Source organism: Shewanella sp. SM29, from assembly GCF_025654245.1.
Taxonomy (GTDB): domain Bacteria; phylum Pseudomonadota; class Gammaproteobacteria; order Enterobacterales; family Shewanellaceae; genus Shewanella; species Shewanella oncorhynchi.
Genome location: NZ_JAKKRN010000034.1, coordinates 1 through 57,248, shown reverse-complemented (window position 1 = coordinate 57,248; position 57,248 = coordinate 1). Strand labels below are relative to the sequence as shown.

The 57,248-nt window shown below is 43.2% G+C and carries 46 protein-coding genes, 1 rRNA gene and 2 pseudogenes; 17 read left to right on the top strand and 32 right to left on the bottom strand.

The window, feature by feature from the left end; all coding sequences use genetic code 11:
- A pseudogene (locus L5L77_RS18795) lies at positions 1–232 on the top strand (IS4 family transposase); the annotation flags it as partial.
- A gap of 5 nt (positions 233–237) precedes the next feature.
- On the opposite strand, the pseudogene L5L77_RS18790 reads toward L5L77_RS18795, so the two are convergent.
- A pseudogene (locus L5L77_RS18790) lies at positions 238–699 on the bottom strand (tryptophan 7-halogenase); the annotation flags it as partial.
- A gap of 149 nt (positions 700–848) precedes the next feature.
- Positions 849–3,473, bottom strand: a complete 2,625-nt coding sequence (locus L5L77_RS18785; protein WP_263191564.1) for a TonB-dependent receptor — start codon at positions 3,471–3,473, stop codon at positions 849–851.
- 429 nt (positions 3,474–3,902) lie between these two features.
- On the opposite strand from L5L77_RS18785, the gene L5L77_RS18780 reads away from it, so the two are divergent.
- Positions 3,903–4,919, top strand: a complete 1,017-nt coding sequence (locus L5L77_RS18780; protein ID WP_263160894.1) for a LacI family DNA-binding transcriptional regulator — start codon at positions 3,903–3,905, stop codon at positions 4,917–4,919.
- 48 nt (positions 4,920–4,967) lie between these two features.
- On the opposite strand, the gene L5L77_RS18775 is transcribed toward L5L77_RS18780, so the two are convergent.
- Positions 4,968–6,257 carry an NAD(P)/FAD-dependent oxidoreductase gene (locus L5L77_RS18775; protein ID WP_105249931.1) on the bottom strand — a complete coding sequence of 430 codons (1,290 nt, stop codon included), beginning with the start codon at positions 6,255–6,257 and terminating at the stop codon, positions 4,968–4,970.
- Positions 6,258–6,453: 196 nt separating this feature from the next.
- Positions 6,454–6,792: a nitrogen regulatory protein P-II gene (gene glnB, locus L5L77_RS18770; protein ID WP_028760911.1), complete on the bottom strand. Its 339-nt coding sequence runs from the start codon at positions 6,790–6,792 to the stop codon at positions 6,454–6,456.
- Between the two features lie 241 nt (positions 6,793–7,033).
- Between glnB and L5L77_RS18765 the strand changes: the two genes are divergently transcribed.
- Both L5L77_RS18765 and L5L77_RS18760 read left to right on the top strand, forming a co-directional pair.
- The gene (locus tag L5L77_RS18765) at positions 7,034–7,546 is read left to right on the top strand and encodes a GspH/FimT family pseudopilin (RefSeq protein WP_263160895.1); all 513 of its coding nucleotides are present in this window, start codon (positions 7,034–7,036) and stop codon (positions 7,544–7,546) included.
- Positions 7,547–7,689: 143 nt separating this feature from the next.
- Entirely contained in the window at positions 7,690–8,184 is a 495-nt protein-coding gene (locus L5L77_RS18760; protein WP_028760913.1) for a GspH/FimT family pseudopilin, read from the top strand.
- 91 nt (positions 8,185–8,275) lie between these two features.
- On the opposite strand, the gene L5L77_RS18755 is transcribed toward L5L77_RS18760, so the two are convergent.
- The 12 genes from L5L77_RS18755 to murJ all read right to left on the bottom strand — a co-directional run bounded on the left by L5L77_RS18755 (position 8,276) and on the right by murJ (position 22,033).
- Entirely contained in the window at positions 8,276–8,581 is a 306-nt protein-coding gene (locus tag L5L77_RS18755; RefSeq protein ID WP_113941310.1) for a TapY2 family type IVa secretion system protein, read from the bottom strand.
- Positions 8,578–8,970 (bottom strand): type IV pilin protein, encoded by a 393-nt coding sequence (locus L5L77_RS18750; protein WP_131525276.1) that lies wholly within the window; start codon positions 8,968–8,970, stop codon positions 8,578–8,580. Before L5L77_RS18750 ends, L5L77_RS18755 begins: the two co-directional genes overlap by 4 nt.
- An 11-nt stretch (positions 8,971–8,981) precedes the next feature.
- Positions 8,982–12,488, bottom strand: a complete 3,507-nt coding sequence (locus tag L5L77_RS18745) for a pilus assembly protein (protein WP_263186000.1) — start codon at positions 12,486–12,488, stop codon at positions 8,982–8,984.
- A 2-nt stretch (positions 12,489–12,490) separates the two neighbouring features.
- A complete protein-coding gene (locus L5L77_RS18740) occupies positions 12,491–12,952 on the bottom strand; it encodes a PilX N-terminal domain-containing pilus assembly protein (RefSeq protein ID WP_263179857.1) in 462 nt (153 codons plus the stop codon).
- Between the two features lie 12 nt (positions 12,953–12,964).
- Positions 12,965–13,933: a PilW family protein gene (locus L5L77_RS18735; protein WP_263169564.1), complete on the bottom strand. Its 969-nt coding sequence runs from the start codon at positions 13,931–13,933 to the stop codon at positions 12,965–12,967.
- An 11-nt stretch (positions 13,934–13,944) separates the two neighbouring features.
- A complete protein-coding gene (gene pilV / locus L5L77_RS18730; protein ID WP_263179863.1) occupies positions 13,945–14,532 on the bottom strand; it encodes a type IV pilus modification protein PilV in 588 nt (195 codons plus the stop codon).
- 183 nt (positions 14,533–14,715) lie between these two features.
- Complete coding sequence (gene ispH / locus L5L77_RS18725; RefSeq protein ID WP_028760920.1) at positions 14,716–15,672, bottom strand: 4-hydroxy-3-methylbut-2-enyl diphosphate reductase; 957 nt, start codon at positions 15,670–15,672, stop codon at positions 14,716–14,718.
- Position 15,673: 1 nt separating this feature from the next.
- Positions 15,674–16,096, bottom strand: coding sequence for an FKBP-type peptidyl-prolyl cis-trans isomerase (gene fkpB / locus L5L77_RS18720; protein WP_212601288.1), 423 nt, complete (start codon positions 16,094–16,096; stop codon positions 15,674–15,676).
- The gene (gene lspA / locus L5L77_RS18715) at positions 16,093–16,608 is read right to left on the bottom strand and encodes a signal peptidase II (protein ID WP_263185999.1); all 516 of its coding nucleotides are present in this window, start codon (positions 16,606–16,608) and stop codon (positions 16,093–16,095) included. Before lspA ends, fkpB begins: the two co-directional genes overlap by 4 nt.
- Before the next feature lie 9 nt (positions 16,609–16,617).
- Positions 16,618–19,440 (bottom strand): isoleucine--tRNA ligase, encoded by a 2,823-nt coding sequence (gene ileS, locus L5L77_RS18710; protein WP_263185998.1) that lies wholly within the window; start codon positions 19,438–19,440, stop codon positions 16,618–16,620.
- 32 nt (positions 19,441–19,472) lie between these two features.
- Positions 19,473–20,408 carry a bifunctional riboflavin kinase/FAD synthetase gene (gene ribF / locus L5L77_RS18705; protein ID WP_263185997.1) on the bottom strand — a complete coding sequence of 312 codons (936 nt, stop codon included), beginning with the start codon at positions 20,406–20,408 and terminating at the stop codon, positions 19,473–19,475.
- A gap of 65 nt (positions 20,409–20,473) precedes the next feature.
- Positions 20,474–22,033 carry a murein biosynthesis integral membrane protein MurJ gene (gene murJ / locus L5L77_RS18700; RefSeq protein WP_105249941.1) on the bottom strand — a complete coding sequence of 520 codons (1,560 nt, stop codon included), beginning with the start codon at positions 22,031–22,033 and terminating at the stop codon, positions 20,474–20,476.
- A 252-nt stretch (positions 22,034–22,285) separates the two neighbouring features.
- On the opposite strand from murJ, the gene rpsT reads away from it, so the two are divergent.
- Positions 22,286–22,552, top strand: coding sequence for a 30S ribosomal protein S20 (rpsT, locus tag L5L77_RS18695; RefSeq protein ID WP_011790375.1), 267 nt, complete (start codon positions 22,286–22,288; stop codon positions 22,550–22,552).
- Positions 22,553–22,615: 63 nt separating this feature from the next.
- Here rpsT and L5L77_RS18690 read toward each other — a convergent pair whose 3' ends face one another.
- Positions 22,616–22,912 (bottom strand): ArsR/SmtB family transcription factor, encoded by a 297-nt coding sequence (locus tag L5L77_RS18690; RefSeq protein WP_006084975.1) that lies wholly within the window; start codon positions 22,910–22,912, stop codon positions 22,616–22,618.
- Between the two features lie 136 nt (positions 22,913–23,048).
- Between L5L77_RS18690 and L5L77_RS18685 the strand changes: the two genes are divergently transcribed.
- Positions 23,049–24,452 (top strand): M28 family metallopeptidase, encoded by a 1,404-nt coding sequence (locus L5L77_RS18685; protein ID WP_263185995.1) that lies wholly within the window; start codon positions 23,049–23,051, stop codon positions 24,450–24,452.
- Between the two features lie 65 nt (positions 24,453–24,517).
- On the opposite strand, the gene yaaA is transcribed toward L5L77_RS18685, so the two are convergent.
- Together yaaA and L5L77_RS18675 are read right to left on the bottom strand one after the other, a co-directional pair.
- Positions 24,518–25,291 carry a peroxide stress protein YaaA gene (gene yaaA / locus L5L77_RS18680; protein ID WP_131525270.1) on the bottom strand — a complete coding sequence of 258 codons (774 nt, stop codon included), beginning with the start codon at positions 25,289–25,291 and terminating at the stop codon, positions 24,518–24,520.
- Between the two features lie 129 nt (positions 25,292–25,420).
- Entirely contained in the window at positions 25,421–26,863 is a 1,443-nt protein-coding gene (locus L5L77_RS18675; RefSeq protein WP_113941318.1) for an alanine/glycine:cation symporter family protein, read from the bottom strand.
- A 428-nt stretch (positions 26,864–27,291) separates the two neighbouring features.
- On the opposite strand from L5L77_RS18675, the gene L5L77_RS18670 reads away from it, so the two are divergent.
- The 5 genes from L5L77_RS18670 to L5L77_RS18650 all read left to right on the top strand — a co-directional run bounded on the left by L5L77_RS18670 (position 27,292) and on the right by L5L77_RS18650 (position 34,287).
- Positions 27,292–29,658, top strand: a complete 2,367-nt coding sequence (locus L5L77_RS18670) for a phosphoketolase family protein (RefSeq protein ID WP_105249944.1) — start codon at positions 27,292–27,294, stop codon at positions 29,656–29,658.
- 238 nt (positions 29,659–29,896) lie between these two features.
- The gene (locus L5L77_RS18665) at positions 29,897–31,021 is read left to right on the top strand and encodes an OmpA family protein (RefSeq protein ID WP_263191550.1); all 1,125 of its coding nucleotides are present in this window, start codon (positions 29,897–29,899) and stop codon (positions 31,019–31,021) included.
- A 250-nt stretch (positions 31,022–31,271) separates the two neighbouring features.
- Positions 31,272–32,228 carry a transaldolase gene (gene tal / locus L5L77_RS18660; RefSeq protein WP_028760931.1) on the top strand — a complete coding sequence of 319 codons (957 nt, stop codon included), beginning with the start codon at positions 31,272–31,274 and terminating at the stop codon, positions 32,226–32,228.
- Between the two features lie 19 nt (positions 32,229–32,247).
- Positions 32,248–33,885 (top strand): glucose-6-phosphate isomerase, encoded by a 1,638-nt coding sequence (pgi, locus tag L5L77_RS18655; protein ID WP_263191551.1) that lies wholly within the window; start codon positions 32,248–32,250, stop codon positions 33,883–33,885.
- Positions 33,886–34,101: 216 nt separating this feature from the next.
- Positions 34,102–34,287: a DUF3545 family protein gene (locus L5L77_RS18650; RefSeq protein WP_263191552.1), complete on the top strand. Its 186-nt coding sequence runs from the start codon at positions 34,102–34,104 to the stop codon at positions 34,285–34,287.
- Positions 34,288–34,598: 311 nt separating this feature from the next.
- Here the strand turns inward: L5L77_RS18650 and L5L77_RS18645 are convergent, their stop codons facing one another.
- The 4 genes from L5L77_RS18645 to L5L77_RS18630 all read right to left on the bottom strand — a co-directional run bounded on the left by L5L77_RS18645 (position 34,599) and on the right by L5L77_RS18630 (position 38,621).
- Positions 34,599–35,135, bottom strand: a complete 537-nt coding sequence (locus L5L77_RS18645; RefSeq protein ID WP_105249947.1) for a hemerythrin domain-containing protein — start codon at positions 35,133–35,135, stop codon at positions 34,599–34,601.
- A gap of 236 nt (positions 35,136–35,371) precedes the next feature.
- On the bottom strand, positions 35,372–36,106 hold the full coding sequence (locus L5L77_RS18640) for a hypothetical protein (RefSeq protein ID WP_263223321.1): 735 nt from the start codon (positions 36,104–36,106) through the stop codon (positions 35,372–35,374).
- A complete protein-coding gene (locus L5L77_RS18635) occupies positions 36,099–36,704 on the bottom strand; it encodes a sigma-70 family RNA polymerase sigma factor (RefSeq protein WP_168823547.1) in 606 nt (201 codons plus the stop codon). The genes L5L77_RS18640 and L5L77_RS18635 overlap by 8 nt, the downstream gene beginning before the upstream one ends.
- A 45-nt stretch (positions 36,705–36,749) precedes the next feature.
- Entirely contained in the window at positions 36,750–38,621 is a 1,872-nt protein-coding gene (locus L5L77_RS18630; protein ID WP_263223320.1) for a vWA domain-containing protein, read from the bottom strand.
- A 232-nt stretch (positions 38,622–38,853) separates the two neighbouring features.
- Here L5L77_RS18630 and dauA point away from each other — a divergent pair, with 232 nt between their 5' ends.
- The 4 genes from dauA (at position 38,854) to L5L77_RS18610 (ending at position 43,897) form a co-directional block, all read left to right on the top strand.
- A complete protein-coding gene (gene dauA / locus L5L77_RS18625; RefSeq protein WP_173496303.1) occupies positions 38,854–40,617 on the top strand; it encodes a C4-dicarboxylic acid transporter DauA in 1,764 nt (587 codons plus the stop codon).
- 268 nt (positions 40,618–40,885) lie between these two features.
- On the top strand, positions 40,886–41,377 hold the full coding sequence (gene purE, locus L5L77_RS18620; protein ID WP_028760937.1) for a 5-(carboxyamino)imidazole ribonucleotide mutase: 492 nt from the start codon (positions 40,886–40,888) through the stop codon (positions 41,375–41,377).
- Entirely contained in the window at positions 41,377–42,480 is a 1,104-nt protein-coding gene (purK, locus tag L5L77_RS18615) for a 5-(carboxyamino)imidazole ribonucleotide synthase (RefSeq protein ID WP_263223319.1), read from the top strand. The genes purE and purK overlap by 1 nt, the downstream gene beginning before the upstream one ends.
- A 163-nt stretch (positions 42,481–42,643) precedes the next feature.
- Positions 42,644–43,897, top strand: coding sequence for a sensor domain-containing diguanylate cyclase (locus tag L5L77_RS18610; RefSeq protein WP_106649726.1), 1,254 nt, complete (start codon positions 42,644–42,646; stop codon positions 43,895–43,897).
- A 206-nt stretch (positions 43,898–44,103) separates the two neighbouring features.
- On the opposite strand, the gene L5L77_RS18605 is transcribed toward L5L77_RS18610, so the two are convergent.
- From L5L77_RS18605 to L5L77_RS18585, 5 genes are all read right to left on the bottom strand, one after another.
- Entirely contained in the window at positions 44,104–44,721 is a 618-nt protein-coding gene (locus L5L77_RS18605; protein WP_302479695.1) for a hypothetical protein, read from the bottom strand.
- Positions 44,722–44,875: 154 nt separating this feature from the next.
- Positions 44,876–45,340 carry a hypothetical protein gene (locus L5L77_RS18600; RefSeq protein WP_263185987.1) on the bottom strand — a complete coding sequence of 155 codons (465 nt, stop codon included), beginning with the start codon at positions 45,338–45,340 and terminating at the stop codon, positions 44,876–44,878.
- A complete protein-coding gene (gene gshA / locus L5L77_RS18595; RefSeq protein WP_263223318.1) occupies positions 45,337–46,986 on the bottom strand; it encodes a glutamate--cysteine ligase in 1,650 nt (549 codons plus the stop codon). Before gshA ends, L5L77_RS18600 begins: the two co-directional genes overlap by 4 nt.
- Before the next feature lie 185 nt (positions 46,987–47,171).
- Positions 47,172–50,024, bottom strand: a complete 2,853-nt coding sequence (locus L5L77_RS18590; RefSeq protein WP_263223317.1) for a M16 family metallopeptidase — start codon at positions 50,022–50,024, stop codon at positions 47,172–47,174.
- A gap of 181 nt (positions 50,025–50,205) precedes the next feature.
- Positions 50,206–50,631: a YqaA family protein gene (locus L5L77_RS18585; protein WP_263174626.1), complete on the bottom strand. Its 426-nt coding sequence runs from the start codon at positions 50,629–50,631 to the stop codon at positions 50,206–50,208.
- A gap of 291 nt (positions 50,632–50,922) precedes the next feature.
- Between L5L77_RS18585 and L5L77_RS18580 the strand changes: the two genes are divergently transcribed.
- Positions 50,923–52,176: a dicarboxylate/amino acid:cation symporter gene (locus tag L5L77_RS18580; RefSeq protein ID WP_263223316.1), complete on the top strand. Its 1,254-nt coding sequence runs from the start codon at positions 50,923–50,925 to the stop codon at positions 52,174–52,176.
- Positions 52,177–52,408: 232 nt separating this feature from the next.
- Positions 52,409–52,576: a hypothetical protein gene (locus L5L77_RS18575; RefSeq protein WP_168823570.1), complete on the top strand. Its 168-nt coding sequence runs from the start codon at positions 52,409–52,411 to the stop codon at positions 52,574–52,576.
- Positions 52,577–52,742: 166 nt separating this feature from the next.
- Here the strand turns inward: L5L77_RS18575 and L5L77_RS18570 are convergent, their stop codons facing one another.
- The 4 genes from L5L77_RS18570 to rrf form a co-directional block, all read right to left on the bottom strand.
- Positions 52,743–53,873, bottom strand: a complete 1,131-nt coding sequence (locus L5L77_RS18570) for a sodium ion-translocating decarboxylase subunit beta (protein WP_263191560.1) — start codon at positions 53,871–53,873, stop codon at positions 52,743–52,745.
- A gap of 8 nt (positions 53,874–53,881) precedes the next feature.
- Positions 53,882–55,708, bottom strand: coding sequence for a sodium-extruding oxaloacetate decarboxylase subunit alpha (gene oadA / locus L5L77_RS18565; protein ID WP_263185981.1), 1,827 nt, complete (start codon positions 55,706–55,708; stop codon positions 53,882–53,884).
- A gap of 11 nt (positions 55,709–55,719) precedes the next feature.
- The gene (locus L5L77_RS18560) at positions 55,720–55,986 is read right to left on the bottom strand and encodes an OadG family transporter subunit (RefSeq protein WP_168823576.1); all 267 of its coding nucleotides are present in this window, start codon (positions 55,984–55,986) and stop codon (positions 55,720–55,722) included.
- Positions 55,987–56,999: 1,013 nt separating this feature from the next.
- Positions 57,000–57,115: ribosomal RNA gene (gene rrf, locus L5L77_RS18555) — 5S ribosomal RNA — on the bottom strand.
- Between the last annotated feature and the right edge of the window lie 133 nt (positions 57,116–57,248).

Sequence of the window (57,248 nt, the reverse complement as noted above, 5' to 3'; positions counted from 1 at the left end):
CTCTATGCTGGCTGAAATCGTGTTGTGGTGTATTGGGTTAGCGGCACAACACCTTGGATGGCAAAGATATTTTCAAGCCAATACAGTGAGAAAGCAGGCTGTGCTATCAATTGTTAGACTTGGAAAGGAAGTACGCAAAAGAGACAAATATCCGGTAAAGGAGACAATTTTTCGCTGGGCATTAATCGAATATATAAACTTAGTTCATGACGCTGGAAAACCTCAATTATGAGGGGATCCCCCAGCGCCACCATACTCCGGAGTTGTTATAAACTTAGGTCCTTTATTTTCCTCACAAACGGCATGCTGTGGCGAGACTAAATCGGCAAAGTGCTCTCTTGGATGAGTTAACCAATATGGTGTCAAATCCTCACCCAATGGACTCTGCATATTAAAAAGGTGATGATAAAAATTATTGTTTCCGTGCTTTGCTCGATCGAGCCAATTTACAAACTTTATTGACTGTTTAAAAGTGACGTCACAAGATTTAATAAAGTCTGACTCACTTATACCAAAGCTTGATAATGATTTACGTATTGAGGGAACAGTCCCCTCACCAACACCAATAATTGGGATATCTAGAGATTCGATGAGCGTAATGGAGAGTTCTGGATTGTTCTTTAAAACCAGTCCTAAATGATTAGCAGCTAACCAACCTGATGTCCCACCACCAACTATCGCTACTTTTCTTATAGTCATAGCATGATCCTACAATTAAGCATGAACATATTGAGTCATATATTGGATAACCATTAGCCCTTTAATATTATTACTTTTAATTTAACGCAGTTTAGTGCTTAATAAAAAGCCTAGCAATTGCTAGGCTCTTATTAATCTAACTAATTAAATTAGAAGCGCAACGCAACACCGAGTTTATAACGGGCTTCACCATCAAAACTCCATACAGGGTAATTATCTTTAAATTCACTAATAACCCCCTCTGCATCCACTGGAGATACACCTTTTTGTACGCTATCTTCTTCAAGCAAGTTAACCACTTCAAAAGTTAACGACAGATAATCTGTTAGATTATAGCTAGCACTTAAATCTAAGGTGCCATACGCTTGATGTTCACGGTTACCATAGAACCCTGGTAATTCACGCATCATATATTCAGAACGCCAGTTATAAGCTACCCGAGCTGAGAAATCATCCATTTCGTAGTAACCAACTAAGTTTACAGTATGTTTGGATGAGTCAGAGAATACTCCAACACGGTCTGCATAGTTTTCAGCTGGTGATGAAGCGTCTGCAAAGGTGTAGTTAACTGAGTAACCTAAACCACTATCGAATGAATCTTGTAACTGAAGTTCGATACCATCAATTGAGCCACCATTAGCGTTATAATTTTCACTTACAGTCCAACAATCGTAAATACCCGCACCACATGTACTACCACCTGCAGTGATTAGGTTGGGATCTTCAATTCCGATTTGTTGATTCAGTTTTTCTCTTGTAGAGATAAATGAACTTACATCTTTGATAAAGTAAGTTACTGCAAATAAACCTTCTCCACTGAAGTACCATTCTAAACTTACATCTGCTTGTGAAGCTTTGAAAGGTTGTAAATTTACGCTACCGGTGACTTTCTTCTCGTTACCAGGAGTACCATCGTTGAAGCCAGGTAACTTAGAGGTTGCGAATAAATCGGCATAATTTGGACGTGAAATAACTTGAGCTGCTGAGGCTCTTAAAATTAAATCACTTGCAAGGTCGAATGCAATATTTACACTTGGTAAAACATCGTTATAGCTGGCTTTGTCAGTACTTAAACCATCAGCATATGTACCTGTTTTGCTGAACGCATAATAATCAGATTCAACATCAGTAGACACATATCTTAAACCGAAGTTACCACGAACGCCTTCACCAGCGAATGTAGCCATAGTGTAGAGCGCTAAATTCTTTTCTTGCAGTGTGCCATATCCTGATTTATCGAGAGTAAAACCATCGATAGCAGCATAGGCATCATTAATCATGTTATCAAAAATGGGCTTAGGTAAGGTGAAGCCTGCGCCAGATGACATAGTACCAGAATAATAAGCTGATGCATCTTTTGCTACTATATTAGAGGATTGAGCAGCCTCGGTAGTTTGAGTAACATCATGATCGGCATAACTAATGCCTGATTTAAATGATGTAATAGCACCTAGCTCAACAGGAATAGTAATGTCAAATGTCGCAAAGGACTCTTCATCAGTATTAGGTTGTTTTTTAAGAGCCCAACCCGCTGTTTCTAATTGTCCATTAAAATCAGAAGCATCAAATGCGTTGTTTGCAATGTTAATATCAATGACATCGCCAGTAGCATCATAGATACCCGCGAAATCTTCAGGTTTACCAATAGACTGACCATAGTTTGAAGTTAAATCGGTACCACCTTCAGCTTTGGTCTTACCAATACGACCTTCTAACTTATAAGCATCTGCCTGATATGCAAAATCCAAATCAATTGTGTCAGAAGACATACTCGCTTTACGTGCCCAAGTTTGAGCCCAAGCAAATCCACCTTTACCTGTGTGCTCAACTAATGTACACACGCCTGCAGCATTTTTCTTAAGGCAAGTATTTTCACCCTGCTGAGTAGGAAATAAGAAAATTGAAGTATTAGCATTGTTTGCATCAAGTTGAAGGCTCATCAAATTCAAACCAAACTCAAGATTATCAGTTGGTCTGTATTGGAATGCAGCATTAACAGCGGTACGCTCTCGGTCTTGCTGGAATGTGGTCGGAACTATCTCCCCCCAACCAAGTAAAGATTCGATACCATTGCGTTGATATTGAGTTTTATCTAAAGAACCTGCAACTAAGAAACCGAATTTTTCATCTTCCGTTTTCCAGCTATAAAGTCCTGAGGTTTGTGGATCTATCTCTTCGGATACAGTGCCGTAATCCCCCTTTGTACTTAAGAATACAGAATTTGCATCTAAATCTAATGGTTTACGGGTTTTAACAATTACAGTACCACCAATACCACCTTCGGCAATATCTGCCTGAGATGATTTGAAAACTTGAATACCGCCCACCATTTCTGGTGGTAATAGACTGTAATTAAAGCTACGGTCAATAGCTTGTTGGTCGAACCAACCCGTTGAAGCCACAGAATGACCATTTAGCAAAGTACTGGTTAACTGGCTTGAAGCACCACGAATTGATACTTGTTGGCCTTGACCAAATTGACGATTAACCGCGACACCAGGAATGCGTCCTAAAGACTCACCCACATCTCCATCTGGAAATTTACCAATATCTTCTGCTGTGACCGCATCCACTACAGCATCAGAAAAACGTTTGTCGTTAACTGATGCCTTCATTGATGCTCTCATACCGCGAACTTCAATTTTTTCAATATTTTCAGGTGCTGCGGTGGTTGCCACGGCGTCTGCAGCAACAGCGCTAATGGATACAGCACTGCCGAGTAGGATAGCAATATTTGTAGCTAGTACAGTTTTCTTAAAGGTTGATGGTCGCATCTCGTTTCCCTTCCATAACTTTATTATCGTTTTAGTATTCATAACCATTCCCCGCGGAATGACAACGCTGTCATGTCTAGTGCAAACATTACACAATAATTAACAGCCTTGCCACAACAAAATAACGATGGAAGCAAAAAAATGTCATAAAGCAGAATTTTGAATCAGTAGTTTTATTAAAAACCATTATAAAACATGAGCTTTAATATTATGACGTAAATTTACAACTCCCAGCATAATTGTAACAATGATAAATTAACGCCAATTTGTAACAATTCAGGATTGCTAAGCACATCAAAAGCTCGCACTATAAGATGTATAAGTCAGAAAAAAATGATAAAAAATGTAAGCTTGTAAATTGCTGGTAAAGAATTTACGTTCATAGAACAGTTAACCCCTCGCGACCTTAGACAAAGAGTTTTTACATCAATGAAAGTCACTATCAACGACGTAGCTAAATATGCTGGAGTGTCTATCAAGACAGTATCCCGTGTAACCAATAACGAACCTTCAGTGAAGCAGGCCACCGTTGACAAAGTGAACGAGGCGATAAAAGCACTTAACTACCAACCTAATTTAGCAGCAAGAAATCTAGCAGGAACTAAATCCTATGCTATTGGTTTTATTTACGATAATCCAAACGCTTACTATATTATTGATATGCAAAATGGGATCTTGTCAGCCTGCAAAGACAAGGGCTATGAACTTGTCATTCACCCTTGCAATGCCAAATCAGAGACCATATGTGATGAGCTTACAGCACTAGTCAAATATTCTAGGCTCGCTGGATTAGTACTGACACCTCCCTTGTCAGAAGATCCTAAAGTACTCAAAGCACTCACTGAAATTGATGCTAACTATGTGCGCATTATTGCGGGAGAAAAGGACAACGATCAGAATGGGTTGACTATTTTAGTCAACGATAAATTTGGTGCAGTTCAAATCACCCAGCATCTGATTGATTTAGGCCACAAGCATATCGCTTTTTTAAGCGGAGATTTACACCATGAATCCACCAAAGAGCGATTACTTGGTTTTAAACAGGCATTAACAATAAATAACCTAAAGCTGAATGAAAACTACATAATTGAAGGGAAGTACTCATTTGAGTCCGGTGTTGATGGTGCTAACAAGCTCATCAAACTAAAAAATCGCCCGACGGCAATTGTTGCTTGTAACGATGAAATTGCCGCTGGTGCACTTTTTGCGGCTCGTTTAGCGGGTTTAGACATACCCGTTGATTTATCAATTGTCGGTTTCGAAGATAGCCCATTCTCACGTCAAACCTGGCCTAAACTCACCACTGTACATCAGCCAAACGCAGAAATAGCTCAGGTTGCTACTGAATTATTAATAGCAAAACGTCGCGAGCAAGATGCCATATATTCTAAAACCTTTACACCAGAACCTATCATTCGTGACTCGTCGGCAATTCCTAAACAATAAAAAAGAGAGCATATTTGCTCTCTTTCTATCTCCCAAATCACATAGAAATCAATGTAATTTGAGCTTCGGACGCTGCCACTTCAATAACTTTTGTGCCACTCGATACACAATTGCCGAAAACCAACCATAAAGGCTGGCTAAATGCCTCTGATACAAAGAGATATACATCAATCTTGCTATATGGCCTTCAACAAAGAAAGTACCAGAGCGTAGGTTCCCCATTAAATTGCCTACAGCAGAGAAGCGGCTTAAAGACACTAATGAGCCGTAATCTTTATAAATAAAGGCCTTTTCAGGCTTACCTTGTAATCGATTAACGATATTATCAAACAAGGTATCAGCCATCTGAGCTGCTGCTTGCGCCCTTGGTGGAACAGGCTGGCCAGAACTTTGGATCAATAGAGCGCAATCGCCAAGGGCGTAGATATCTTGATGACCTTTAACTCGCATACAATCATCAACTTCTACCTGATTTCGCGGAGTAATGGGCAATTTTGCAAAATGCTGAAATGCTTTTGGCCCTTTTACACCGGCAGCCCATACTTTTAAGCCTGCTTTAATCACATCGCCATCTTGGGTAATGAAACCATCACGAGTCACTTCTTTAACTTGAACACCGATATGTAAACGTATACCAATCTGATCAAGAACAGCTTGAGCTCTAGCGCTTACACGCTCTGGTAATTGAGGAAGGATTTTGGGTGACGCTTCAATCAAATGCACATCAAGATGATGCTTAGCGATATTCAGATAGCCGTACTCTTTAACAGACTCAATTACATGATGAAGCTCTGCTGCCAATTCAACACCTGTCGCACCCGCACCGACAATACCAATGCTGACTCTTTCTTGCGTTTCATTTAATTGGAGTAAAGCGTCGAGTAATTTATGATGAAATAAATTGGCATTTTCAAGGCTGTCTAAGAAAATACAATGCTCATCAGCACCTAATGTATTGAAACTATTAGAAACTCCACCCAATGCAAGCACTAAAAAATCATAATTGATTTGTCGCTGCTCTAGGAGCAACTCGCCTTCATCATTATAAACTGCAGCTAACTGAATCGATTTAGCATCCGGCTCACACTGCTCTATCTCACCACGAATATAGCGATAACCGTTTTTAAGTCCATGATCGCGATAGAGTAAACCTTCAATAGATTGATCTATCACACCAACAGCGACTTCGTGTAATTTAGGCTTCCATATATGAATAGGACTTTTATCAATTAAGCACACATCGACGACATCACTACCGCCCCATTTACGGCCCAACTTCGATGCAAGCGCTAAACCAGCAGCACCACCACCCACGATCACTATTCTTTTTGTAGCCAAAATGACAACCTCATAAAACTCATTTGCGAGGCTAAGTTATACCATGTTACAGATAAGAGATAACTACATTAGTTGAGTAAAACAGGCTATTTTCCATTAAAGATATTTCAGAAACCCAGCAGTACTATTTTGTTTCTCCATATGCTTAGGCAACAAAAAAGGGCCTCTAGGCCCTTTAGAATCGTTCGTAAGCAGTTTATACCGCTTCTTCGTTTTCTTCACCCGTTCGAATACGGATAACACGTTCAACATCAGTGACAAAAATTTTACCATCACCAATTTTGCCTGTGCGGGCCGTTTCAACAATGACATCAATTGCTTGGTCGAGCAGATCGTCTTGGATCACTAACTCTATTTTTACTTTTGGCAGAAAATCCACCATGTATTCAGCACCACGATACAACTCTGTATGCCCTTTCTGACGACCAAAACCCTTAACCTCCAGTACCGTCATCCCAGTTATACCAATTTCTGCAAGTGATTCGCGCACATCATCTAACTTAAATGGCTTAATAATGGCTTCAACTTTTTTCATTAAAAATTCCTCATCCCTTGCAATAACATAAACAAACAGAATAACACTAGCTTACACGGGGTTACGTCAATATTGAAGTGAATGTAGTGCTTTACTCATAAAACACAGTTTCTATAAAATCGCTTTTAGCACATAAAAGTCTAAAAAAAGTACTATGAATTTTGCCTCAGATTTTATACTTACATTCTAGCTAGCACTAACTCGCTCGCGGGATGCAAGCGTAAAATAACAAGGATCTGTTATGAACTTCCATCGAAAAGGCTTTAGCCTGATAGAACTTATCACTACGATATCGATTTCAACAATCTTGTTAACAGTTGGAGCTCCTTCCTTGACCGAGCTCAGCGATCAGATAAGAGCTGATACCAATATTAAAACTATCCAGCAGACACTTCAATTTGCGCGAAATACAGCTGTTAGTTATGGTTATAGGGTCACAGTATGCCCACTCGTAAATGGAAAATGCACTCAAGATTGGCAAAAGGGATTAACAATTTTCATTGATACAGGTGTAGTCGAAAGCTTCGATGCTAACGATAAAATTATTAGGGTCATTGATGAATTCGATTCGAAAGATTTTTTAACATACAATAAAAGTTCGATAAAATTTCAACCTGATGGGTTAGCTTCTGGAAGTAATGGTACTTTCAAGTATTGCCCACGAACAATTGATAGCAAAAACTCCCGTGCAATCGTTGTTAATCAGGCGGGTAGAGTTCGCCTTTCTACCGCAAAGAATATCAATTGCGATTAAATTTAAATATATACTCCCTATTTAAATTTAATTATATAAAAGCAAGAAAATCAATTTATTGGGTATATTGAAAATATAGAATAGATACTGATCATTAGAGTCTCCTCGCATATACTTAGCTAAGTTTTAACGAGGATAGCTACATGTTAATTATTTCAAGAGGATTTACCTTAGTCGAACTGATGGTCACAATTGCCGTAGCAGCAATCCTACTAGCCATAGGGGTTCCATCACTTACGTCGCTATACGAAGGGACACGCAGCGCTAATGAAATACGAAAAATTAGTGATGTGTTTGCTTTTGCAAGAAACCAAGCTGTCAACTATGGTGCAACAGTAACAGTCTGCCCATACGCGGCATCACCATGCGGCACAGACTGGAATAAGGGGTTCAGTGTATATATTGACAATGGAGGTGCCAAGAATGTATTGAAAGTGATCGATAGTTTCAATACACACGATGTAATTTCCCTATCAGGGCCCGCCGATAAAAAAATTGATTTTACACCCGATGGTTTAGTCTCAGTTGAAACATCAATTATCTATTGTTCAAATGGGCAAAGTGACAATTCTAAAAGCATCAACATTAGCACTTCAGGTTTAATAAAAGAGGGCGCAGATGGGAAAAGCTGCACATAAACTATGGGAGACTAAATCTACCGTTCACTACCCTAAAATAATATTATCCTTAAATCGTTCGTTGTTAACATTTAAAAATACATGCTGATGTTTATCTAGGTGTTAACTTATCCAAAACTTGCGCCTTAGTATTAGTAAATTCAGCGTTTAATGCGACACACTCCTCAACACTATAGATGTAATATTTCGATCCATCATTTGATTGGCGAGTAGTACCAACAAGGCTAGCCATTCTCACATTCATTTCACTACTCTTCCAATGATAGAAGGCAATCTCAGCACTTTTCTTTGATGTAATGTAGCATTTGAAGTCTTGTTCGCTGACTGTCGCTCCAGAGTCAGCCCAAACTAAGCTTGGTAAGAAAGCCACCGTTATAAAGAGGTTTATTAATTTCATTTCCAACACTCCGCACTCGGACCTTTTGCCCCAGTATCTGATATTGTTAAAGGAGAGCACGAGGCATCACGGCTAGCCTGAACCCCTTGAGCAACTGCCTTAATCGTAAAGCTTGATGCACCACTTGATGATACAGAGTAATGTTTGTGTTCAGTGATATAAGGGTTGGCCCCTACAAGTTTTGTTAAATCTGTAGCATATTTTTTATTATCGAGATAATACTGTTCCTGCAAGTTTGCTATACGCATCAAAGCAGCTAACCCTTCTGATCTTGCACTCTGAGCAATGTACTGCGTATAAGAAGGGTATGCAATCGATGCCAAAATACCAATGATCACGACGGCGATCATCACCTCTATCAGGGTAAAACCTTTAAGTTGAACCTTCATAAATTAATAACTCATTCATTTATATGATAATAAATTTTATTAACACCTAACCCAGAAGCAACGTTGATTGTACCTGTATAATCCCCATTTTCATTTTTATCACCTTTACCAACTCCAATAATATAGATATAGGGATCTTTACCGGATTCAGGTGCAGGAATAACAATCTGTGGTGTATCCGGTACACGTTCACCCAGTTCATAATATAATTGAGAAAAGGATCTCGTTCCTTTGTGCAGATCGAACGGATATAATTTGCCAGAACCAGACACCAAACACACGTTATCGGCAACCGAGTCTGCAGGGGGAGAATAAGAAGTGAAATAAACTTTGCCTTGGACAATCAAGGCAGCAGTTAAACTCTTTTCACCTAGACCACTAAAATCATAGAACCAGCCGAGTTTTTTACCGAAACTTATGTTGTCGGCTTCAGACGCAGGTGCATTAGAAGTCACATCATAGAGATCATTGATTGTGATCGCCTCGGGAACATCACCGCCAGTAAAACTCTTAGTCACCACATTACGATCTTGCAATGTAAAAAACATATCATTGATATCAGTAGATGATGGGTGGGGTCGCGTTCCACTTCCAATCACCACCGCATCATAGGGAACATTTTGATAAGTTTTAGTCGTAGTAGTACCACTCTCTGTCGTCACCTTAACTTCGGATAAATTAGTAAACATCGTTTGTGCTACAACAGGTTCTGCATAAAAACGACGATTATTACTATCAGTACCACCTAAAGAAGCAAATTTAAATGCACTCCAACTCGACTTACTTGCACTTGGAAGATCAATACGCCAGACATTTGCACCGACATCGGAGGCATAAATCCTATCTGTATACCCATCATTATTACTATCAAGTACGGCGACTGAGTTTGGAATGCTATCCTGAATTCCCGAAAGTGCTGTTGCACCCGATGCAGAGCCACCAAATGAATGAATCAAAGTTCCCTTCTCTGCATCGACAATATAAACCGCACGACCTACCGGAGAAGATGAAGGAGTTGCATCAAAACTAACATCGTAGCCACCACCAAAAATGAGTACAGGCTTTTCATAACCAACGATTTTCGTCACTATAGGTTCCGACCATGTTTGTCCAAGATCAGAAAAACCATCCGTTGATGGGTTAATAGTCCACATTAGAGAAGGGCTATCAGGGTTTGTCACATTGAGGGCATAATAAGACGATCCACCTCGACGCATCCCCATATAGACCCATGCTTTAATCACTTTACCCTCAGCATCAGTTTCTGTGTAAGCAACTGGAGATGAATCCATTCCGTATACTGTGTGTACACCTGAAGGATCATTACTTCTCAGTTCTGTTAAATTAGGCAATAACTCATAGGGAATAAAGCCCCAAGTCTCTGATACAGATTCGCCCGCATCTTTAAACATATGCACAACACCTTGATTAGTGCCAAGCATGATACGAATATCAGTCGCGCTTTTTGTGCCGAAATTGAGTGCTAGTGGCTTAGAATGAAGAGGATCACCCATAACATCATTACGTTTATCTGTCGTACTACCATCTTTATTATCGTCGTCGACATCTATCCCATTAAGCCAATTTAACGTATTAGCAAGCTCATCTACGCTAGTTCTCATATAGCTAGCTAGCGCAGCATCACCTCCTGCTGCAGTTTGTGCATTAGCAAGTGTTAAGGGCGTTAAACTGGAGGACCCATTTAAGTTACTTACAATATTCCTAACATCTTGCTTTCTAATTTGTGCCGCGACTCCGCCGACCTCAACTTTATTCCCATCCTTTTGCGCAACACAATCCGACCATATAGTACAGGCACCATCTTTAATATTGCCGTTATCTGCTATAGCTGCATTTCCTTTACTATCAACCAATGTACCATCTGCGGTTACTTTTAATTTTTTTAAATTACCGCTCCAACGAGGTCCTTTGCCTGGGAGAAACATAGCGTAATAAGCAGCATCAAATGTCTGAGTCCTATCAAAATTATTACTAGCAATACTTGGAGATGTAAAACTTGAATCAATATTCAAAATATTTGATAACGCATCATTAAGTGCATTCTGTAGTTCAAGACTGTTCTGAGCAGCAAAATATAAACCACCACCTCTTTTAGCCGTCTCAGCAAGTAAAGGTGCGGCATCTTCTGCACCTTTACTAAAACCAATAGTATAAGTACGAACATTCTGCATTTGCTCAGTATTTGAACTGTCCAATTTTTTAATTAAGTCGTTATTAAACATATAACTAGCTAATGCGGGCAAATAGCTTGCTGTATCTAGATTTTTAGAAAATGAAGAGTAATCCCCTTCCTTACTTCCAGTGGCAGTTAAACTAATAACGTCATTATTCGCATTTTTATCAACTGTTGGAGAGCCATCAGTGACATAGATAACATAAGCAATATCCGTACATACTTTAAATGGACTTGCGTAGTTACCACTCTTCTCCACTAAGCTGTCATACGGTGGTTTATTTCCAACATAAGAGCCATAATCTGTATCACTATGACCATATTTAACGCCCTTACCGGCAAAATAACGGTAAGCTTCATACATAGTCTCACATAGTGGTGTATTTGTTTTTGCCAGCAAATTATCAATAGTAGTTAATAAACTCGCACGCGTACTATCCGTCATCTGAGTAATGCCAGAGACAATTCGACCACCGTCTCGATTACCTTCATTTGGATAATTATAATTAAATACAGCAAGTCCAAAATCCACTGTTGGAGTTGAACTAATAATATTAGAAATCGCTTTCTTCGCAATTTCTAGTCTTGAAACTTTTACCGTTGGTAATTTTCCCGCTTTAGATAATCCGTACCATCTTAGGTAATTATCAGTGTACAAGGTAATAGGTTGTCCAACACCAAAGTCAGTATTATTGGCTGCGGCTAAAGCATTGGTCCAAGTTGTTCCTGGTAGTGAGGAAGTAAAATATGGATATGCTTTCTTTTTACTACCTGACCCCGTTGTTACCCCGTTAGCAGGAAATCCATTAGGATATGATGATGAATTACTCGGATTTATTTGAGAAATATCTTCCCAACAATCAATTACTTTTATTGCAGTACCATTTGTTTCAGGTAGTTCTTTCCAAACGCCAGTAGTACCACTTGATGTGAACTCTCTTATATACCCAGTAAAACGACCAAACTCTGCTAATGCAGCTTTGCTTTGACTACATCCATTTAAACTAGCTTTAAAATTACGCTTATCAGAGCTAGTATCAGGGGTGGGTAATCCCCCACCGCCAACAGCATAATAAATAAGAGTATCACTATACCCAGAACCACTTACGGCTGGGTAGTCATAGTTAGGGTCATAATCTACAACCTGAGTAATTTCTTCAGTTGACATACTTCCTGAGTTATCAAATATAACGAGCACTTTAGGTCTTGCACCCGTTCGAGTTGTTGATTCTTTTACATATAACTCAGTATCGTCACTAAAGGAGAAAGCCGACACAAAAGTCAGCGCAAGTAGTATAGAACAAGCCAGCTTTTTAATAATCATATCTAACTCCCAGTTAAAACTTCTTGCTCCACACCTGCGACAACAGTGAGTTGGCCCAGTTTATCTCTACCAAATTCTGCTGTACTACTAATCTCAACACGCCGACAGCTGATTAAATTACCACTATTTGGCCTTGTACTCCGCTGGCATCCAACATCTTTTGCACTAATGACAACATTACCTGCAGCATCAACTTCATAAGGAATTGGCATTAACGTTTGGTTAGAACCAAATTCAACCACAGATGAAATCTCAGATAGTTTGGCTAAGCTAGCACCTTTATTGGCTTCGATTGCCGCCTCTAAGCCACCATCAGCAATTGATTTAGCCTCAATCCGCTCAGAGCCTGCTCCAGACATACGCATAGATTGGGTCGAAATAACAGCCAAAGCGACACCAATAATAGTCATAAGCAACAATATGATAAGTGCAAAAAATAATACAATTCCTTTTTGTTTTTTCATCTTACCAACCTTCTAATTTCTAATTAACACTGGATTAGCAAGCACCATAGTCGTCGAAACTATCTTGCGTCGATAATGATCATTCAAATTTTTAATTTCCTTATCGCCCAGAGTATAAGTAGTTTCATTGGTGTAACTTTTATCTTCATCAATAGCACGAACCAACAAGAAAACCCTTAAGGCAACAAGCCTTTGAAATAATTCGTTGTCCCACATTAATGTGGTTACATTTTCTGCAGGCATAAAACTATCGGCGGTATCATCTCCATTACTATCAAAACCATAAAGAATACGCATATTCTCAATGCCTTCAACTAACTGCTCTTCGTTATTCATGCCATTATTCTTGGTTAATGTTTTTCGGCGTAGAACAGGTACAGAACCATCATTTTTAATAAAATAAATATGATGCTGATATTCCCAAAAACGAGAATTTTCGAGTACTGGATTGGGAGGATTACCGCCTTTAAACATCACAGCTTCACTCGAAGTTGCAGCCATATAAAAACGCTCGCCATTGGGATTAGTCACTGGTGGGCCAACTAATCTTTTAATTTGAATGACATCCGTATTCTGATTCACACCTGATAAGCAACTTAATGTATCCCCACTCTCGCCCTCTTCATATCCCCATAGACGCCTAAAGTGTGCAGGTTCAGCATTAGGTAAAGTACCGTTATTTACACCTGCACCAATACAATCATTTGCAACACCATCCCTCAAGGTCATATTGGTTCCAAGTACAAAATCAGTTCCCGTTATGTCCCCCATAAAACCTAACTGACTAATGTCTCTTTCCATGAGCGACAAAGCTATTCGTCCATTTTCTTGCAATTGGTTAAACTGGCTCGTTGTGATCACATTGGAAGAAGACATACTAAACATGCCAAAAAGCCCAAGAGTGAGAAATAAGCCAATGACCATAGAGACCATTAGCTCAACCAGCGACATCCCTTTCTCACAGTTTTTTAAATTATCCATACATAGTTAACCTAAATAATCATTGTCGAAAGAATAAAAAGCCGCCTACGCGTACCAATATCTTCTCCACATTCACTCCCAGAATAACTTGTACCCGCGCCCTCTCGGATCCCTCTCCACGCAATTGCGACCGTTACAGTTGAACCATCTACATTAATGCATGCTGTTGGAGAGTCTAACCCACCAACATTCTGGCTATCCATAACTTCAGCAGCCCCCATAAAACTCTGTTCCCACTGGTAAAGATCCCAAGCTTCAGTCTCTTCTGGAGTACATATACTCACTGCGCCAACAGCAACGTCACAAACATTACCGGGTTTACCCAGAGAGCCTGTATACTCACCATCGTAATTGACCAGTTGTGTTCTATTAAGCTTCATCCGGTTGATAATATCATTTGCATAATAGGAGGCTTGAGTTTGCTGAAAGGATTCAAAGCTGCCACGCTTTGCAACAATATGCAGATTAAAAATACCAATTAAGCCAATGACTAAGATCACTAACGCAACAAGCACTTCAATTAATGAGAAGCCCCGTTGAAATCCCCTTTGTGTCAACCTTTCGATTTTAGCCATAATTTTGACAAGCTTTTCAGCTATTTACCTTTTAAAATCTTAGTATTACGATAAAAATCACCAACAGTTAATAATAGATGAGTAAAATGTAAGTAGCCAGTAACATTAGCACATAAGCATTGACATCATTATGCTTTGAATGAATTTGAGACAATAAAAAAGAGGCTTATAGCCTCTTTTTTATTGTCGATTAAACAGTACACAGATTTAACGTAATTCGGCTGGCACAGCAAAAACAGTGTCTTCTTTACGCCCTTCAACTTCAGTCACAACACTAGGGGCAAGTTTAGCGATTGCTTGAACCACTTGTTGTACTAAGACCTCGGGGGCTGAAGCTCCTGCGGTGACGGCTACACGTGTAACATTATCAAACCAACTAGACTCAACATCATCTGCAGTATCCACTAGATAAGACTGAGTTCCTGTTTTCAATGCTAGCTCGCGTAAACGATTAGAGTTAGAGCTGTTCTTTGAGCCAACAACAATCAACAAATCAACGTCTGCAGATAAATTGCGTACCGCATCTTGACGATTCTGCGTTGCATAACAAATATCGTCTTTTCGCGGACCTTCTATAGAGGGAAACCTTTTCTGTAACGCAACAATAATGTCCAAAGTATCATCTACAGATAAAGTAGTTTGTGTCACGAAGCAGAGATTATTGGGATCGCGCACTTCCAAAGCTTCAACATCAGCAGGCGATTCAATCAGATAAACTCCACCATTAGGATTATCGTATTGTCCCATAGTACCCTCGACTTCAGGGTGCCCTTCATGGCCAATCAGGATGCACTCAATACCTTTGCGGCTGGCACGCGTCACCTGAAGATGTACTTTAGTCACTAAAGGACACGTCGCATCAAAGACTCTCAGCCCTCTCGCCTTAGCTTCTTGTCTCACCGCTTGAGATACACCATGGGCACTGAAGATAACAATGTTGTTATCCGGCACTTGATCTAACTCTTCGACAAAAACCGCACCGCGATCCTTCAGATTCTGCACGACATAGCGGTTATGCACGACTTCATGGCGAACATAAATAGGCGGCGAAAATAATTCCAACGCCCGTTCAACAATACTGATAGCACGATCAACACCCGCACAGAAACCTCGCGGGTTAGCGAGCATAATGTTTAAACTTGGGCTAGTAGGATCGAGTTTCATCTTAAAATACCTTTACTACGTCCAGTTCAAAAGTGATCTTGTGTCCTGCCAGAGGATGATTAAGATCGACTGTGATGGAATCACCCGCAACATCACGGACTATACCTGGGATCTCACTACCACCAGGGCCGGCAAAACTCACAATCACGCCAGCCTCTAAATTCATGTCAGCCGGAAAACGGCTTCGATCTAGATAATGGATAGCATCAGGATTGGATTCGCCAAAGGCATCAATCGCTTCAAGCGTGAAACTGTGCTTATCACCTTCAGCAAGCGTCACCAGCTGCGCCTCAAATGCAGGACTTAAAGTACCATCACCCACATTTAATCGAGCCGGTTTACCCGAGGCTTTAGTGCTATCGGCAGTTGAGCCATCAGCAAGCACAATGTTCATGTGGCATAATAATGAACGTGTCACAGTCACTTTTTAACCCCTTCAGCGCTATCAGCTTCAGACTTATCGCTTACAAATGCATCCCAAATAATCAGCACTGCACCGACACAAATAGCAGCGTCGGCAATATTGAATGCTGGATAATGGCTCTTATTCCAGAAGAAATCGATAAAATCAACCACGAAACCATGTATCAATCGATCGACTAAATTACCTAAAGCACCACCAATCACTAAGGTGTAAGCTAGATTCAGTTTCCACAAAGAAGACGATTGCTTACGCAACCACACAGTCAATAACGTACTGAATCCAATCGCAACAATCGTAAACAGCCAGCGCTGCCAACCTCCAGCTTCACTTAAAAAACTAAAAGCTGCACCATAGTTACGTACATAAGTGAAATTAAAGAAGGGCAATAATTTCACTGATTCATACAAATCAAAATTGGCTAAGACCCATTGCTTAGATAGCTGATCGGCTAAAAACACCAATACAGCTACCCAATACCAACGTAAGCCACTGTCTTTCCAAGTTAATGGCATACAGATCCTTTACGCAAACTGACGAACTTCGCCGTCACCTTCAATATTGGTTACGCAGCGAGTACAAAGTGTTGGGTGAGCCTCAATAGTGCCAACCTCTTCTCTGTGGTGCCAACAACGCTCACACTTCTCGGCAGTGCTTGAAGCAACCACTAATTTCAGTGATGCCAACTCAGTCTCAACCGCTTCCAATGTAGCATCAGCTAAAGGCAATACTTTGGCTTCAGAGGTCAACAACACAAATCTCAGCTCGTCACCGATATGGGTTAATTGCTCAGTCAAAGTAGCATCCGCAAACAAGGTCACTTCAGCTTCTAATGAGCCACCGATACGTTTGTCACGACGCGCTTGTTCAATCACTTTGTTGACTTCATTACGCACGGTTAGTAACTGCTGCCAATAGTCATCGCTCAAATCAGTCGCTAAGGTGACTGATTTCAAACCTTGATACCATTCTTGGGTAAAGACATAAGCATCACGCTTGCCAGGCAGTAATTGCCATACTTCGTCAGCAGTGAAGCTTAAAATTGGCGCAATCCAACGCACCATGGCCTCAGAGATCAGATACAGCGCCGATTGACAACTACGGCGCGCATGGCCTTCTTGCTTAGCCGTATATTGGCGGTCTTTAATGATATCCAAATAGAAACTGCCTAACTCAACCGAGCAAAACTGCATCAGTTTTTGAGTCACTATATGGAAGTTATATTGATCATAGGCTTCGATGATTTCCTGTTGCAGCGCAGCGGCACGGCGAACAACCCAACGATCTAACGCCACCATATCTTCAACGGCCACTAAATCCTTAGCGGGCTCGAAACCGTTTAAGTTGGCTAATAAGAAACGCGCAGTGTTGCGAATACGACGATAGGCATCCGCGCTGCGATTTAAGATTTCGTCAGAAACCGTCATCTCACCGCTGTAATCTGTTGCCGCAACCCATAAACGCAGAATATCGGCGCCTAATTTGTTAGTTACCGTTTGTGGTGCAATGACGTTACCGATAGATTTTGACATCTTGCGGCCTTTACCATCGACGGTAAAACCATGGGTAAGCACTTGCTTATACGGTGCTTTGCCATTCATTGCGGTTGAAATCATCAAAGATGACATAAACCAACCGCGATGTTGATCGCTACCTTCAAGATACAAGTCAACACCGTGTCCGTGGAATTCAGGACGTGCGGCTACCACTGATGAGAAGGTTGAACCTGAGTCGAACCAAACATCTAAGGTATCGGTTACTTTACGGTATTGTTCCGCTTCATCACCCAGCAATTCTGCGGCATCAAGGTCCCACCAAGCTTGAATACCCTGCTGTTCGATACGGCTGGCTACACGTTCCATTAACGACACGCTATCAGGATGCAACTCTTCGGTTTCTCGGTTCACAAACAGCGTGATAGGCACACCCCAAGTACGTTGGCGTGAGATACACCAGTCAGGGCGGTTTTCAACCATTTTTTCGATACGACTTTGGCCCCAATCAGGGATCCATTGGGTTTGTTCGATTTCTTTCAATGCTTGCGTGCGTAGACCGTGGTTATCCATAGAGATGAACCACTGCGGTGTCGCGCGGAATATAATTGGTGTTTTGTGGCGCCAGCAATGTGGGTAGCTGTGACGGTAAGCCACGTGATTCAGCAAGGCACCTTTTTCTCTCAGCAAAGCTACGACGTTATCGTTAGCTTTAAAAACATGTTGCCCAGCAAAATACTCGGTATCAGGCTTGTATACACCGTTGTCGCCAACAGGGTTTGCGACTTCTAAACCGTACTTTTGACCAACAACAAAGTCGTCTTGACCATGACCCGGTGCAGTATGAACGATACCGGTACCCGCATCAGTAGTGACGTGATCGCCTAAAATTGCAGGCACATCAAAATCCAAGAAGGGGTGATTAAAGCGGACAAGCTCAAGCGCGGCGCCTTTGGTTGTACCAAGCACAGTATGGCTTTCGATGTTATAGCGAGTAAGGCAAGATTCAACCAAGACTTCAGCTAAAATAAGCGCTTGCGTCACACCGTCTTTTTCGAATTCAACTAAGCTGTAATCCAGCTCAGGACTCAAAGACAAGGCGCGGTTCGCTGGTAGCGTCCATGGCGTGGTCGTCCAAATTACCATAGAGACAGGATGTAAGTAATCGCTTACCCCAAACTTAGCCGCAACAGCTTTACTGTCAGCGGCGACAAACGCCACATCAATAGCGGGTGATGTCTTATCTTCATATTCAACTTCGGCTTCAGCTAAGGCTGAACCACAGTCGGTACACCAATGCACAGGTTTGACGCCTTTATGCAAGTGACCACTCTCAATCACTTTCGATAAAGAACGAACGATATTAGCTTCAGTTGAAAAATCCATCGTTAGGTACGGATTTTGCCAATCACCCAGCACACCTAAACGGATAAAGTCTTCACGTTGACCGTTAACTTGCTCTGCAGCGTATTTACGGCATTCTTCACGGAATTCTGCTGCAGTGATTTTTTGACCTGGCTTACCCACTTTTTGCTCAACTTTCAGCTCAATAGGCAAACCATGGCAATCCCAACCTGGTACATAAGGCGCGTCAAAACCAGACATGGTTTTTGACTTAACAATAATGTCCTTGAGGATTTTATTAACTGAGTGACCAATATGAATACTGCCATTCGCATACGGTGGGCCGTCATGCAAAATGAAGGGAGTACGGCCAATTCGGCTATCACGGATCTGTTGATACAAACCGTCTTTTGTCCAGCGCTCTAACATCTCTGGCTCGCGATTTGCCAAATTACCACGCATCGGAAACTCTGTTTCCGGCAAATTCAAAGTAAATTTATAGTCGCTCATTGATCCTATACCGTTAATTAAACTGATAAATTTCAGCCTGCATCATTACCAAATAAAGCTCTGGCTTCATTTGCATCATTTAAAATCTGTTTTTTTAGCGCATCCAATGAGTCAAAAGGTTGCTCATCTCGGAGTTTAGCTACCAACTCGACTTCAACATGTTTGCCGTAAATGTCACCTTCAAAATCAAAAAGATGCACCTCAAGCTGACACACTTGACCGTTCACTGTCGGGCGAAACCCAATATTGGCGACGCCCTCATAAATATCGCTGTTATCCCAATAACATTTAACCGCAAACACACCGCGTACCGGCACAACATTGCGCTTTAAGGCGATATTCGCGGTGGGAAAACCAATTGTGCGGCCAATTTTTTGCCCATGCGCTACACGGCCACTCAAGGTAAAAGGATGTCCTAATAGGCGTCTCGCCTGTTCAAGATTGCCCTTCGCCAATTGTTCACGCACAGCAGTCGAGCTCACTCTTTGCGAGCCCAGCATAAAACTTTGAGTGCTGACCACAGTAAAGCCATATTGGATACCCGCCTGCACTAGCATTTCAAAATTGCCTTTACGGCCTTGACCAAAACAAAAATCATCACCGACGACGAGGTATTTGACACCCAGTTTGCGGACCAACAATTCTTCAATAAAATGCTCTGCAGGTTGATTAGCAAAAGTGCGATTAAAGTTAACACACACTAACCGCTCAACCCCAAGTTCATCGAGCAAAATGACTTTATCACGTAATAAACTTAAACGAGCCGGCGCGTTGTCGCCGCTAAACAATTCTTGCGGCTGAGGTTCAAACGTCATTAATGTCGATGGCAGCGATAACTGCTTCGCCTTCTGCACTAAGTTAGTAATCACCTGTGCATGACCACGATGGACGCCGTCAAAATTACCTATAGTCAATACACACCCGTGGTGGGATGACAAAATGTTATGTATACCGCGGATTAATTCCATAACGTTAGACAACTGCCAAGCGCAAATCGGCTGATTATATAACAGCTAGCGATGAGAATCAGCAATCAAGCTCCCCGTTTAATTGACCAAGGACGAATTCCGAGCAAAAGCAGACACAATAAGTAACTGACTGCCCCAACTAAAATTAAGCCTATCAAGGCTTTCGCACGATCGAACAAATGCCAATCTAACCAAATTTGTTGTGAAGGCAAAAAGTAATACAAGACTACCACCATCAAGGCTGTAGAGACCACGGCTTTAGCAAAAAACACCATAGTCGGCCTAGAAACACGATAAACGCCAGCTAAATGCAAGCCTCGGTATAGTAATGTGGCGTTTAGCAATGCTGACATCGAAGTCGCAATCGCCAGTCCAACATACCCAAAAGGAATAGCAAACAGCAAGTTAAAGCCCATGTTTGTGATCATGGCAATAATGCCATAACGCACAGGTGTTTTGGTATCTTGACGAGAGTAATAGCCAGGAGCAAGCACCTTAATCAGCATAAAGCTAAGCAAACCACTGCCATAAGCCATCAAACTATAGGAAGCCATTTCAACATCATGCAATGAAAAAGCGCCGCGCATAAATAATACCATCAGCATGGGCTTTGCGAGCACGATCAACCCCATCATAGCCGGTAGACCTAGCAGTAGAATCGCTTTAATCCCCCAATCCATCGTCTTGCCAAAGCCCGCACCTTCGTCATTCACATGGTTTCGTGACAGCGCAGGTAAAATCACAGTAGCAATCGCGATCCCAAACAATCCTAAGGGAAATTCGAGTAAACGGTCGGCATAATAGAGCCAACTTATTGAACCCGTCATCAAAAAACTGGCGATAAATGTATCAAATAGCAGGTTAATCTGTGAGACAGACACGCCAAACAATGCTGGGATCATCAAAGTTCTGATTTTCACCACGCCTGGGTGATGCCAGCCCCAAGAAGGCTTGACGAGCGCATTTTCACGCAATAAAAAGGGAATTTGAAATAGGAACTGAATCAAACCACCACAAAAAACGCCCCAAGCCAAGGTAATCTCAGGCTGGGTCGATGTAGGCGCATAGAAAATAGCCGCCGCAATAATTGCCACATTGAGAAATACGGGTGTAAAAGCCGATACCGCAAAACGGCCTCGGGTATTTAAAATTGAGCCAGCTAATGCCGTAAATGTGATAAACCACAGATAAGGAAAAGTAATTTTAAGCACAACGGTAGCGAGTTCAAATTTAGCACCATCTGGCTCGTTGTTAAGCCAAGCGATAAACCAACCACCACCGAATAAAGCTGACAACACAGGTGATGCAACCACCCCCAAAAGGGTCACTATTGTCACTAACAAACCTAATGTGCCCGCAACTTTACTCAATAAATCACGAGTCTCTTCTGCGGTATGTTTCTCTTGGTACTCAGTTAAAACAGGTACAAACGCCTGTGCAAAAGCCCCTTCAGCAAACAAACGACGTAAAAAATTAGGAATTTTATTTGCAAAGAAAAACACATCAGCACTTGTCCCAGCGCCCATCAAATTAGCAACAACCACATCCCTAACTAGACCTAAAACTCGGGATATCAATGTCATAGCACTAACAATCAGGCCAGATTTTAATAATTTTCTACTCAAACGTCCCCCAGACCCATATCGAATTGATTAGGTGATACATCTCAAAAAATCGATTCAGGCTCTGTCACACTGCGGTAATAGCTGCTAGAATTGCGCCACATATTACACGAGTTGGGTCGAAGATAGCCAAGGCAGGTTGGATTAATTTATCTTTATGATGAATATTCAATCATAGTCATTGACAAAGTGACTAAATGCAGGCATATTCCTCGGCCTTTAAAAGTATCAAATCCAGTTTTTAGGAGTTGCACCTTGGCTAATAGCAAGTCTGCAAAGAAGCGCGCGCTTCAATCTGAAAAGCGTCGTCAGCATAACGCCAGCCGTCGCTCAATGTTACGTACATACGTTAAAAAAGTAATCGCTGCAATTAAAGCAGGCGATCACAAAACAGCAACAGAAGCTTTTGCTGTTGCACAACCAATCGTTGACCGTATGGCGACTAAAGGTCTTATTCACAAGAATAAAGCCGCTCGTCAAAAGGCACGTTTGAACGCTAAGATCAAAGCAATCGCTGCTTAATCTATAACATAGCAAATGAAAAAAACCGGCAATTGCCGGTTTTTTTATATCTGAAAAACACTATTAATGACAATAAATGTTGTTCAATAAGTGAATCATCTCCCGTACTTCATCACTCTTGAGTGAATAAAATACCGTTTGCGCTTCTTTGCGTGTGGTTACTAAATTATCTTTGCGTAACCAAGCAAGATGTTGTGATAGTGCCGATTGACTTAAGCCTAATTTTTTATTCATTTCGCCAACGCACATTTCTCCTTCATTCAATAAATAACAAAGAATAAATAAACGGCGTTCGTTCGCGAGTGCCTTTAATAGCACTACGGCATGATCGGCTCGCTCCTGCATTAATTCAATATTCATTACGCACTTTCTCTCCTAAAACTAACCCCTGCGCTAATATAGCGTCGCCTTACGGATATAGTCGGGACATAAAGCACACTTTTTGCTAGATTGTTTTTAAAAATGGGACATGCTTAATAAAAATAAAGGAAATCTAATGAAGCCCTATCAAACTACACTTCTCTCGAGTCTTTTAATCGGGAGTTTAAGTGCGTGCCAAACTCAAGTAGAAACTGCCCCTAGTGAAGTCATTCAATTACAACAGGCAGCATTATCTTCGCAATTAAGCTATGACTTAGTCGAGTCACTCACGGTTGAAGTGGGTCCAAGACTTGCTGGAAGCCCAAAAGATATCCTCGCCGTTAACTGGGCGATAAATAAACTGACCAGCCTTGGTTTTGACCGTGTTTATAAAGAAGCCGTACAAGTGCCAATTTGGGAGCGCGGTGAAGCCAAAGCCAAAATCACCGTCCCTGTAGAACAGCCGTTGGTCATTACTGCGCTTGGTGGCAGTATTGCGACTCCTGCTGGAGGTATACAAGCTAAAATCGCGCGCTTTGATAGCCTAGAGGCATTACAACAAGCCAAGCCTGAAGAGGTGCAAGGTAAGATTGTTTTTATTGACCAAAAAACAGAGCGCCATATCACTGGTGAAGGTTATGGTAAAAGCGTTGGTGGCCGCTCGAAAGGGGCAGTCGCTGCAGCACAAAAAGGCGCAGTTGCTATCGTGATCCGCTCTATTGGCACAGATCATGACCGCATGGCCCATACTGGCATCATGCGCTACCAAGATGGCGTGCCTAAGATCCCCGCGGCTGCCATGTCAAATCCCGATGCTGATTTGGTTGGTGCATTGCTAAAACGCGATCCTAATGCCCTGCTCGAATTGCATATGTCGCCAAAAAACTTAGGTTTTAATACTTCTTACAATGTCATTGCCGAAGTAACGGGCAGTAGTAAGCCCAATGAAATAGTGCTCATTGGTGCTCATTTAGATTCCTGGGATGAAGGTACTGGCGCGATTGATGATGGCGCTGGTGTCGCCATTGTGACGGCTGCAGCCAAGCATATTCAAGATCTCGTGATAAAACCCGCTCGCACTGTTAGAGTCGTGCTATATGCCGCTGAAGAAGTTGGGCTCGTTGGCGGTAAAGCGTATGCAGAGGCTCATAAAGCGGAATTACCGCTGCACTACATAGCTGCAGAGTCTGATTTTGGGGCCGGTAGAATTTATCAAATCGACACTAAAGTGAATGAGAACATATTCACAGAAGTACAGCAAGCGCTCAGCCCTATGTCATTCAATGGCGTTGCACTGGGCAATAACCAAGCTTCAGGCGGGCCAGACGTGTCTATGCTCCCCGCCTTAGGTGTTCCAGTTGCATCTTTGAGGCAAGATGGCCACGATTATTTTGATTACCATCACACACCGAATGATACCTTAGATAAAATCGACCCTGCCGCATTGGCTCAAAACGTCGCCGCCTACGCACAATTTGCTTATATCATGGCAAATTCAACGGTGACATTAACGCCTTTAGTCACCCAATCTGAAAAATAGGCCATCAATGATATAGAGAACAGCATTAGCTGTTCTCTATCAATTAACATCTTATCGATATTTCGCTATTGCTCTTCACGTAAAAACGTTGGATTTGTTAGGGAACTCTGCTCTTCACTATAATAATAACCAGCAACATTAAATGCTTTTAATTCATCTAAAGTGTTAATTTGATGCGTAATGAGATATCTCGCCATCATGCCTCTAGCACGCTTAGCAAAAAAACTGATCACTTTATATTGACCATTTTTACAATCTTTAAATATGGGTGAAATTAATTGCCCTTGAAGTTTTTTAGGCTTTATTGCTTTGAAATATTCATTAGATGCAAGATTGACAATAATATCACTACTCGTTTCAGCAAGCGTTTCATTTACCGCTTGAGTTAACGTCTCTCCCCAAAACTCATATAGGTTTTTACCTTTAGGATTAGAAAGTGCCGTGCCCATTTCTAAACGATAAGGCATAATTAAATCCAGCGGTCTGAGCAAACCGTAAAGTCCAGATAAAATACGTAGTTGTGACTGAGTTCGAGCAATTTCATCTTCAGACAATGTATCAGCATCAAAGCCAGTATACACATCGCCTCTAAAAGCAAAAATGGCCTGTTTTGCATTATCTAAACTAAAATCTGGCCGCCACTCCCCAAAACGTGCCGCATTTAAACCCGCAATTTTATCGCTCACTTTCATTAAAGTGGCGATGTCTGTAGGGGTCAATTGCCGACACACTTGGATCAACTCCTGACTATAAGTTAAAAAATCAGGTTGTGAATACACCTGCGTCAGTGGCGGCTGTTCAAAATCTAAGGTCTTCGCCGGCGAAACCAATATCAACATCAAAAACTCCCAACAGAAACAAAAATATATGCCTATGATACTGAACGAGCATAAAAAAACCACGCTTTAACAGCGTGGTCTTTTCGATTACAACAATCAGTAATGCCTATTGTCGATGCGCTAGGCTAATTAAAGCTTTTTAGCCGGCACAAGACTGGTATCTTGCCAAATATCATCATCAAGCTGATCCATCAACTCAGGAAATTTACTACGATCGAATTCTGGAGTCTTACCCGCGTTGATCTGTTCGCGATAATCATTAATAACGCGAATTGCCAGACCCGATAATAATAATAGAGCAACAATGTTTACCGTCGCCATCAACCCCATCGAAACGTCAGCCAAGTTCCACACTAAACTTATCTTAGCGACGGCACCAAACATGACCATGCCAAGCACACACAAACGGAATAAAGGCAGTGCTTTGGTACTATTTCCCATTAAATACATCACATTTGTTTCAGCGTATGAGTAATTGGCTATGATGGATGTAAAGCAGAATAAGAAAATAGCCACCGCAATAAATGCGCCACCCCAGTCGCCAACATGTGCAGACATGGCATTAATGGTTAATCGAATCCCATCATCACTCGAGCCAATATCCCCTGATAGCAGGATTATCGCAGCCGTTGCAGTACAGATAACGATAGTATCCGCAAACACACCCATCATCTGCACAAAACCTTGGGATGCTGGATGATTAGGGTTAGGCGATGCACTTGCCGCGACATTCGCCGCACTGCCCATACCCGCTTCGTTCGAGAAAAGTCCACGAGCAATACCCGCTTGCATTGCCTGCGCGACAGTATAAGCCACGCCGCCAGCGGCAGCTTCTTGCCAACCAAAAGCACTTTTCACAATTAAGCTAATAATCGCAGGTAATTGTTCTAGGTTGAAAATAACGATAATGAAGGCTACAAGAATGTAGGCTAAGGCCATAATGGGGACAAGAAATTCAGATACTCGCGCGACTTTACGTAGACCACCGACAATCACAAATCCACTGGCAATAACTAGCCCAATCCCTACATAGGTTGGATTAAAACCAAATACTCGCTCCATGGCACCTGTAATAGTGTTAGCTTGTACTGCATTGAATACTAAACCAAAAGCAATGATCAAAAAGACAGCAAATAAAATGCCCATCCATTTCTGACCCAATCCTTTTTCCATGTAGTAGGAAGGACCACCGCGGAACTGGCCATTATGATCTCGGACTTTATAAACCTGCGCTAAGGTTGATTCAACCATAGCAGTCGCCATACCTAAAATAGCGATAAGCCACATCCAAAATACTGCACCTGGACCCGCAGCACCAATAGCAACAGCAACACCGGCCATATTACCAGCACCGACGCGTGCAGCCATACTTGTACAAAAGACTTGAAATGAAGAAAGACCGCTATCGCAACCTTGCCGACTCATGGTCATAACTTTGATGGAATGTTTAAAGTGGGTTAACTGAATAAAGGCAAGTCTAATGGTGAAATAGAGACCAGCTCCTACTAGTCCATATACTAACAACTTACCCCAAAGTAGCGCATTCAAAAAATTAACTATGGTTTCTAACATATTATTTTACTTCTTCCCGTAGCAAATGCTCCTCTAATTGTAATTAAAGGTACAACATCTGTGGTGAATGAATCCTTCCAAGTTAAAGGTAAGAATTTCGGTAGATTTATTTTTTCAAATTATCCTTCCGTGAATTTACAACATCACGGCTACCGAATTCAACGCAGCAAAATAGCACAGTATTCGAAATTGCTCATGTGATCAAGCTCGCGTTTGCACAGTTAAACGTCATTGATATCACATCTTACAACACTAGCTAAGCTACTGTTAAAGCTAGATTAACAAAAGGGCGAAGTTACGCTATTATTTTTAACAGCAAAAACAACTTTTAAAATTTGGATGCAGGGCACATTTTTGTAATAAAACTACAAATATAGTAACCCCATAGAAACTTCAATCATCTCTTGTTTGTTTTAGTGAGGCTTAACATGACACAAATACATGAAATCAATGCTCTGAAAAAGTATGTCAGAGCGACAAACTTTCTTGCGACCTCGCAAATTTACCTCAAACAAAACGTCTTACATAAACGTCCACTTGCCCATACTGATATCAAGCCACGTTTACTTGGCCATTGGGGTACCTGCCCAGGTATTAACTTTGTCTATGCCAACATTAACCGCTTGATAGTGAAACATAACCGCTCTTTTATCTATTTAGTCGGTCCAGGCCATGGTTTTCCCGCTGTACAAGCAAACTTATTCATTGAAGGCTCTTTAAGTCATTTCTACCCAGAAACTATTCCCTACAATGAAACTGGCATCGAAGATATTTGTAAGAAGTTTTCTGCTGCTTATGGTTATCCTTCACATGCAAACCCTGAAGCACCTGGACAAATTCTTGAAGGTGGCGAATTAGGCTACTCACTCTCAGTAGGCTGGGGAGCAGTATTAGATAATCCAGATCTGATCGCAACCGTCTTAATTGGTGACGGCGAAGCAGAAACGGGACCATTAGCCGCATCTTGGTATGCAAACCGCTTAGTTTCACCAGCGACCAGCGGTGCAGTATTGCCAATTGTGCATATTAACGGCTATAAGATTTCCGGTCCTACCCGCATGGGACGTATGAGCCATGAAGAACTGGATCTTGAATTCCGTGGTCTTGGCTATTTCCCCATCATAGTTGATAACGAATTAGAAGAAGATATCTATGTGCAGATGACAAATGCCATGGATACCGCTTATACCATGATCAATGACATTCAACGTCGAGCACGCAGTGGCGAAGACGTAGTTAAACCAAAATGGCCAGTCATTTTAATGCGCACAGCCAAAGGTTGGACTGGTGTCAGTGAATATAAAGGTAAGAAATTAGAAGGTAACTGCGAATCGCATCAAGTAATCGTCAATAAATGTGCTACTGATAAGGGCCATTTAGATGCACTGGATAATTGGCTTGCCAGTTACGATTTCCAAGAACTCTATCAAATGAATGAAAAAGGCGAACTGATTTTTGATGCCGACATTTGTTCATTAATCCCACCCAAACAACTTGCCTGTGGCCGTCAACATTTAACCTATGGCGGAGAAGTTGTTAGAGCATTAACCAATCCAGATCTTGAAAAACTCAGCTATGGCCCAGAAGTACCGCGTGGTCAACGTGGCTATTCAATGTTAAAAATGGGCGAATGGATGCGTGATGCATTCAAGTTAAACCGCGACCAACGTAATCTACGTATCTTTAGCCCTGACGAAACCTATTCAAATCAACTACAAGCTGTATTTGAAGAAACCGATCGTGCATGGCAGTGGCCAATTGAGAGTTGGGATGAAGATATGTCCCGTGAAGGTCGAGTCATTGAACTGCTTTCTGAAAACTTACTTTTTGGCATGCTACATGGTTACACAGTAACAGGCCGCCACGGCATGCTACCCACCTACGAAGCATTCTCACAAGTTATCTCATCGATGGCCGATCAGTACTGTAAATATGTCTACGCCAGCCAAGGCGTACATTTCCGTAAGCCACTGCCAGCCTGTAATGTCGTATTATCTTCATTACTTGAGCGCCAAGATCATAATGGCTATTCACATCAAAACCCATCTTTCCTTGGGGCTATGCTGGAGAAACATCCAAAAATCATCTCGGCTTACTTACCCGCAGATGCCAACAGCACATTGGTTTATACAGAGCGAGCCTTTGCAGACCGTGACAAACTCAATATTCTGGTTGCAGGTAAAAAAGAGCTACCACAATGGCTAAGCTTGGAAGAAGCGCGTAAACAAACAAAAGACGGCGTAATGGTGTGGGATTTTGCCTCAGATGAGAATCCCGATATTGTGCTGGCAGGTTGTGGTGATTATGTCACTCAAGAATGTATGGCTTCTCTAGTATTAATCAGAGAACTCCTTCCAAGAGTGAAAATCCGCTTCGTTAGTGTCACTGAATTAAGCAGTGATGGCTTAGGTAGCCGTAAATTTAAAGAAAAACCTTGGTTAATGGACGAAATCTTTACTCAAGATAAAGGCGTGGTATTCAACTACCATGGTTACCCAAATACAATCAAAAAGTTAATTTTTGATTACAAAGGCAGCCGTCGCTTCAGAATTAAAGGCTACGAAGAAGAAGGTTCAACAACAACGCCATTTGATATGGGTGTTCGTAACGGTACATCACGCTATCACCTTGTAATTGATATGGCTTACAAGCTGTTCCAACAGGGCGTTATTGATGAAACTATGCACGTCTCTATCACCACTGATATGCTGCAAAGATTAGTTGACCACCGCAACTATATTAAAGCGAATGGTGTAGACCCAGTAGAAATCGAAAATTGGGTATGGACACGTTAATAGAAACATCTAATTAACATTAGATTGTAATTTAAAGGCATTCTTCGGAGTGCCTTTTTTGCATTAAAAATACCAGTTACAGAATGACAACCTTTAAAAGGTTAATCTTAATACTGGAAAAAGTTAACAAACCAAGTGATAATTAACCGCTGGCTAAAATATCAAAGGATCCCCACACTAAGTGCTAGCAATGTTTTGCACAAAACCAGCAAAGCATATTGGTGGAGAATCATAATCAATGGACGTAAATAAAATGATGAAGAACACATTAAAAGTAGTATTACTGACATCTCTGCTTCCACTCGCAGCCAGCGCATCTCAGGAACTTACACCTTGGTATGTTGGTGCTGGTTTAGGCGTTAATAACTACGAGCACGTTGCCACTCAGAACGGTGAAGACAGTCCATACGCTTGGGATGTTTTCGCAGGCTACATGTTCAACGATTACTTCGGTGCTGAAATCGGCTTCCGTGATTTAGGTAATGCAGATTGGACTGAAGCAGGTATCAGTAATGATGTCAGCGTTAAAGGTTCAACATTAGGCTTAGTGGGTATTTGGCCTTTGGCTAACCGTTGGAGCTTATCAGCTGAAGCCGGTGTGATGTACTATAGCCTTGAAAACAGCCAAAACTTCAATAACCAATCCACTTCTTACAGTGATTCCGACTTTGCTCCATACTTCGGTGCAGGTGTTGGCTACAACTTCACTGACAACTTGAAGTTACAAGCTAAATATCGCCGTTATGAAGGCTTAGATGACAACGCTGGTGGCAGTGCCGTAGTTCCAGTCAATGCAGATAGCAACTATTGGGGCTTAGAATTAAGCTACCGCTTCGGTTCTGCTGCTGTTGTAGCTCCAGTTGCCGCAGCAGTAGTTGCAGCAGCACCTGTTGATTCGGACAACGATGGCGTTTACGATGACAAAGATCAATGTCCAGCAACACCAGCAACTCACAAAGTTGACTCTGTTGGCTGTACTATCTATGAAAACGTGAAGAACAAAGAAGACGTAGGTTCAATCCAGTTTGCTAACGATTCTGCTGTAGTTAAAAATGTTTACTACAAAGACATCGAAAGATTAGCTAACTATTTGAACAAAAACCCAGCTTTCACTGTTGAAATCGCAGGTCACGCCTCAAATGTAGGTAAACCAGAATACAACATGGAATTGTCTGACAAACGTGCTGACGCCGTTGCCAAGATTCTTATAGAGAAATATGGTATCAGCGGAAGCCGCGTAACTTCTAACGGTTACGGTGTTACTCAGCCATTGGTTGCTGGTGATTCAAAAGAAGCTCACGCTGCGAACCGTCGCATCGAAGCTATCGTGACTACCACAACAAAACAACCTGTTCTGAAGTAATAGTACTTACTGAAGTAAAAAAGTCGCTGCTTGCAGCGACTTTTTGTTTTTGTGGGGTATACACTAGGACAAGCGACGCCCTCTACTGCAGCCAAGATGATAGCCCGTAGCTCGAGCCATACCTTAATAGACATAAAATTGTCATTTTTGTAATTTTTTTACATTCAAGGTTGGAAAAGTTGGCAAAATCGCTTCTAATAGTCATCAGTGAATTCCGAGTTAAAACTGCTACCTGAGAAGGATGTTTTTCATGGCCAATACATTAGAGCAACTCAAGTTATATACCACTATCGTCGCTGACACAGGCGACATCGAAGCGATTAAACGCTACCAACCTGAAGATGCGACCACTAATCCATCACTCATCTTGAAAGCGGCTCAAATTCCTGAATATGAATCCCTTATAGATAACGCTATCGACTGGGCAAAATCACAAAGTACCGATCTCGTGCAGCAACTTGATGATGCCAGCGACAAACTAGCGGTCAATATCGGCGTAGAAATACTGAAACTCGTTCCTGGCCGTATTTCAACTGAAGTTGATGCCCGTTTATCATTCGATAAAGAAAAATCAATCGCTAAAGCCCATAAATTGGTTCGCCTATATAAAGAAGCGGGTGTAGATAAATCACGCATTCTGATCAAACTTGCTTCAACTTGGGAAGGCATTTGTGCCGCTAAAGAACTAGAGCAAGAAGGCATCAACTGCAACTTAACCCTACTATTTAGCTTTGCTCAAGCGCGTGCGTGTGCCGAAGCGGGTGCTTATCTCATTTCTCCTTTTGTAGGCCGCATACTTGATTGGTACAAAAAAGATACAGGTAAAGATTACAATGCCGTAAATGACCCTGGTGTCATTTCAGTTACTGAAATTTATAACTACTACAAACAACACGGTTTTGACACTGTTGTTATGGGTGCAAGTTTCCGTAATATCGGTGAAATTATTGAGCTAGCAGGTTGCGATCGTCTGACCATTGGCCCTTCTCTATTAGAAGAACTGGCTAATTCGCAAGTTGACATCACACCTAAACTGGTTGCAGCAACGACCACTGTCGCTGCAGAACCCCCATTGACTGAAGCACAATTCCGTTGGGACTTTAACCAAGATCCAATGGCGGTTGATAAGCTTGCCGAAGGCATTCGAAACTTTGCGATAGACCAAGGTAAGCTCGAAGTGATGCTCACGGCTAAGCTCGCGAACTAAGTACTCTGGAGACGGTGAAATGACACTCTTGACCCAAAGCTCAACATGGCAAGCTTTATCAGCACACAGTAAAAATGTTCCGCATATGCGGGAATTGTTTGCAACTGACGCGGCACGTTTCAATAAAATGTCGCTATCAGCCTGTGGTTTATTACTGGATTACTCTAAAAACAGAGCAACAGCGGAAACGCTGGATCTGTTATTTGCGTTGGCAAGCAATAGCCAACTTGAAGCAAAAATCAAAGCGATGTTTGCAGGTGAAATCATTAACACCACAGAGAAGCGCGCCGTACTGCACACAGCGCTTCGCAGTACTGCAGAACAATCGATTATTGCTGAGGGTCAAGACATAGTTCCTGAAGTTCAACAAACTCTAGATAAGATGCAAGGGTTTGTGAACTCAGTGACGTCAGGTCAATGGAAAGGTTACACAGGTAAAGCGATAACCGATATTGTAAGTATTGGTATTGGCGGCTCTTTCCTAGGCCCCAAAATCGTCTCTCAAGCGTTGCGCCCTTATTGGAACCCCGAATTAAATTGTCACTTTGTGGCAAACGTCGACGGGACTTCTATTAGTGAGAAGCTGAAGTTACTGGATCCTGAAACGACCTTGTTCATCATGTCATCCAAATCTTTCGGGACACAGGAAACCTTAACGAATACCCTCACCGCAAGAGACTGGTTCCTAGCGAAAGGCGGTTTGCAGTCTGATGTGGCAAAACACTTTGTCGCAGTCACTTCAAACGTGGCAAAAGCGACAGATTTTGGTATCGATGCAAACAATATTTTCCCTCTGTGGGATTGGGTTGGTGGCCGTTACTCTCTCTGGTCAGCGATTGGCTTGCCGATTGCACTTTTGATCGGTATGGATAACTTCAGAGCTCTACTCACGGGTGCGCATCAAATGGATGAGCACTTTGCTACAGCGCCACTGACTGAGAATATGCCAGTTATCATGGGATTACTCTCCCTATGGTACGGAAACTTCTTTAATGCTCAGTCCCATGTAGTATTAACCTACGATCATTATCTGCGAGGCCTACCCGCTTACTTCCAGCAGCTCGACATGGAAAGTAACGGTAAGTCAGTCACCTTAAATGGTACTGATGTTGACTACAGCACAGGTCCCGTCATTTGGGGGGGCGAAGGCACTAATGGCCAACATGCCTACCACCAGCTATTACATCAAGGTACCGCACTGATCCCTGCCGATTTCATTATGCCGCTGCAAAGCCATAATCCTATCGGTGAGCACCATGACCAATTAGCGTCAAACTGCTTCGGTCAAACCCAGGCCTTAATGCAAGGTCGTACTTTTGATGAAGCTTTAGCCGAACTTGCTAATAGCGCATTATCCGCCACAGAGAAGCAGCTGATCGCTCAACATAAAGTCATGCCTGGTAACAAGCCGAGCAATACCTTACTTATGGATAAGCTCACACCAAGTACCCTAGGCGCTTTAATTGCCTTGTATGAACATAGAACATTCGTTCAAGGTGCTATTTGGGATATCAACTCCTTCGATCAATGGGGTGTAGAACTCGGTAAGAATCTCGGTAACGATGTGTTAGCACGCATTGGCGCAGAGCAAGATTCCGATGCTTTAGATGCCTCAAGCAACGCATTGATTAACCTTTATCGACAAGGCAAAATCTAATCGAACAAAAAGCCAGCAATTGCTGGCTTTTTAATTCTACCCCGTTCTTTTTATTAAATTTTCCTACTTAACTCCGCTCTACTTCTGCATATAACATCAATGACATATCACTCAAAGTTCATTTCAACTTAACACAAATGAAACATAATTCTTGCACCCTGTTTTAAAAATATGTTATTTAATCGCTGACAAAACATACAACAACAGGAGGTTGCCATGGATAGTTTAGATTATGGTTGTGCGCTAGATGAAGTCGTTGAAAGACCCGATCGTTCGCGAGGCTCCAATAAAAAGCGTAAATGGCGTGAGATCGAAGCGTTAAAAGATAAGCATCGTTTGCTCAAAGAACTCCAAGAAATCGATAATAACTTTAACTACGACATTGATGCTATCCAGTTGTAATTACATGTTTATATGAGCTAGTTATCATTTCAAACATGAATAGAAAAGCGCCCTTCGGCGCTTTTTTTATTTACAACTATTGGAGCAAACAGAATATAAGCTGGATATGGTCTTACGGGCAGGAATTTTAAAAAATAAATCAACAACAGTAGCTTACGATGGCACCGAACATCATCGACTCCGATAATACTTTACAAATCCCAACCAACTTTGGCTCACGAGACATCGCCGTCAGAATCAAAAATGTGCTCCTCAGCCGTATAAAAACACCAGCTTAAGCCCACAACATGGGCCCAATAAACTAAAGAGTATTAGTCAGACGCTGTGAGATAAACCCGTAAATCTTCAAATTCTTTCTGCTCTCGATCCAGAAACAAAGGATCATCGATCAGCGATTTCTGACACTCTAACTCAATAACTTGCCAATCTTGCTCAGTTAAACTTTTGGCTAACAAAGGAAATATTTCCCGTTCCTCCATCTGCATATGTCGCTCTTGCAATGCGACATACTCTGCAAAATCAACAATCAGTTTCTCGCGGGCAACCACAATATCACTGAGGATCAAGTTTAAAGTCGCCATCAAGGTGGCCGAGGATTGGATCACCGACTCATGTTCGGCACTCAATTTATCGATAGTATCGTTCGTTTTATGGGCTAGGTAGTAGGCATAAATAATGTCTTCAATGGGATGATGGCAACGTTCAGCATATCCTTGCATATATTCAACAATATCGCGCACGACGCTGAAGTTGATTGACTCACCTTCGGATAGTTTCATTTGCTTGTTTTTTAAAACATTTAGCAATACAGCTATATGTTTATGATCATGCATGAGTCTTTTAAGCATAATGCCTCCTGAATATGGGTCTGACTATTGATACTAGCCAAGTCGTGAACTAACACCAATATAACAGGCTAAAACCTGTTCACTTTATGACGTTGATCAAGTAAATCACATACCAAACAGTAAACAGACCACAAACATTAGCACGTCTCGGCATATTTCAGGGAAATTTAGCTGTTTATCTCACCACTTTGCGATTTCTAATCACTTTTTTATTCGTAAATACCACAACCACATAGTCATTTGGCAAGCTGATGTAATTGCTGTTGTAGCTTTTTAAACTCAAGTCTTAATACTTGCTGCGATTCGATTAACTGTGATTCATCGACATCCTTAACTGCAAGATACGGGTAATCCTTGAGAAGTTTTTGTTCAAGCACTAATGCTTGCTCAGTCTCCTTCGCTTCGATGAGGACTTGTAACCGATGTAAATACTCAGTCAATGACACTTGGTTGATTTCAGCAGGCTCAGATAATTTTGGTGCATTCATAGACCTTGCAGCGATAGCGGGGCTAATTGCATCCTGCTGCTCAGTTGCTCCCAATGCGGCTTTAGCTTGCTGCATTTCCGTCTGTCTTTTATGTTCAGCCACGGCTTCTGTTTGCATGTTTAAAGATTGCATCGCTTCAGTATCAGCCATTCTTGCCATCGTTTGTGGCGCAGGGGCACTCATCACCATAGGACTTGGAGCAAGTGCATCTTCGACTTGAGGTCGATTCAGCACCAGCAGACCAACAACAAGCACTAACGATGCCGCGCTCGATAACGCCCAAGGATGGCGTCGCCAGACGGAACTTGGCGCTTCAACGGCGGTTATTTTGCTTTGATGCATTTCAGCTAAGTGAGTTTGCGCCAGCTGTAAGATATCTTGATCAAGTTGCTGCGGTGGAACCTCTAAGGCCTGTTGGCGATACCAAGCCAGCACTTCCTGTTGTAATGCGCGCTCATCAGCACTTGAAGAAGAATTACTCATGACCCGCCTCCTGCCATTTCGCGCTGACACAATCTTTTAGGCTTTGGTAAGCATAACGAATACGGCTTTTAGTCGCTTCTAAGGTCACGCCCGCAATGTCGCTAATGATGGCAGCCGTAAAACCCATTTCAATATTCAGGATAAATGCCTCTTTCTGAACTTGGGGTAACAGTGCGATACAGGTCTTTAGCAATAAGCTCTTTTGCGCTTCTTGCCACTGCACATCGGGTTTATCTTGCTCACCCGCCACAAAAGTATCGAGTCCTACATCATCTTCATCAGTAGCGACTAAATCCACGGGCTTAACCGCCCGCACATGATCAATCAATAAGTTATGAGCGATACGATACAACCAGGTAGTAAACTTAGCACTGGCTTCGTAGTTAGCCGCAGCGCGGATCACCCGCCCCCAGGTTTCTTGATACAAATCTTCAGCTAACTGCTTATCACCTAACTGGCGTACAAAATAGCGATAGAGTGCACCTTTGTGCTTCAGGTATAACTGTTCAAATGCTTTTGAATCGCCCTTGGCATAGCACAACATCAATTGCTCATCTGAGTGCTCATGGTTTGATAATTGCGCTATTGCTAATGCCACGGGAAATTCCTCATCATTGGGGTTAGCCCCACGAATTTACTTTTACTATTGTAATCTCTCATTGCGCGTATTGCTCTTGTCTCTCACTGGCTCGCCATGAAGCTTATCTTGGGGAGGAAAAGGTTTATCCGTACCATCGAATACCTTCTTAATCGGCACATGATTAGATTGCTCTATGGCCGCGGCGGTTTCCATTAATTGCACAAACTCATGGCGATATCCAAAGGGATCGTCCCCTAATGCCGAACGTGCTAACTGGCTTAACTTAGTATAATCAAATTGATGTAGATAATGGCTGCCATTCAGTAATTGCCCTAATCCTGCAACCGCTGCTGCAAATCTAAAATCATCACTCGCTTGTTCTAAAAGCTTAACATTTTGGTCTAACCTGATGGGATAACTCAGTAACTGGCTCTGTGTTTGCTCTGGCAGCTTATATCTCAGTTTAAGGAAAGCGATTTCTTCACGGCTGTATTTTTCTTGCCCCGTTTGAGCATCAACGCCATATCTGAGTTTATCATTCGCCATCTGCCCTGCTTCAACATATCTTAATTCATATAAGGCAGTCACTGTATGACCCGCGCCAATTTCACCCGCATCCACCTTATCGTTGTTGAAATCCTCCCGTGCTAAAGCACGATTCTCATAACCGATTAGACGATACTCAGACACTAAGGCCGGATTAAACTCCACTTGCACTTTGACGTCTTTAGCAATAGTGAACAAGCTTGAACTTAACTCGTCCACCAGCACTTTTCGAGCTTCATTCAGGGTATCGATATAGGCATAGTTGCCATTGCCCTTATCCGCTAATTGCTCCATGAGTTGATCGTTGTAATTCCCCAAACCAAACCCTAAGGTTGTCAGGCCAATACCATGATCTTTTTCCTTCTCAATCAAGGCAATCAAATCATCAAAATCTGTCATACCAACGTTGAAATCACCATCCGTCGCGAGGATGACTCGATTAATACCATGGGGGATGAAATGCTTTTTCGCCAATTGATAAGCTTGTGTGATTCCTTGCCCACCATTGGTTGAACCACCTGGGCTCAATTGCTCTAACGCATAGGTTAAAGTTTGAGTGTCATTACCCGACGCGCCATCGAGCACTACACCAGCAGCCCCTGCATAAACCACAATAGAGACTTTATCCTGCGCGCTTAATTGCGCCGTCAGCAACTTGAGTGCTGTTTGCAGTAAAGGCAATTTATCTGCAGATGCCATAGAACCTGACACATCGAGCAAAAAGACTAAGTTACTAGCACCTAACTGAGATTTAGGTAAGTCATACCCTTTAAGACCAATCCGTAACAGCATCATGTCATCGCTATAAGGGGATGGCGCAAGCTCTGTCGTAACACTAAACGGCGCGGCATTTTTAGCAGGTAAGGGATAATCGTAGGCAAAATAATTAAGCATTTCCTCGACTCTGACTGTACCTTTCTCGGGCAAGCGCCCTTCCCTCAGCATTCGTCTTAAGGTGGCATAACTGCCAGTATCGACATCGATGGAAAAAGTCGATACTGGGATTTCTCCAGCCACCATGATGCCATTTTGTACCAGCGGCTCGAATTTATTTTGTGCTAACGGAATCGCGGCATAGTCTGACGGCATTGGGGCTATGTTCATTCCCATCACTGCACCATGGGTAGACATTTGCATCGGCGCCGCGACTCTGGCCATCTCAATCTGAGTAGCATCACGCATTTCAGCACGGCGCAGTGACACTTCTTTATGACTCTGTTCGGCTTGCAGCTCCGCTTGTCGTTGTTGAGCCTCAGAGCCTTTACCGCCACAGGCCGTTAAACTCAGCATGACTAAGAATAAAGCTGCGCTATTGCTCGCCGATATGTTGACGCTTCCCCAAGATAATAAGGAATGTGCAATGGTTTTCTGGGAGTATATTGTTTTCATGTTGAATGCCTTTGATGTTGACCTAAGGCTGTAAACGGCGCAGATGACTAAAAGGGTTAAAGTATCAAAATATTTTACAAACCATTCTTAAATGAGAATCAAACAGCCTCCAAGCACACTATTTATACAAAACAAAGTATTTTCAATCGTTTTTGCAATCAAGCTCACACTGCGTCTTGTATCAGGTCACTAAAATAGAAGCTTGTTACTCGCCTCGCTATGGGACCCACTCGTGTCACACTCAGCTCATTTGTTTTCCCTAAGAATCGCCCACGCACTCACAGAAGCTTGCGTGAAGGATAAGTATTCGTTTAAACGTTTTGGGCAAGATCTTCTTGCAGGTCTCACTGTCGGCATTATTGCCATACCGTTAGCAATGGCATTAGCCATTGCCAGTGGAGTTGCACCTCAATACGGTTTATACACTGCGATTGTCGGCGGTTTTATTATCGCCATATCTGGCGGCTCACGTTATAGCGTGTCAGGCCCGACAGCGGCATTCGTAGTATTGCTCTATCCGATAGCCCAACAGTTTGGTTTAGCAGGATTATTAATCGCGACTGTGATGTCCGGAATGATACTCGTCGGCATGGCAATGCTGCGACTTGGCCGATTAATTTTGTATATCCCTGAATCCGTCACCTTAGGCTTTACCGCGGGGATAGGTGTCGTCATCGCTACCTTGCAGCTCAAAGATTTTTTCGGACTCGAGATAGCCCAGATGCCAGAGCAATATCTGGCTAAGTTGATGACATTAGCTCAAGCGCTACCCTCGGTGCATTTACCTAGCCTACTGGTAGCATCCGCGACCTTAGCGACTATGCTACTTTGGCCAAAACTCAAAACACCCGTGCCAGCACACCTTCCGGCAATCATACTCGGCACTATGTTCGCCTTGGTTCTCAATGCCATGGGTGCAGATATAGAAACCATAGGAACCCGTTTTCACTATCAACTGAGTGATGGCACCACAGGCATGGGAATTCCTGCCGTATTACCCAGTTTCGAATGGCCTTGGCTGCAAGCTGGCGCGAATGGCCAAGCGTTTCAGTTTAATCTCGCGACCTTTCAAGCCTTATTACCTGCCGCCTTTGCCATTGCCATGTTAGGCGCAATTGAATCGCTACTTTGTGCAGTGGTGCTCGATGGCATGACAGGTAAACGCCACAGTGCCAACAGTGAATTACTAGGGCAAGGTATAGGTAATATCATCACGCCGTTTTTTGGTGGTATTCCGGCCACTGCAGCAATTGCCCGTAGCGCGGCAAACGTCAAAGCGGGCGCTCAGAGCCCGATAGCGGCCATGATCCACGCCATAGTAGTCTTAATTGGTTTAGTCGCCTTAGCGGGCGTATTAGCTTATTTGCCCATGTCAGCCATGGCAGCCCTGCTACTTGTTGTGGCTTGGAACATGAGTGAAGCCCACAAAGCGCTGCATTTAATTAAAACTGCGCCCACCAGCGATATCATGGTTTTTGTCAGTTGCTTTTCATTAACGGTTATTTTCGACATGGTGATAGCCATCAGTGTGGGAATTATCCTTGCTGCCTTGCTGTTTATGAAAGAAATTGCCGAAATGACAAAGCTTTACGATATCAGCACCAACAAGCGTTATGTGGATCAAGAGCTACCTGCCGATTGGGCTGTCCTTAAAATTAACGGGCCGCTATTCTTCGCTGCTGCTGACCGCATTTTCTCCGAAATCGCGAGTCTCACTGAAGATAAACAAGTGATAGTGCTTTATCTCGATGGAGTATCTATTCTGGATGCGGGAGGATTAGCCGCACTGACGAAGCTGATTGAAAAATGCAAAGCGAATAAGACTAAGCTCATTATCGCCGATCTGCAGTTCCAGCCCATCCGAACACTGGCGAGAGCGAAGATCCAGCCAATTGAAGGTGTATTGAAGTTTTACTCGACCCTACGTGAGGCAATGACAGAAGCGCCAGTTATCACTCAGCAAACTGAAATCACTGCGGATAAGCAGACACAGTAAACCAGTAGCACGATCTCAGGGATTAATGTTGCTGACTTATCTCAAAGGCCAACCTCAGTGTTGGTCTTTTTTATTGCTCCATCACCTCACCTATTCATCGCCGCGAAAGACGTTTTTTCACACGCAAAAACGGGCAGAAATCGCTAGGATCATGGTATTATTCAGCGCCATGATGCTAGCTACCGATGACGGCTAGACAAGCATCAACTGTACCTAGACCTGAAACAAGGTCAAAATATAATTAAAATTAGTGAGTTAAGGAGTTATCATGCAAGCCCTTGTTGCTGTTGTTATGGGTTCTAAAAGTGATTGGCCCACGATGGAAGCCGCCGCTGAGATAATGGATAAACTGCAAGTGCCTTATCATGTTGAAGTGGTTTCCGCCCATAGAACGCCAGATAAACTCATGGAGTTTGCAGCCTCTGCCGCCGAACGTGGTTTTAAAATCATCATTGGTGGCGCCGGTGGTGCAGCGCACTTACCCGGTATGATTGCCTCTAAAACTCGCTTACCCGTATTAGGTGTACCAGTCCAAAGTAAAGCCCTGTCAGGTATGGATAGCTTATTGTCTATCGTTCAAATGCCAAAAGGCATCGCCGTCGGCACCTTAGCCATAGGTACAGCGGGCGCATTCAATGCGGGATTATTGGCCTGCCAAATCCTTGCGAATAACGATGCAGAATTAGCGGCTCGTGTTGACGCTTTCAGAGAAGAACAGACCCGTGCGGTACTGGACAATCCAGACCCGAGGGAAGTCTAATGACCCAGACAAACACTAAACCTAAGGTTTGGGTATTAGGTAATGGTCAGCTGGGCGCCATGTTGACCCACGCTGGTGAGCCATTAGCGATTGAAGTTAACGCCGTCGATATCATGACGCCTACGGATGACATTCTACCACTCGCGCCCCACGACATTATTACCGCCGAGCGCGAACAGTGGCCAGAGTCCGCCCTGAGTTTACAACTCAGCTCACACCCCCATTTTGTTAATGGTCCGGTATTTAGCCGTTTAGCCGACCGTTTTAGCCAAAAAAGTCTACTCGACCAGCTCAGTGTTCCCACAGCGCCTTGGACCTTAGTTGACGATAACACCCAAGTCGATACCCTGTATCAGCACTATGGCCCAAGAGTATTGATGAAACGCCGTACCGGTGGTTATGACGGTAAGGGTCAACATTGGCTTAAACAAGCCGAAGCGGAGGATATTCCAAACGATTGGCGTAACCTTGCAATTGCTGAGCAAGCGATTAATTTTGATGAAGAAGTATCATTAGTTGGCGTACGTACTCGCGAAGGCGAATGCGTGTTTTATCCGCTGACGCTGAACTTACATCAAGATGGCATTTTAATGGCGTCGATTTCGCCACTGGCACGCTTAAGCCCTTTGCAAGCCCAAGCCGAAGCTATGCTCAGCGCCATTATGCACGAGCTTGAATACGTTGGCGTGATGGCGATGGAATGCTTCCGTGTTGGCGATGAGTTATTAGTGAATGAACTGGCACCGCGAGTGCACAACTCTGGCCATTGGACCCAAGCCGGAACACATATGGATCAATTCCAGCTGCATCTTAGAGCACTTTGCGGAATTACGATCCCACAGCCACAAGTGAATTTTCAGTGTGTTATGGTCAACCTTATCGGTATCGATAATGACCTTCGCTGGTTAAGTTTGCCCAATGCTGAGTTGTACTGGTACAACAAAGAAGTTCGCCCGGGTCGTAAAGTCGGACATTTAAACCTATCAGTGCCAAATCAAACTGTGCTCAACCAGAGCATAGCCGCACTGCAAACTTGGATGCCAATCCAATACCAAGCACCATTAGCTTGGATATTGGCCGAATACGCAGAAAATTCGCGTTAATTCAGTATTTAGTACCAAAATCACTGATATGAAATTGTTCACAGTTTCATATCAGTTTATATTTCAATTTTCGTTATATACTTAACTGAACTCAGTGTGAATACGTTAGTGATGTATAGCATTCAATGATTACTAGCAATGACACAGATAAAGGAATAGTCGAGTGAAATTAAGGGATAATTTCAAACGTAAGACCATAGATCGCTTAGATTATCGCTATCATCTGCTACTGCTTATAGTGCCGATATGTCTATTCATCCTGCTGTTTATCTTTAATGCACCCACAGAAAATTGGACTATCCTGCCCTTACTGTTTGTTTGCATCATTTATATTTTTGCCTACAGCCTAATTTACTATTTGCATCAGGGTCGTTTAACTCGACTATGGCAGCATTTAGAGCAAGTCGTCACCATCAACGATGCCATCTATGAACTCGCCCATCTCTCGAGCCATTATAAAAATGAGCATGCCTTTCTGGACGCCTTACTCAATAAAGCCGTGTACGTGATTAATGGTGCCGAAATGGGCAGTATCATTAAAATCAACGAGGTGAATAATAAACTGTATTTTGAATCTGTCGTGGGGCTCGATTTAGCAAAACTCAGACAACTGGATTTTACCTTAGAGCAAACTTTTGAATATCGACTCACTGAAGGGAGATGCGATCAAGTAGTGGTCATCAATGATATGAAGAATATCAATGCGGCTAGCACTTTAACGGAAGATGATCAAAAAGTGTTACTCTCAGTGTCGAAGCAGCCGATACGCTCAACCCTGTCTAGCCCTATTCGCATTGATGGTAAACTGTATGCAATGCTCAATCTCGATAGCAGTAGCCTTGGCGCCTTTAGCGATTACGACCGCAATCTTGTCTCTATCCTAACTCACGAAGCTAGCAATGCCATTGCGCTCTATCAGAAGTCACTGCAGATCACTAAACTCGCCAATTTTGATCCATTAACAGGACTTTATAATCGAAAGAATTTTGAAGATGAACTGCACCACTGGCAGCACAAGCCTCACTTAGGCAGTTTTTTAATTATTATCGATATGGACAATCTCAAGTCCATTAATGATGCCTATGGGCACCAGATGGGTGATGTTGCCATCAAGCGAACAGCCACCGCCATGCTCACCTATTGGCAAAATAAAGGCATTATTTCCCGTTTTGGTGGCGATGAGTTTGTCGCTTTATGCCATGGGCCGTTAGCTCAAATTGAACAGGACTTAGATGATATGCGCAAAACCTTGAATCAAGGTTCAGAGCTTAGCCTAGGTTTTAGTTTTGGTATTGCCCCCTTCGAAGCCGATTGGTATCAATCCTTTAAGACTGCAGATCATGCCATGTATGAGCAAAAACGTGCGAAGAAAAAAGCCATTCAGGCATTAGAAACCTTCGCAGTGAAAGCGCAATAAATCAATTGAAGTCAGGTGCTACAGCCGATGTCAAAAGGCTAATATCAACAATCAGTAAGCGTCGGAGTTGAATGTCTGAGTTTAAGATTTGAGTTTACTATCTCGATTAGCTATCTCAATTAGCTATCTCGATTAAATATCTAAATTGAACACCGACAGTCAGCCATTATCACTTAAGTGGCTGACAATGATATAAAAACGTAACCCTAACCAAAAAATAAACGCCACAGCCAAGATGAATCTAAATCTTCTTGGCAGGTTTTATATTGAGCCGCGTAGCGTTTCGACCTTTCATCCACCTTATTCGCCACTTTCACTAACCACGCCTTAGATTTATAACTGCCACGGCGATAACCGCCCCAGCCTTCGTGATAATTAAGATACTGCGCCCGCGCATCCCATTTAGATACGCCATTTATCTTATGGGTTTTGCTAATAAACCAGCCCATAAAATCCAAGGCATCATCGAAATCACTGCGGCTCGACCAACTGTTTCCCGTCTCACGCACATAATCATCCCACGTCATGGTCTTAGCCTGCGCGTAACCATAGGCATCGCTGGCACGGCCAATTGGAATAAAACCTAAAAAGTATTCCATCGGTGGCGCGGCATTGTGCTTGAATGAGCTTTCTTGATACATCATAGCTAACGGCACATGCACTGGCACACCCCATTTATCACGGACATCTTTAGCGGCATCGTACCAATCTCGGTGTTCTTGAAATATCTCACACAAATTTTCGGGAGACTTAGGCGGAGATGTCGCGCAACCTGACAAGATGCCGAGACTTGCGCAGAGTAAGATAGCGGAGGACTTATTCATTAATATCATGTTCTTTGGAGAGTTAGCTCGCGCCATGATGTCATAGACTCAGGCTGAGGCAAGCATAAAAAGCCTTTTTTGCGCTTAGAAGATCTCAGCGCTAGGGGCTAAATCAATATGACTTAAATCGAATGCTGCTGGCTTAACACTTTGGCTATTTCGTTTCGGGACTCAGCTCAAACTGACACTCATGATCTTCTTGCTGCCACACGCCGGGTTCCCAATACGCAGTGTCTTTACCCATATAGCGCTTATCGGTGTGAAATAACGCACCGATATGATAACGCTGATGACTTTCGACATTGAGCTTGAATACTTTGGGTGTCCGCGCGGCAAGCGTAACTGACAAACTTGGATCATCAATCAGTTCCGCAACGGTAAATTCATATTCGCCAGGCGCTAACTGATAATTAGGCTTAGAAACGACTGCCTGCCCGTTTAAATGGGTCACCACCACCCGATACCAGTGAGTACTGGTATCGGGCTGCAAATAACCCGACACAGTACCACAGCCCAGTGGGTCTTCAGGTGACGCGGCGCAGCCAGATAACAAGGCACTGAACCCAATCAAAGCTGCGCGGGCACGTAGGCCAGTGAAAGAGAATAACCCCTCTTTCACAACTTCACTCCAAAGTAATCTTCCAGATAATCATCGAATGAAACTGCACTCTGCGCCGCCTCTAGTTCAGCTTGCTTGTTAAGCGAACTGGATGCTTCAGCTTGATACTGCGCTATGGTCTCACTCGACAAGGGATAATCGATAAAGTATTGATAGTATTGCTGCGCTAACGTCATTACCCACTGACCATGATCTTGGCCCTTGTTGATCACGTTTTGCAGTACTTGTCCCGACAGGGTTAAATTCGGATCTTCAGCCGCTTTACGCCAATGGGCCAAAGCCACTTGATAATCCGTCCCCTCACCATCGAGCAATACTGCCAAAGGTTGCAAAGCATCAAACAACTCTTCTAACCAAGATTTAAGCGAACGTGAACCGTCTGCGGTTAATAACTCAAGCCCAGGTTTACGGCCTTCAAGCACCACAGCTCTAAGATTCGCGCTTAATCTCGCCTCTTCGCTCGCCTCAGACTTAGGCGACTGCGTTAATAAACAATAGAGTAGGAATAAATCGAGGAAACGTACTTGTGTCGACTCAATGCCAACTGGGCTAAATGGATTAACATCCAACGCTCTCACTTCAATGTATTCCACCCCCGCACGGGCCAAAGCTTCAGACGGTTTCTCGCCACTACGTGTGACCCGTTTCGCACGGATTGGCGAGTAGAACTCGTTTTCAATCTGCAATACATTGGCATTAAGTTGACGATACTCACCATCGACTTTAACGCCGATATTAGCAAAGTTTGCTGAAGGCATTTTAGTGGCAGCATTCACGCCAGCCAGATACTCAGGCAAAGAGTTATAGCTGATATTTAGATCTTCTTGCTCTTTGTTGGTGTAGCCTAAATCACTCATACGCAACGAAGTGGCATAGGGCAGATACAAAGTACCGTGGCCCGTTTTTTCAAACTTGAGGTCGGTTTTTTGATCTTTAATAAAGGAGCTACATAACGCTGGCGAGGCACCAAATAAATAAGGTAGTACCCACACTAAACGGCGATAGTTACGGATCAAGCCGAAATAGGATTCTGAAATAAAATCATCGTAAGTTAACTCTTTATCACTTAACTCATACAGGCTTTGCCATAATTCTTGCGATACCGAAAAGTTAAAGTGCACCCCAGAGATGATCTGCATCAGGGCGCCATAACGATAGGTTAACCCCTTACGATACAAGGTTTTCATCATGCCAGTATTCGATGAGCCATAGCGGGCAACGGGGATCTGTTGCTCATCTTTCACATAGCAAGGCATGCTCACGGGCCACAAACGCTGACCATTTAAGTGGCGCACGCTGAAAGCATGAGTCTCCGTTAACCCAGTGAGAAGTTGCTCAACATTGTGATTTACTGGCGTAATAAACTCGAGCAAGGCTTCACTGTAATCCGTCGTAATACGCGAATGCATTAACGCCGAACCTAAGGCTTCGGGATGCGAGTCTGTAGCGAGATAACCAAACTCATCAATCCGCAACGCCTCACGTTCTATGCCACGTAACATACCCAAGAGTGCGGTGCGCCCATTGGCGTCCGAGAGATGTTGTACTAATTCATTGAATGACTTCAATTTGCGCTTCTCTAATTGGTGATTCGCTATCGCGACAAGGTTAACAGTCAGACCTTTATTTTGAGGCTTATCTTGCAAAATATGCCTCAAAATAAATCTAAACCTGTCTGTGGGGCAAGCCAAATTCACACCTTGTATGATTAAAAGCAGACGGTGACAGCTAATGCTGTCACCGTCTTTCGATGTAAATCCGGTAAATATAGGGCAAATAGTCGTTAACTAATGCACCCATCTATCTACCTATATAAGGGCGAAATACTAATTTACAATACTAAAGTTTCAATTGGATAGCCCAATACCGCTAAATCCGCTTCAATTGTCGCTTTATCTCCCACCACCAGAATCACCATTTTATTGATATCTAGCTCGGAAGCCGCGAGGGCATTGAGTTCATCTTTTGTTACAGTATTAATGATCTTGTCCTGTTGAGTCGTAAAATCTTGACTCAATTGGTAACGTTGGATCATCCGCATAAAGCCCGCTTTTTGATACGGTGTTTCATAATCAAGAGCTTGCCCTTGAGAGACTGAATTACGCATAAAGGCAAGTTCAGTATCCGTCATGCCCTGCTGCTGATAAGCACTGATTTCTTTTACAAACTCAATGAGTGCTTTCGCCGTCACGTCACTGCGAACGTTACTTGATGCGACAAAATCGCCCACTTCAGCACCGCCTGTAAAACGAGTGCGAGCACCATAGGTATAACCTTTATCCTCACGTAAATTTAGGTTGATACGGCTATTGAATGCGCCGCCTAACGGATAATTCATCAGATAAGATTTAAAATAATCGCCTGTGGCATCGTAGGGTAATGCGCGCTTGGCAATATTGATTACCGATTGCGCCGCACCAGGTTTATCAATCACATAAATTGTGCCGCCTTTTAATGCAGGGAGTGGCTTAAGTGGCGGTACCACAGCTGCTTCTCCTTTCCACTGGTTTAATCCCGCTAATTTAGGCAGCAATGCAGATTCAGATAAATTAGCAACAGTGACAATTTTAGCGTTGCCGCCTTGATACTGCTGGGCATAAAACGCTTTTACATCGGCTAACGTAAGCGCCGCGACAGAATCGAGCGTGCCGAGATCATTCACACCTAACGCATTGTCTTTACCGTATAACAAAGACGACAACGCCGTATCAGCCAGATAGCTAGGATCGGACTGCATATGCTGGATCTGTTGTAATTGCTGCTGTTTCACTCGCGCAAAGTCAGCTTCGCTAAACGCTGGCTGAAACAGCTTTTCTTCCATAATCGCCAGCGTCTCATCTAAATGTGCTGTCAGAGCCGATACTTTGATCGAACTTTGATATTCAGACGCACTAAAATCGACACTACTACCTAGCATTTCTAAGGCTTGTGATAGTCCTTCACTGCTGCGCTTCTGACTCGATTCATTAAGCATTTCCGCAGTCAGCGTTGCTAAGCCTGCTTTTTCGACGGGTATGAGTCTGTGGCCACCATTGAGATAAACAATTAACTCAACTGTTGGTGTTTCAGTACTTTGAGTGCCCATGACTTCGATGCCATTGGCTAAGGTTTTTGTCCAAATTTTAGGTACTTTGAGCATAGGTGCAACGCCAGATGCAGGCATCTTAGTCCGATCAAAACTTGAAACAAGTTCAGGCTTGGGCAAATCCCCCTCTACCGCAGTGTGTGCAATCGGCAACGTTGCAGGCGTGAAGTTATCCGCATGGGCAATAAGTGACGTCATTCCCTGCGGCACCACACTCATAACCACCATAGGTTTATCTTTAATGTATTGCTTAAACACGCGCATCACATCGTCTTTGGTCACATTGGCATAACGATTCAGATCTGAGGCAATCATGTTCGGATTGCCCGACAGCGTTTGGTTCATCGCTAAGGTCGACACTTTGCCAGAAACACTCTGCAGGCTATAAATGGTATCAGCCTCAAACTGCACTTTGACTTTTTGCAGATCGTCATCGGTAACGCCACGTTGCTCAAACTCCTTAATCGAGTCGAGGATACGTTGCTCCAGATCCGCCAATTTGCCGCCCTTTTCAGGATTGGCTAAAGCATAAATCGACATCTGACACGCAAGCTCTTGACAAGGATGACTCACATTAGCCTGCACGGCATAACCGTCCTTAACCAAGTTTTTATATAATAAGGATGTTTTACCACCACCTAAAATATTGGCCAACAGATCGAGCGCGGCCTCATCTGAATGTCTAGCGTATACAGTTGGAAAACCAATACGGATCAAAGGCAAGTGCACTTGATCTTCCATGGAGATGTAACGTGTCTTGTCTAAGTTAACCAGCGCCTTTTGCTCTAACGAGACTTCAGGACCACGGGGGATTTCACCAAAATATTTATTGACCCAGGCTAAGGTTTGCATTTCATCGAAATCGCCACCTATGGTCAAGGTCGCATTATTAGGGCCATACCAACGTTGGAAAAAGTGTTTAACATCGTCAACCGTGGCGCGATTAAGATCGTCCGGCCAGCCAATTACAGGCCAAGAATAAGGATGACCGACAGGATACATAGCTTGGCTAAAACGCTCACTCATGCGGCCATAGGGCTGATTATCGATACGTTGTGCACGCTCGTTTTTGACGGTTTCGCGCTGCACTTCGAATTTTTCACTAGTGAGTGCGGGCAACAAAAAGCCCATACGGTCCGACTCAAGCCACAACATTTTTTCTAATTGATTGTTGGGTACTGTCTCAAAGTAATTGGTTCTGTCGGTATTGGTCGTGCCATTTAGGGTACCACCGGCTTCAGTAACCACTTCAAAATGCTGTTCATCGGCAACATGCTGCGAGCCTTGGAACATCATGTGTTCAAATAAATGCGCAAATCCCGAACGCCCAGCTAATTCACGGGCAGAGCCCACATGATAAGTGACGTCGACATGCACTAAGGGATCGGAATCATCTTGATGTAAAATAACCGTTAACCCATTGGCTAATTGGTACTTTTTGTAGGGGATCCCTACTTGCGAATCGGCCAATTGCACATTTTCGATAAGTTTAACGCCTGCGGGCAAGTTCACCGTAGTCGTTTCAGATGCACAACCCGCAAGTGCGGCAGAAATTGCAACCGCTAATATCCATTTCTTCAAAACATTCCCCTCATACATCAATGGGCCAAAAATACAGCTTCATAATCATAGTACTGCGTTTAGTCATAGTGCGCTTAAATGATTAAGCATTGGGATTTATGACTCGCAAAATTGACACTAAGTTCCTATCTATACAGTAAATTCAGTCTAAACGGAAAAACACTCCCCGCCCTTGACCATTAAATGCATCCTAGCGCCATCATGCCATCCATTGCAGCACGGCAGCGGCAATAATTAAGTAACGAATTGTTTTACCAATTAAAATCATCACCAAAGAGGGTATTAGCGGTAGCCTCAACCAACCCGCCAATAAACAGAGAATATCGCCGACAACTGGTGCCCATGAGAGTAACAACGCCCATACGCCGTAGCGTTCAATCAAGGCGAGCCCCTTTGCGTGTTTACCTTTCGCTAACGCTTCTGGTGATTTTGCTAGACGGCCTAAGCGGCCTAAATAGAAACTGGTCATCGCGCCCAACGTGTTGCCAATGCTAGCCACCACGACCAGCGCAACCCAAGCCTCTGGAGTTTTGTTTAATAACGCCACGAGTAAGACTTCAGATCCCCCCGGTAACAAAGTCGCCGCTAAAAAAGCGCCGGAGAACATAATGCCTAACTCAGTCATAATGGCTTACTCAATGATAAATCTCTCTTTTTGTATTCAATGCGATAAGGTTTGCCATGGGTTAATTGAATGTTTCACTTAATCTTTTTACAACAAACTCACTTATCACAATAAGTTATAAGAAAAACGGTTTGTTATAACCCTAGCTCTGTCGATACAATGGTTAACTATGGCAGGCAATAACCGTGCGCATGACTGAGAGCGCGTTAACATCACGCTCAACTCGTTAAATACGAATCCTATCATCGCAGGCCTATTGGCTCACTCTTAATTTATTTTTCTGGAATATGCATGATCCTTCAAACCATTAGCCGCATTCCGTTTTGGCAAAAAGTCTTAGCAGGCTTTATCTTAGGTGCGCTCGTTGGCGTTATTTTAGGTGAAAGCGCCACAGTGCTAAAACCATTAGGTGATCTGTTCATTGGGGCCATTAAGATGTTGGTCGCGCCTTTGGTATTTTGTGCCATTGTCGTGAGTATCACATCGCTCAACTCGCAAACCAGTCTGAAACGCCTGAGCTTGAAAACTTTGGGTATGTTCATGCTGACAGGCACAATCGCCTCTCTGATCGGCTTAGCTGTGGGCTCAATGATCGATATGGGTGGCACAATGCAACTCACAACGACTGAAGTGCGCGAGCGTAATATTCCCGGTTTCGCACAAGTGTTGCTCGACATGATCCCTGTCAATCCTTTTGCTTCACTCGCTGAAGGCAATGTACTGCAAATTATCGTGTTTGCCGCGTTAGTGGGTATCGCTATCAATAAAGTTGGCGAGAAGGCTGATCCGCTAAAACGCACCATAGAAGCGGGCGCAGAAGTCATGTTCCAACTGACTCGCATGGTCTTAAAACTCACTCCTATCGGTGTGTTTGGTTTAATGGCATGGGTTGTGGGTGAATATGGTTTATCGACTCTACTGCCTTTAGGTAAGTTTATCGGGGCTATCTACATTGCCGCTTTTATCCACATCATCTTTGTTTACGGTGGCTTAGTGAAATTTGTCGGTGGTTTAAGCCCACTGCAATTTTTCCGCAAAGCTATGCCAGCGCAGTTAGTCGCCTTTAGTACTTCTTCAAGTTTCGGTACTTTACCTGCGAGCACTCGCGCAGTCGAAACCATGGGCGTATCAAAGCGTTATAGTGCCTTTGTGATGCCATTAGGTGCGACCATGAATATGGACGGCTGTGGGGGGATTTACCCTGCGATAGCCGCTATCTTCATCGCTCAAATTTACAATATTCCGCTCGACACACTGGACTATGTGATGATCGCCGTGACTGCGACAGTGGCTTCTGTTGGTACCGCTGGCGTACCAGGAAGTGCGATGGTGATGTTAACTGTCACCTTAGGTGTGATTGGTCTGCCACTTGAAGGCATTGCCTTTATCGCCGCAATTGACCGTATTATCGATATGATCCGCACAGCAACTAACGTGACGGGCGATATGATGACTGCTGTTGTGATTGGTAAATCCGAAAATGAACTCGATGAAGTACAGTTCTATTCGAATGACAATCAAGACATTACACCTGTGAGTTCGTAGCAATAACAATACTGTATAAACAGTATTAAGCTAAATCATCAGTACCATTGACCACAGTAAGAGACCGCTTCGGCGGTCTCTTTTATTATCCTGCAAACAGTCTTTAATCTATTGGCTTTAGAGACCACAATCGACTTCGACAGTCTCTATTAACTGCAAAATAGGTTACTCAAATAAGATCAAGCTGTTAGACTCTAAAACCACTCTAACTCACACTTTAGCAGAACAGACAATGACGAGACTCTTCCTTATCCCGCTGATCCTATGTTTGTTTTGGGCGTTATTTTTAAAAGCCAACAAACTCACACTAAAACAAGGCCGACGAGGTTTTATCTACATTATCGGTATAGGTGGCGGGCTGATTTTAATCCTTATGGCATTACTCTGGTTAACGGCTTAGGTTAATACCAAGGATTCATTTTCTAAATTAGTGACTTAACAAAAAGCCAACTCAATACTGAGTTGGCCTTAGTAATAAAACAGCGTTAACGACTAGAATAAATTCGAAGATAAACCCGCTAAATTTACCCACTCAGTCAAGCCCAATCAGTTAACCCAATCTGTCATCACCCCAGCACGGCAAGTAAAATCCCCGCAGCCACAGCAGAACCTAGCACTCCCGCCACATTGGGTCCCATAGCGTGCATCAACAAGAAGTTATGTTGATTGGCCTCTAATCCAACTTTGTTCACGACTCGCGCTGCCATAGGCACAGCCGACACCCCTGCCGCACCAATCAACGGATTAATCTTACCACCCGACAACTTACACATCAGTTTTGCCATCAATACACCTGCAGCAGTACCAATGCCAAATGCTAAAGCTCCCAATACCAAAATCCCTAAGGTTTCAAGTCGCAGGAATTGGTCGGCTGATAACTTAGAACCGACAGCTAACCCTAAGAAAATCGTAACGATATTGATAAGCTCGTTCTGCGCCGTTTTCGATAATCTATCCACCACGCCCGATTCACGCATCAAGTTACCAAGACAAAACATGCCCACTAGAGGTGTGGCAGCAGGTAAGAAGAGAATCGTTAATCCCAGTACCATCAAAGGGAAAATGATCTTTTCCTTCTTACTGACTTCGCGCAGCTGCTCCATTTTTATTTCGCGCTCGGCTTGAGTTGTCAGTAAACGCATGATCGGCGGTTGAATAATAGGGACTAACGCCATGTAGGAATAGGCCGCGACCGCAATCGCACCTAATAACTCAGGCGCCAGTTTTGAGGCAAGGAAAATCGCCGTTGGTCCATCGGCACCGCCAATAATCGCAATGGCCGCTGCATCCTTCATGGTGAACTCAAATCCCGGCACTAAGTTCAGCGCTATTGCGCCAATCAGTGTCGCAAAAATCCCAAACTGCGCAGCCGCCCCTAATAACAGAGTTTTAGGATTCGCTATCAAGGCACCAAAGTCGGTCAGCGCGCCGACGCCCATAAAGATCAACAGTGGGAACACCCCAGTTTCAATCCCCACATGATAGGCGTAATACAGGATGCCACCTTCTTCGGTAAATCCCGCATGGGGAATGTTCGCCAGCACTGCACCAAAACCAATGGGCAACAATAGCAAAGGCTCAAATCCACGCACTATGGCGAGATACAAGAGCAAAGCGCCCACTGCCATCATCAACACTTGCCCGCCAGTAAAGTGAGCGATACCTGTCTCGGCCCAAAAAGCCATTAAACCTTCCATAATGACTCCTACGCCAAGGCCAGTAATTGGGAACCCACAGACACTGAGTCACCTTCTTTCACCCAGATCTTAGCGATAATACCATCGCCCTGAGCACGAATTTCGGTTTCCATCTTCATCGCCTCAAGGATGATCACGACATCGCCTTCACACACTCTATCGCCAGGAGAAACATGCACTTTGAAGATATTGCCCGACAAAGGCGCGCTCATTTCAAGCCTGATTTCACCATGGCTTGTTGCTGGTGTTGTACTCTCAGTCACAGCTTGCACAGCATGAACACTTTGGCCCTGTGGCTGGATTTGCGAGATCTCACCGCCTGCGGCGACTTCAACTACGTACTCTTGCCCTTCGACAGTTACCGTGTAGGTTTCAGGGCCACGATCCGCAGCATTAGAAGCAGCAAGTACCGAAGTCAGCTCAGGCTTAGGCTCAAAGGCGCTCGGATCGTCACGATTCTTTAAGAACTGCAATCCTATTTGTGGGAAGAGTGCATATGTCAGCACATCATCGTCATGCTCTGAAGATAGGCGAATGCCTTGTTCCTGTGCTTTATCAGCTAACTCAAGCCGTAATTTAGCTAGCTCTGGCGTTAATAAATCAGCAGGGCGACATGTAATGGCTTCGGCTCCTTGTAAGACTCTCGCTTGCAATGCGGCATTGACTGGCGCAGGCGTCGCGCCATATTCGCCCTTAAGCACGCCTTCAGTCTCTTTAGTCAGTGACTTATAACGCTCCCCCATTAGCACATTGATTACCGCCTGCGAGCCGACAATCTGCGATGTCGGTGTCACTAAGGGCAAAAAACCTAAGTCAGCACGCACGCGAGGAATTTCTTCCAAGACCAAGTCCATCTTATCGGCCGCGCCTTGTTCCTTTAGTTGGCTCTCCATATTGGTCAGCATGCCACCAGGCACTTGTGCACGTAAGATCCGCGAATCAATGCCTTTCAGCGCGCCTTCAAACTTAGCGTACTTCTTGCGTACTTCACGGAAATAAGCGGCAATCTCCTCAAGCAATACCATATCGTAACCAGTCGCACGCTCAGTATCTTCCACCATAGCGATAACGGTTTCAGTAGCAGTATGTCCATAGGTTTGACTCATCGACGAAATTGCCGTATCGAGCACATCGATACCCGCTTCAATGGCTTTCTGGTAAGTGGGGGTACTTAATCCTGTCGTCGCATGACAATGCATAGATAACACGAGTTGCGTTTGGGATTTTAGTCGACTGATAAGCTCAAACGCTTCCATAGGCTTAAGTAAGCCCGCCATATCTTTGATACACAAAGAATCACATCCCATATCTTCGAGACGTTTTGCCATATCAACCCAAGTCTCTATGGTATGCACAGGGCTAGTCGTGTATGAGATAGTCCCCTGCGCATGGCCGCCAACTTGGCGCACCGCTTTCACCGCAGTTTCGAGATTACGAACATCATTCATTGCATCGAAAATACGAAATACATCGACGCCATTAGTATGAGCACGCTCAACAAAACGCGTGACTAAATCATCGGCATAATGGCGATAACCTAATAAGTTTTGGCCACGCAGCAGCATTTGTTGCGGCGTATTCGGCATCGCCTTTTTCAACTCACGAATTCTGTCCCAGGGATCTTCACCAAGATAACGAATACAGGCATCAAAAGTCGCCCCACCCCAAGATTCCAACGACCAGAAACCAATCTTATCGAGTAACGGCGCTATAGGTAACATGTCATCAATGCGTAAGCGCGTCGCTAAAATGGATTGATGTGCGTCCCGCAATACGACATCAGTTAAAAATAATGGCTTAGCCACTGCTGTCGTAGAATTAGATACAAAAGTCATACTGCTCCCCATTACTTAATCTGTGAACGATACTGCTTTACCGCTAGTGAAATCGCAGCGACCAAGCTTGGATCTAAAGGTTTAGCATCAGATTCCGCTACCCTCTGCTGACTCTTAGCATGATTTTTAGCAAAACGTGCAGATGCAGCATCGACTGCACACCAACGCGCAACCAAATGAATCCCAAGGATTAGTACACTTAAAAATAAATAAACTAAGCCCATCCCCAAAAACATAATGCCAACTGCATCCAATAAAGATTGTGTTACATCCTCCATAGCTCCCCTACCCCTTCCTCTCTAGATCCCTATCAACAGCGCGATTGCCCCAAAATCATCGCTATCGCATTACAAGTTCAAAATTCATCAAATGAACTGCTCACAAACTATGGTTCTTCCGTAAACAGACACATAGCGACCACCAATCAGAAAAATTGAATAAAAAATCACATTTCAAAGCTAACCAATCACACAACAAGAAAACCAGCTGAACTCAACCTGCTACGAACATAACCAATTGATAACAAAAAAACCATATCAGTGTAAATTGGTCTTACCAATATTAAGTAAATCCACAGACAGCAAGTTATTAATCCTCATAAATCGAGCGATTAATTCAATATTCCATAATGAAACAAGCATAATGTTGGATTTAAGCTGAAGTGATCTCTTAAGCTAAAAAATGATTCCTAAATTGAAAACAACGAGCATAGGAATAAACCAAGTGAAAAAATATGCAAATTTAACAATCCAAGCTACTACCATCTGACTAAGTGGCAAAATAAAAAGGAATATTGTTCTGAAGACATTGTTTGAAGAAGAGGAATGGGTTCAATTCAGCAAATTAAATCATCGGTTTTGACAACTTAAATGCCCCCTAGATACCAACACAGAGCAGTGCCTAACAATACGGTTGGTGTGTGAAACCGCTATCTTAAAAGATAAGCAACAGTGCCACCTGAGCTAGAGCTCAGGCGTTTAGTTATGCGCAGGATTAAGCAATAGGACGAGAACGAAATAGGAAATCCTAGGACCGACAAAGAACTCAGTAATTGAAATGGTTAGTGAGTTGGTGAGTTAGTGAGTTGGTGAGTTAGTGAGTTGGTGAGTTGGTGAGTTGGTGAGTTGGTGAGTTGGTGAGTTGGTGAGTTGGTGAGTTGGTGAGTTGGTGAGTAAAAATAGCGGAGAAACATGCAAGCTGAAAGAAAAACGGACTAATTTCTACAAATTGCAGACGCAAAAAAGCCAGCTTATTTAGCTGGCTTGGTTACATCTCAATGAGATAATTAGGCGCTTGGCGATGACCTACTCTCACATGGGGAGACCCCACACTACCATCGGCGCGTTTGCGTTTCACTTCTGAGTTCGGGATGGGATCAGGTGGTTCCACAAGGCTATTGTCACCAAGCAAATTCTGTTTATTACCGTGTCCATCTCTGGACCACGTTAATAATAATTCGGAAAGCTGATTTGCTTTGTTTGAGTTCACACTTCATCAAGTGTCGATATTCTGTCTAAGGCTGTGTATAAAACCCATCTGG

Coding starts and splice junctions, on each gene's coding strand:
- L5L77_RS18785 (WP_263191564.1), bottom strand. CDS start 3,473: ATGCGACCATCAACCTTTAAGAAAACTGTACTAGCTACAAATATTGCT.
- L5L77_RS18780 (WP_263160894.1), top strand. CDS start 3,903: ATGAAAGTCACTATCAACGACGTAGCTAAATATGCTGGAGTGTCTATC.
- glnB (WP_028760911.1), bottom strand. CDS start 6,792: ATGAAAAAAGTTGAAGCCATTATTAAGCCATTTAAGTTAGATGATGTG.
- L5L77_RS18765 (WP_263160895.1), top strand. CDS start 7,034: ATGAACTTCCATCGAAAAGGCTTTAGCCTGATAGAACTTATCACTACG.
- L5L77_RS18760 (WP_028760913.1), top strand. CDS start 7,690: ATGTTAATTATTTCAAGAGGATTTACCTTAGTCGAACTGATGGTCACA.
- L5L77_RS18755 (WP_113941310.1), bottom strand. CDS start 8,581: ATGAAATTAATAAACCTCTTTATAACGGTGGCTTTCTTACCAAGCTTA.
- L5L77_RS18750 (WP_131525276.1), bottom strand. CDS start 8,970: ATGAAGGTTCAACTTAAAGGTTTTACCCTGATAGAGGTGATGATCGCC.
- L5L77_RS18745 (WP_263186000.1), bottom strand. CDS start 12,488: ATGATTATTAAAAAGCTGGCTTGTTCTATACTACTTGCGCTGACTTTT.
- L5L77_RS18740 (WP_263179857.1), bottom strand. CDS start 12,952: ATGAAAAAACAAAAAGGAATTGTATTATTTTTTGCACTTATCATATTG.
- L5L77_RS18735 (WP_263169564.1), bottom strand. CDS start 13,933: ATGGATAATTTAAAAAACTGTGAGAAAGGGATGTCGCTGGTTGAGCTA.
- ispH (WP_028760920.1), bottom strand. CDS start 15,672: ATGAAACTCGATCCTACTAGCCCAAGTTTAAACATTATGCTCGCTAAC.
- lspA (WP_263185999.1), bottom strand. CDS start 16,608: ATGCCATTAACTTGGAAAGACAGTGGCTTACGTTGGTATTGGGTAGCT.
- ileS (WP_263185998.1), bottom strand. CDS start 19,440: ATGAGCGACTATAAATTTACTTTGAATTTGCCGGAAACAGAGTTTCCG.
- ribF (WP_263185997.1), bottom strand. CDS start 20,408: ATGGAATTAATCCGCGGTATACATAACATTTTGTCATCCCACCACGGG.
- L5L77_RS18690 (WP_006084975.1), bottom strand. CDS start 22,912: ATGAATATTGAATTAATGCAGGAGCGAGCCGATCATGCCGTAGTGCTA.
- L5L77_RS18685 (WP_263185995.1), top strand. CDS start 23,049: ATGAAGCCCTATCAAACTACACTTCTCTCGAGTCTTTTAATCGGGAGT.
- yaaA (WP_131525270.1), bottom strand. CDS start 25,291: ATGTTGATATTGGTTTCGCCGGCGAAGACCTTAGATTTTGAACAGCCG.
- L5L77_RS18675 (WP_113941318.1), bottom strand. CDS start 26,863: ATGTTAGAAACCATAGTTAATTTTTTGAATGCGCTACTTTGGGGTAAG.
- L5L77_RS18670 (WP_105249944.1), top strand. CDS start 27,292: ATGACACAAATACATGAAATCAATGCTCTGAAAAAGTATGTCAGAGCG.
- L5L77_RS18665 (WP_263191550.1), top strand. CDS start 29,897: ATGGACGTAAATAAAATGATGAAGAACACATTAAAAGTAGTATTACTG.
- tal (WP_028760931.1), top strand. CDS start 31,272: ATGGCCAATACATTAGAGCAACTCAAGTTATATACCACTATCGTCGCT.
- pgi (WP_263191551.1), top strand. CDS start 32,248: ATGACACTCTTGACCCAAAGCTCAACATGGCAAGCTTTATCAGCACAC.
- L5L77_RS18650 (WP_263191552.1), top strand. CDS start 34,102: ATGGATAGTTTAGATTATGGTTGTGCGCTAGATGAAGTCGTTGAAAGA.
- L5L77_RS18645 (WP_105249947.1), bottom strand. CDS start 35,135: ATGCTTAAAAGACTCATGCATGATCATAAACATATAGCTGTATTGCTA.
- L5L77_RS18640 (WP_263223321.1), bottom strand. CDS start 36,106: ATGAGTAATTCTTCTTCAAGTGCTGATGAGCGCGCATTACAACAGGAA.
- L5L77_RS18630 (WP_263223320.1), bottom strand. CDS start 38,621: ATGAAAACAATATACTCCCAGAAAACCATTGCACATTCCTTATTATCT.
- purE (WP_028760937.1), top strand. CDS start 40,886: ATGCAAGCCCTTGTTGCTGTTGTTATGGGTTCTAAAAGTGATTGGCCC.
- purK (WP_263223319.1), top strand. CDS start 41,377: ATGACCCAGACAAACACTAAACCTAAGGTTTGGGTATTAGGTAATGGT.
- L5L77_RS18605 (WP_302479695.1), bottom strand. CDS start 44,721: ATGAATAAGTCCTCCGCTATCTTACTCTGCGCAAGTCTCGGCATCTTG.
- L5L77_RS18590 (WP_263223317.1), bottom strand. CDS start 50,024: ATGTATGAGGGGAATGTTTTGAAGAAATGGATATTAGCGGTTGCAATT.
- L5L77_RS18585 (WP_263174626.1), bottom strand. CDS start 50,631: ATGACTGAGTTAGGCATTATGTTCTCCGGCGCTTTTTTAGCGGCGACT.
- L5L77_RS18580 (WP_263223316.1), top strand. CDS start 50,923: ATGATCCTTCAAACCATTAGCCGCATTCCGTTTTGGCAAAAAGTCTTA.
- L5L77_RS18575 (WP_168823570.1), top strand. CDS start 52,409: ATGACGAGACTCTTCCTTATCCCGCTGATCCTATGTTTGTTTTGGGCG.
- L5L77_RS18570 (WP_263191560.1), bottom strand. CDS start 53,873: ATGGAAGGTTTAATGGCTTTTTGGGCCGAGACAGGTATCGCTCACTTT.
- oadA (WP_263185981.1), bottom strand. CDS start 55,708: ATGACTTTTGTATCTAATTCTACGACAGCAGTGGCTAAGCCATTATTT.
- L5L77_RS18560 (WP_168823576.1), bottom strand. CDS start 55,986: ATGGAGGATGTAACACAATCTTTATTGGATGCAGTTGGCATTATGTTT.